The organism is Gardnerella leopoldii (assembly GCF_003293675.1).
In the GTDB taxonomy this organism is placed as follows: Bacteria; Actinomycetota; Actinomycetes; order Actinomycetales; family Bifidobacteriaceae; genus Bifidobacterium; species Bifidobacterium leopoldii.
Genome location: NZ_CP029984.1, coordinates 1,268,772 through 1,320,466 on the forward strand (window position 1 = coordinate 1,268,772; position 51,695 = coordinate 1,320,466).

Sequence of the window (51,695 nt, forward strand, 5' to 3'; positions counted from 1 at the left end):
CTTTTGTGAACACACACTGCAATCTAGCGCCAGCCTCTTTTGCCTGCTCAACACCAACTTCAGTAAGAGGCAAATCCGTGCGCCCGGTATGTTGACCGGACACACTCCAAGCAGTTTGGCCGTGGCGAAGTAACACCAAGCAACCCTGCTTCGAGCATTCTTTCTGAGAGGATTCTTTAGTGCCGTTATTTTGCATAGTCTTCACATTCCTCACCAGCGCCATGTACACACATCGCACTGGACGCCTAGCAGCACGATTGCTTTACGTAAGCATTTCTTAACTTGCAGCCACTTTGCCGCAAATCAAGATCACTGTTCCATGGTACCGCCAAAATTGGTATTTCGTTACCACTAACATAGAAAATATGACGCAATTATCATCGGCTAATACTAAAACTCAACGAAGCCATCGTGCGGCTCAAGCTACCGTACAACGACTTAATGCAGCAAATCGTAAGATTGAGGCCCTTCGCGAGCGCCGATTGAGAAATCAAAATACTTTAGGAGATTCATTACTAAAATCTGTACTTCCTTCTTTTGCAACGTTTATTGCAGGGCAGATTGCGCATTTAATATGGGAAAAACATGTTGATACTAGAAAAATCAATTTAAACTCTAATAGTCGTTCTAACAATCTTTCTAAAGAAAAAATTGCGCAAAAGCAGCGTATTAAGCAAGAAGAGCCGCTGCTACTGTCTCTTGGATTTGCAGTATTTTCTGCGATTCTTACTACGATTGTTGGTCGCTTAGCAAGCCACGGAACCTTGTTTTATATTGCGCGAAGGCAAAGAAAAAGACAATTGCGCTCACAAAAACGATTTTAATTTATTAAATTTTATAAACTAAATGGCCTTATTTTGAAACGAGAATGCTGAAAGGAATAAGAAATAACGTGCCAAATTTACGCCACAACGAAACTATCGATACTTTACTGAATCGCCGCTCCATTCGCGCTTTTTGCAACGAAGCAATTGACAACGATACAGTTGTCACTCTTGAAGCTGTAGCTCAGCGCGCTGCTTGTAGCCAGTTTTTGAACGACTGGTCAGCGATTAAAATTACGGATAGCTCAATTAAGCAAAAGCTTTCCGAAATTGGCAACCAAACATATATTGCTACAGCTCCACTACTGTACGTTTTTATTATTGATCAACATAGAAACGCTGCAATTGCGCACAAAAATGGCGTAGATACCAGTAGCGACGAGTTTATGCTTAAAACTCGCTACCGCTTTACACAGGCTCAAAATGACGTTATTTTGGCGCTTCATGCCATGGAAACTGCCGCGGAATCTTTGGGGCTTGGTTGCGTAATTCTCGGTTCAATTTTGAACAGTAGAACTCAGCTTATTGATATTTTGAATTTGCCTAAATACACGTACCCCGTGCTCGGCCTGGCAATTGGTAAGCCTGCGCAAAGCCCAGAATTAAAGCCGCGAATGAGCGCTGACATGCAGATTTTTGAGAATACCTACCCTGCTGACGACGCTGAATTATTAGAAAATCTTGCTGATTTCGACAATCGCGTGCATCAATATTACGATTTGCGAAATGCTAGCAGACCAGTTGATGCTTTCAGCGCACAAATTCTTACTATAGCAGCAGACGATATTGCCAAAAAACACGAAGCAGAAGATGTTGAGCAGGTTGCAAGGCAAGGTTTTAACGTTGCGTAAGATTTAGCACCGTTTTAATTTAGTGCCGTTTTAACTTAACGCCGTCTTGGCTTGTACCCGCGCTTTCTAGATTTAGGCTTCGTGCTTGCGGATGGCGAGCGCATATCGGAATACATGCGATCTACCGGGTTTTTATGCGTCAAATGCCAGCAACCGCAATATTCACAAGCATAAACCCACAACTGCGCACCGCGCTCTCGTAGACTCTGCTCCGCAGCCATAAGAGCCTGCCCTTTATTCTTGTACATGATTTTTTGGGTAGATTCGCAACGCCTCGGAGTAAAGAAATACATAGCTTTTATGGTAGCAAACCGCTTAACAGAGCTTATACAAGACGTACGCAATTGCGTAAATCACGCATTATTCCTAAACTTAAGCCACAAAACACGTTCACAAAAGTTCAAAATAAATTCAATTTATTATAATTTAGTTCAATTTTTCTACTATATTTCTACTATTTTTTACTATTTCTCGTCATTTTTTGAAAAATTACTATACAAAATAATTTTTGCGACTAATATTGAGCAAATAGTTCAATTTAATACTTATATTTTGAACTTTGCTATAAACTTGTTCAATTTATAAATGCCGATTTTACAAGAAAGACAGATTATGGCACAGAATTTTGCTGATGAGCTTAAGAAAGCTATGAAGCGCAAAGGGTACAAGCAGATTGACGTAATCGAGCTTGCGGCAAAAAACGGTCATAAGCTTGGCAAAAGCCAGTTAAGCCAGTATTTAAGCGGCAAAACTGAGCCTCGCAAAGACGTGCGTAACATGCTAGCTGAAATTCTTGGAATCAGCAGCGACGGAATCAAAGGCGGTCATTCTTGTGCAAAAATCGAGCAAAACTGCCAGTCTGCAGAAGAATCACAATTAAATCAATTACAACAGCAGCAACAGCCGCAGCTTACAGAAGCTGAACTTTCCAAAACTCTAAAGCATCGCACATTCAACAAATCCACAAAACTTGAACACGTGCTTTACGACGTTCGCGGTCCTGTTGTTGAAGAAGCAAACCGCATGGAAGCAAACGGAACGCATATTCTAAAGCTCAACATTGGAAATCCTGCGCCTTTTGGCTTCCGCGCTCCAGACGAAGTAATTTACGACATGCAGCAGCAGCTTATTGACTGCGAAGGCTACTCAGATAGTCGCGGACTTTTCTCTGCGCGCAAGGCGATTATGCAATACGATCAGCTTAAGGGCATTCCAGGCGTGCAAATGGAAGATATTTACACCGGAAACGGCGTTTCCGAGCTGATTAACCTTTCTATGCAAGCGTTGCTTGATTGCGGCGACGAGATTCTTATACCAAGCCCAGACTATCCTCTGTGGACCGCGTGCGCGAGCTTGGCTGGCGGCACTCCTGTGCACTACATGTGTGACGAAAAGTCGCATTGGTACCCAGATATTGCCGACATTCGCTCTAAAATCACGCCGCGCACTAAAGCAATCGTGATTATTAACCCGAATAATCCTACGGGAGTGCTGTATAGCCGCGAAGTTTTGGAAGAGATTGTTAAGATTGCGCGCGAGTTTAATTTGATTATTTTTGCGGACGAGATCTACGACCGTCTTGTTATGGACGGCAAGAAGCATATTTCGATTGCTTCTCTTGCTCCAGACGTGTTCTGCGTAACTTTCAGCGGACTTTCTAAATCGCATATGATTGCCGGCTTCCGCATTGGTTGGATGAGCCTTTCGGGAGATAAATCCAAAGCTCGCGACTACATTATGGGACTTAACATGCTGTCTAATATGCGATTGTGCTCGAACGTTCCTGCGCAATCGATTATTCAGACTGCTTTGGGCGGATACCAAAGCGTTGAAAAGTACTTGGAGCCAGGCGGACGCGTGTATGAGCAGCGCGAATACTGCTATAACGCGCTTCAGGAGATGGATGGCGTAAGCGTCGAGCGACCGGATGCCGCTTTCTACATGTTTGTAAAACTCGATCCAGACCGCTATAACATTCACGACGACGAACAGTTTGCGCTTGATTTGCTGCGCGATCAGAAGTTGCTGATTGTGCACGGCAAAGGCTTTAATTGGCAGACTCCAGGCTACTTCCGCGTAGTCTACTTGCCGCGCTTGCAAACGCTTCGCGACGCAATGAGCAAACTTTCCAACTTCCTCTCCTACTATCGCCAGTAACAGCAACCCCCACCTATAAACTGCGACAAAACACTCATTTCACTCGCAGTCCAGAAAAAGGTGTATATCAAGAGGCATATATTATTCAGAATATGAAAGACATTCATAACATGAAGAAAGAAAAAAAGAGAAGGAAATGAACGCTGCGGCACGAATTCGCACAACTCTTATTATTGCCGTTTTATCGCTTAATGCCTTTCTTATAACAAGCTGTAGATTTGGCGTAAGCCTATATCTTTTAATACATGTCGACTTATCTCACGCAGCGCTTAACGCGGTATCAGTAGCGCTTATGACCTGCATAGCAGCACCGCTTGGCGGCATTATCGCAGATAAATATCCACCAACTAGATTGTTTATAACTCTAACGTTCTGCTTTGCCTTGCTGTGTACTGGATACGGTTTCGCTTTAGTAGCACAGCATAATCTTATTGCTATTACGGTTACACTACTCGGCATAATATTCGGGTTCTTTACTGCATTTTCTTCGCCTAATCAAAAAGTATTAATGGCATATAGCGCGCCAGCTGGCGAAAAAACCAAATTTTTAGCAAGCATGCGCATGTGGATTAATCTCAGCAGGCTTGCTGCACCTGCTATCACTGGCATATTTGTTGATATATGCAATCCGCTCATTTTCTTTACGAGCATTGCTATTGTGATGATACTAGCGGCGCTACCTCTACTGTTAGTTAATCTAAACCAGCAAGCACAAAATAGCGCAAACAATACGAAGACAGGAAGCAGTAAAACTGCTGGTTTTGCAGCTTCTCTACACTATATGAAATCTACACCATGGTTAATAGTCTTAGGAGTAGTATCAGCATTACAATCTGGATCATGGCTTGCTGCATTTAGACTAATGGGAGCACACCATTGTCTCACACTTTTTCATTCGGCATCCACGTGGGGATCAATAGTCAGCATATTTAACATTGGCATGATTGTAGGTTCGCTATTATGCAAATATATTGTGCTGCATTATGAGATTTTATACTCTATTTTACTACCTGGATTCCTTTCTATTCCTTTACTTATTTTCGCACTTAATAATTGGATTGCTCTTTTTCTTTGCTCTGCTTTCATTGCAGGTATTATTTTTGACGCCACTATTGTCTATGGGCAAACAGCTCTTCTCGACGGCATACCAACACACATTCTCGGCGCAACTACTACTTTTACTTCTATTATGGAGCAATGCGGCATTATCGTAGGGTATGCAAGCGTACTAGCATGGGGAAATCTAAATTCATCATTATTCATAATGATTGCAGCTGGCGTAATACTTGTTTCAACAGGTATAGCCTTATGGATTATTCAAACTCGTAAACAAACATACCCATCAATGCTTACCAAAGATTATTGGACACCATCAACATGGGTAAAAAGAAGCATATAACAAGCTATTTAGTGAGAAAGCACAATAAAGCTATACAAATGCAATTACATCACAGGACAATTAGCTTGCACATCCTGTTGGAATCCTGACGGATCTCCCAGTTTTGCTTTACGCATATGCTCTTTGAAAAAGTTTCGCGTTGCATCATCACAACGGTCTGGACCCATAAACGGCATGCTAGGCACTTTTTCAAGCTCATGCAAAGCTTTACTTGCCGCTTGTTCATCACTAGCATACGTATCTAACCATTGCCGTTCCCAAGCACACTGATAATAATTAGATGCTTGCGTATCACCATATCCACTCTGGAACTGGCCGTCTTTTTCTTCTCCAACCAAGTTTGCAGGAGCTTTATATTTTTCAGGCCAACTAAGCTTTGCCACAGATTCCTGATATTCCTTCTCTATATGAGCAAAATCAACAATCTCTCTAGGCGAACTATTTTGCGAGCGCGCACCACCCACACCACTCGCATCATTGTTGCCTATTCCTCCACACGCATTAAACATAAGAAGCACACTAAGCACACCAACAATAAGAGTTGCTTTACCAATAGTATGATTATTCATTATTCCTTCTTTCTTATTTTTTGAAAATTAACGCAATGCTAATGCTGGTTGTAAACGTGATGCTTTTATTGCCGGCACCACACTTCCAGCAAGCGCTGTAATAAAAGCCGCAATAACAGCTCCAATAGCGGCTTCATATGGGTAAACTGGCGGACTAACTGGGCTTGCTACATCCCAAAAACTTGATGCTATAGACACAAGGCCAAAAGAAACAGCGACGGCAGCAATCGAAACTATCAGAGCTAAAATAATCGCACTGCCTAATACGAGTGAAGCAATCGACCATCTAGTAGCACCCAAAGCTCTGCGTATAAGCAGTTCATGCGTGCGCTGCTCCAACGATGCTAAACCAATATTGATTAAACCTAACGCGGAAACAAAAAGCAATAATGCTGCTACGATAGCAAAACTTAATTGCAGTACTGTTATAACATTCTCGTAATCATCACTATTATCATGTCTTCTAATTTCGTTTACTTGTCCACCACAACAGTCGTAAAGAGCGTCTGAAACATAAGATTTAATTGATTTTTGAGAACGATTTTCTTTATTCAACCAGTAGATTGAGCCTTGAGCTTCTTTTCCAGAATATTCCCAAAGAGTTGGAGCGTAACGTAATAATCCTAGAATATTCACGTATACTTTTGCTGAGTCTACGCCATCGTTCACAACTCCAACAATCCTTATAGGACTCATTTGTGTTGTTTTACGAGAAGTAATAAATGCTACTTCACCAATCTTGTATCTTTTGCTAGCAGATTGGTTTACTACCATTTCTAATGCGTTGCTTTTAGCGCTATTACTAAACCATCTTCCACTTACAATAGGTAAGTTATAAACTTTGTTGTATCCTGCCGTAGTGTAAACAGCGTCAACATATTGAAGATTGCCAGTCTTATATTCTTTGCTTATTTTTACACTCTTCGAGGCTGGCATAGAAGCGCTAAACAGTAGTCCAGTGTTTGGTTGTAGCATAACGTTAGCGTTACGGTTTGCAGATTCAATGCGATTTAAGAATTTGTTAAATACTGAATATTCGTCAAAATTTTGTGCTGAAAAAGTAATCTCGTACGTTGATCTACGACCGTTTAGCTGTTCGTTAGTTGCAATAAGATAGTCCTTACCAACCGTGCCAATAAGCACTGACGCAATAACGGCAATGATGCCTATAAACATTGAAAAACCTGTGAGGAAGGATCTCATAGGAGAAAGGCGCAAATCTTTAAGCAGCATGATCATAAAGAACACCGCCTTCCATAGTAAAAATGTGAGAGCAAGAACGAGCCACTTTCATATCATGAGTGACTAATAGTAATGTTGTTCCAGATTCTTTAACACGATCATGCAACACTTGAAGCACTTTTTCTCCCGTACTACTATCGAGTGCACCAGTTGGCTCGTCACAAATAAGTAATTCGGGATTAGTGACGAGAGCACGCGCTATCGCAACTCTCTGCTGTTCACCGCCTGATAAACTTCCAGGGTATTCGTTTAGTTTATCTTGCAATCCAACAGCACATAATGCTTCTTCTATCGTTTTTCTTCTTGTCTGCTTGCTTTGTTGTAGTCCTGCGTACAAAAGCGGCAACTCAACATTTTCTCTAATGCTTAAATGCTTAATGAGAGAATAGTTTTGAAAAACAAAACCAATATTTCGAGCGCGCATATGCGATACTGTATTATCACTACACTTTTGGATTGACTTGCCAGAATAATGGTATTTTCCAGTAAAATTTTTATTCAAAAATCCGACAATAGAAATAAGACTCGTTTTGCCAGATCCAGACCTGCCAACTACCGCATATGTTTCACCTTGATTAAGTAGCATAGACGCAGAGTTGACAGTGGTAAGCCATTCGCCATTGCCTAGTTTCACACGCGCTGACACATCTTGTAATTCAACCAATGGAACAGGATTGTTTCCCATAATCATTGCACTCCTGGAATGAGATCAGGAGAAACACCTGCTACAACATCACCCTCATGCAAACCAGACGTAATCTCAATATTAGCGCCGTCACTTATTCCAAGACCAACTTCTTTACGCTCCCAATTATCGCCTTTTTTGTATGAGACTAAACCTTTTTGAACTCTTCCAGCAACCGCACTAACGGGCAGCGTTAGAACCGATTGTTTATGCTTGCCATTAAAAACAAGCGTCGCATTTTGGCCTGATTCTACTTCTGTGCTTTTATCTATTAAACACGTTAAAACTTTTGACGATACACTAGGTGTACTTTGCGCGCTCGACTCATCTGTTTGAGTCGAATCAGCATTATCATTCTTGCTACTACCCGAGGCTGCAATATCGGTAGAAGTTCCACCGCTTTGTACTATTTGCAAACAATTGGTTGGTCCAACACCGTCTTCAATTTGGAAGCGACCTTTAACATCTGTAATATCCGCAGAACGAAGTAAAGCTTTTGCATTAAGGCTTATTGAAAAACCTTCATATTTAAGAGTGAATAGTGGGAAAGATTTAGGCACGTCCGCAGACGATTCAGCTACTGACACAACTTTAGCGTCTACAGGAGCAATAATTTTGTTACCAGCATTGTAACCTAGAACACTTCCAGCTTTTACAGCACTTCCTGCCTTTACCGATGGAGAAAAATTCCCTCTACTTACAGCAGTGATAACAAAGGTAGACGATTGTTCTATTGTTGCTTTACCCGACACAACTTGTGTTAAAGGCTGTTTTTTGACTGAAACAAGCGGAACTGAATCATGTGATGCCTGCTGTTGACTATCATCAACTGCTCTACCAGAGCATGCAGTAAGCAAACACACTGGCAGAGCAGCAAGCAAGAGTACTTTCATAAATTTACTCATAATACAAATCTCCTTACTCACCAAACTCGTAGACACATAGTATGCGTCGAAACAAGCCTCTCAAACTGATCGAAAATAAATAAAGTGCTTGATAATGTTACAATTGACGCTTTTATAATTGTCACTTTATTGAAGATTTAAGCTTTTGCTTAATAGCCTATAATCGCCGTAAAGAGTTTGCATCAGACTAAATGATGATTTTATTTATGATTCTTGGAGCTTGCGTAATACCAGAGAATGATTTGTTTTGCATAGAGTTTATACACTACTGAGCGGCTTCCGTGCGCATAGCCCCCAACCACATTGTGATTAAATCACTAAGCTTTAAGCGAACTTATTCGCTGCGGAGTAACCCCCATAAGCTCCAGTAACTACCTTTATACAATCTGCTTTGTAAAGGTTTTCCTAGACAAGATATTCATCATACAAATTCAAGTACTATTATTACTTAAATAATGCTTTTCTAAAGGAGCAATATGATAGCAAAGCATATTACTGTTGGCATTGTTGATGATGATTGTTTTTGTCTACACGGCCTAAAAACATATATTGAACAGGTTGTTCCGTCCTGCAATATTTGCTGGTTGTCCACGTGCGTCGATCAAGCAATTCAGTTTTGTCAAAATCAATGCCCAGACGTGCTGCTAATTGACATGTATATGTCTGGGGTTTCGGGAATTAAAATATTATACGAATTGCGAAGAAGATACTCACTCCCAATAATAATTGCTATAACTTCATTCCCTATCAACGATTATGCTTTAAAAGCATCAACAGCAGGCGCGCAAGGCATTGTTGGAAAGAACCACCCAGAAACCATTTGCGCCATGCTTAGCAGTATTGCCCATGGCACGTTCAAGCCACAAATAATAGGAGATCTTCATTTTGACGACACGACGACAGCATTTCAGCGTTTGCAAAATAAGCCAAAAAATGGACGCCTTGCTTTAACGAATCATGAGACTGAAATTATAAAGTTGTGCAGTAAAGGCATGACTAATGCGCAAATCGCCAAACGTTTATTTGTTGAAACTTGTACTGTGGAAACTATCCTTCGTCGCGTGTTCAAAAAATTGAATGTGACAAATCGTTCACAACTTATTACTACATGGCTGCATGATGAATATTTAGGAAATGATACACAATGATTATTTTCTTAATGCGGCGTTTGCGAGAAAAGCTTATTGACAATAAAACATTTTTACTATTGGGGTGTTTGTCAAGCGCAATGGATGCATATATTTACTCAAATAGCGACAATAGCACAATACAACTTGTTATAGTTTACATGATTCTTGCTGCTATAAATCTGTTTCTTTGCTTGCTCCCGCATTTTATGAGCATGTGCTATATTTTTGTACATCTCAGCATTCTTGTTATTCCTAGTCTGAATCTTCCACCAGTAACTTTCGGGCTCATCATATCATTTGTTTTTATTTCGTATTTATATCCGATTCAATTTACACTACCTTTATTCTTAGTAATAGATGCATTACACTACGTTGCATACCGATACTTATCAACTTTGTCTTTCAAGTATCTTATTGCTTACCTTTTAATAAATATATTTTGCGTTTGCACTGGTATTATTTTGCGCATTTCTCACCAAAAAATGGTTCTTTATGAAAAAGATAAGCAAACAATTAATAATCTTCATCTGGCTGTGCGAATGCACGATAGATTAACTAATAAGATTGCAGATATTGCATTACAAAGTAAAATAGCATTACTTGACAAGTCTATTTCTAAAAAACAGCGAAGTGCTATTGAGGCAATAAATGATTTGGCAGATCAGGCTTTTGAAGAAGGACATAATATTATCGACATTCTACGTGGAAATACTGCTAAGCAAGATGCTCGAAGCGAGTTCATCCAGCACATTGAAGATACACTACAAATGAACGACTCAATCAATACATCTTGTGGATTAAAAGGAAGATCCATATGCAATATATCTAGTAACGATATTCCTGAAGACATTAGCAATGAAATCATCTGTGAAGTTATTGAATTAATCGAAGAACTATATTTGAACATGCGAAAATATGCTTCTTTAGTTTATTACATCAGAATTTCGATACGCGAAAAACAAATTGTTATAAAACAGTTCAATGTTCGATTTTTGGGCGGAAAAAGTAAAGATGCAATTCGCTCAGTATCTCAAAAAGGACTTCTGCTTCATCGCGATACCATAAAGCATTTAGGCGGTTCACTCTATTTTCGAGCCTTTGGTAAGTATTGGGAATGTAATGCAGTTATTCCTTTCAAAAATGAACATAACTGTATAGATAGTATGCTTTACTGATTCAGTTTAAAAGATTAATGAATCTTAAGCAGTTTTAGTTAGTAATTATTTGTAAAGGTTTTCATATACAAGATATTGTTTACCTTTTAGCACGCCATTAATTTATAAATTGTCAAAGTTTTATATACACAATTATTTTCTTGTATCAGAAGGAGAAGAATATGAGTAATTTAGAAGATACAAAAGCACAAATTCCGTCCGTATTTTGGACAATAGCCAATGGTGTATTTCTTGCTGGCGGAATTGCGCTGATTGTAATGCGTAATGATTATCTATGGGGGGTGCCTCAAATTATCGCTGGATTATTTGGTCTTGCAACCATGTTTCTCATTAAAAAACCGTGGTGCGCGCAGCTATATTTTATCGTATCTTCACTAGCTGTAATAGCAAATGGGCTTATGGAAATATTCGGCATAATCCACGGATCTGGATACGGTTATGTTCCGCTGATTATTGGCATAATCGTGCTTCTATTTATAGGCCTTGACAAGGATGAAAGTTCAAAAGCTCTTGGAATTGCCAAGAATAAATAAAAGCATTAGACTGCGATTTTAACTTAAAAACATATCACAATTTTCAAAGGTCAAGTTGCATCCATGCATCCTACGGCTTGACCTTTACTTATTTATCCGTTATTTATTTGTTTTGCATAGAGTTTATGCGTTACTAAGCGACTTACTTGCGCATAGCCTCAACCACATTGCTTTGAATCACTAAGCTTTAAGCGAACTTATTCGCTGCGGAGTAACCCCCGTAAGCTCTGCAACATCACGAACCGTCAATCCCTGATTCCTTAGTATGCGAACCGTTTCACACATAAGCATAGATGCCTCTTGCTGAGTTTTTATAGCTGCCGATTTTGCATCTAACATGCGCTGAAGCATAAGCTCATCTTGCTCACTAAGTTTCGGAGTTACTTTCACGCCATTGACTTTAACATTTAAAGTTGCAGCAGCATCTTTTACCATTGCTGCAACCTGATCAAGCCTACGCACTTGAGTAAATAATCCTGGTATTTCCGGCACTTCTATCTGATATTTTCCAAAGTACTTTGGATTTTGCAAGATAGGTTGGTTCGTGCGAAGTTACTTTTCCTGCGCAAGCTCGATTGGCGGATGCTCCGCGCGGAAAGCATTTACGTGCGCTTCAGACGCATACCCTAACGCAAAACCAGTAATCAGCGCATACTCCGGAGGAATGTCGAATACTTCGTCAAGCGGTGAACGCCATGTAGCAAGAACGCCAAGGGGGCATGAATCTACGCCTTGCTCTTTAGCTGCCAACAGTAACGTTTGTAGCATAATTCCAGCATCCAGCGCAGCAAACGGCAGAAAATCGCGGCGAACAAGCACAAATCCCATAACTGGCGCACCGAACGCCTGGAAGTTGCGCAAAGTGTGAGCATTTCGAGCAGGAAAATCTTTGCGATCAATATTTAAATGTTTATACAACGCCAACCCTAAACGAGCGCTACGCTCTTTAAGTGATTGTGGATACGGAGCCATTACAGGAAAATCTCCATCCGGGTGGCTCATTTTCTGCGCTATCAGGCGCTCTTCTTCGCTAAGGGTAGCGTCTTTAGTACGAAACATTGCTTTGCATTTTTGCACATATGCGTCGATTAGCTGCTGCTTGCGTTCTCCTTGAGCAATAGCGAGCATGTAGCCACGCGTATTGGACCAGCTCGGTGATTGTGCAGCTGTTTGCAAAATAGTTTCAAGTATTTTAGAATCGACAGGTTTATTTAGAAAATCACGTGCAGAAAATCGCGACTTTGCGAGTGCTTCAAAAGTTTGTGTAGTCATGCTTTTAGTATATCGCACCGAATACGCACGCAGTGTTCTCTCTCGTGTTTGTGTGACTACCTGCTTGAGTGCTTATAGCGCGAGCGTTCCAGCATTTTTGACCACAAATGCCCGCAGTTTTTCCTCGTGTTTGGAGTGTGTCGGTGTGTGTTGCGCTCCATTTGTGAGAACACTCTCTCACGTTTGGAGGGTTAACCCTCGCTCTACGCTCCATTTGCGAGACGACACTCGCACTATACGTGCTCGCTACGAAACTCGCGTTGGAAGTCCACTGGACTTCCAACTTAAGCGAGTTTCCGCTCCGAATTGCCTTCGCGCGCTAAATCGCAGCGCTCAGACAGGTCGTCGCGCCCACGTTTGAAGAATTACAGATAACAGTATACGAAAACGAAAGAACAGTATGCGAATATGAAAAAAGCGGGGAGTAAAAAACTCCCCGCTAGAAAAATAATGCGGCAGCGTGCTAGTCTCCCACACCCTATCGAGTGCAGTACCCTCGCCGTGTCAGGCCTTAGCTTCCGGGTTCGGAATGGGACCGGGCGTCTCACCTGAGCCATGACCACCGCAAAACTAGATTATACACTCAAAACCATTGAGTGGCAACACGTGGCGGTTAGGGAACCGGACATGAACGCGCGTAAAAACTCTTTTACCAACTGATCGTTAAGCAAAACATTCAGTACTCATTAACGCTAGAAGAATAATACTCATAAGGAACTCACCCTCCCCACTAGTAAAAGTGAGGAAGAATGTCACCATCGCCCGTTAGTACTAGTCAGCTCCACCCCTTACAGGGCTTCCACATCTAGCCTATCAACCACGTGTTCTACATGGGGGCTCACACACTAAAGTGCAAGGAATGCTTATCTTGGAGCAGGCTTCCCGCTTAGATGCTTTCAGCGGTTATCCCTTCCGAACGTAGCTAACCGGCAGCGCCACTGGCGTGACGACCGGCATACCAGAGGTTCGTCCACCCAGGTCCTCTCGTACTATGGGCAGGTCTCCTCAACATTCCAACGAGCGCAGAGGATAGAGACCAAACTGTCTCACGACGTTCTGAACCCAGCTCGCGTGCCGCTTTAATCGGCGAACAGCCGAACCCTTGGGACCTGCTCCAGCCCCAGGATGCGACGAGCCGACATCGAGGTGCCAAACCATCCCGTCGATATGGACTCTTGGGAATGATCAGCCTGTTATCCCCGGGGTACCTTTTATCCGTTGAGCGATGCCACGTCCGTACGCCGGCACCGGATCACTATCTCCGACTTTCGTCCCTGCTCGACCCGTCAGTCTCACAGTCAAGCCCGCTTGTGCGATTACACTCAACACCCGATTGCCAACCGGGCTGAGCGGACCATTGAGCGCCTCCGTTACTCTTTAGGAGGCAACCGCCCCAGTTAAACTACCCGCCAGGCACTGTCCCTGACACGGATAACGCGTCGAGGTTAGACGCCAGATATGGAAAGAGCGGTATTTCACCTGTCGACTCCACGCAAGCTAGCGCCCACGCTTCACAGCCTCCCGCCTATGCTACACGATCCACACCTAACGACAATACCAAGGTATAGTAAAGGTCCCGGGGTCTTTTCGTCCTTCTGCGCTTAACGAGCATCTTTACTCGTACTGCAATTTCGCCGGGCTCCTGGCCGAGACAGTGGGGAAGTCGTTACGCCATTCGTGCAGGTCGGAACTTACCCGACAAGGAATTTCGCTACCTTAGGATGGTTATAGTTACCACCGCCGTTTACCGGGGCTTAAATTCACCGCTTCACCGAAGCTAACGGATCCTCTTAACCTTCCGGCACCGGGCAGGCGTCAGAGCGTATACAGCGGCTTACGCCTTCGCACGCTCCTGTGTTTTTGGTAAACAGTCGCTACCCCCTAGCTTGTGCCACCCCCAACAGCTCAACAATGTAAAACCATATCACCATCAGGGGTCTCCCTTATGCCGAAGGCACGGGAGTAATTTGCCGAGTTCCTTGGCCAGGATTCGCCCGATCGCTTCGGTATACTCTACCAGACCACCAGTGTCGGTTTAGGGTACGAGCGGAATCACACCTCACGTTGAAGCTTTTCTTGGCAAGCAGGATCACCGGAATCAGCCTTACAGCCTACCCATCACGCCTCAGCTTAACATCCCCCGGATTTACCTAGGAGACAGCCCACACGCTTAGCCACGGAAAACCACCTCCGCAGCCGGCTACCTACCCGCGTCACTCCCACGCTAACCTACTACCGATACAGTCCCAACACAAACCCATCAACAACCCCGAAAGGCAATCAACAAGAAAATGAAGGTTAGTACTCTCAGATTCAGTTCGAACGGTGTAACACCGGTACGGGAATATCAACCCGTTCATCCATTCGACTACGCCTGTCGGCCTCGCCTTAGGACTCGACTCACCCGGGGACGACGAACGTGGCCCCGGAACCCTTAGTCATTCAGCGGACGGGATTCACACCCGTCTCTCGCTACTCATGTCTGCATTCTCACTCCTGTAAAGTCCACGACAAGTTCACACTGCCGCTTCACCCCATACAGGACGCTCTCCTACCCCGCATGAAACAAATCATGCAGCCGCGTCTTCGGTGGCGTGCTTAAGCCCCGCTACATTGTCGGCGCGGAACCACTAGACCAGTGAGCTGTTACGCACTCTTTCAAGGATGGCTGCTTCTGAGCCAACCTCCTGGCTGTCTATGCGACTCCACATCCTTTCCCACTTAGCACGCGCTTCGGGACCTTAGACGACGATCAGGGCTGTTTCCCTTTTGACGACGGAGCTTATCCCCCGCCGACTCACTGCCGTGATAAACCTAACAGGTATTCGGAGTTTGGCTGCTATTGGTACCCGGTATGGGCCCGCAAGCATCCAGTAGCTCTACCCCCTGTAAGCAATAACACGACGCTGCACCTAAATGCATTTCGGAGAGAACCAGCTATCACGGAATTTGATTGGCCTTTCACCCCTAACCCCAAGTCATCCCCCCAGTTTTCAACCTAGGTGGGTTCGGTCCTCCACACGGTCTTACCCGCGCTTCAACCTGCTCAGGGCTAGATCATCCCGCTTCGGGTCCAGGACATGCGACTCAAACGCCTTTTAAAACTCGCTTTCGCTACGGCTCCCCCACCCGGGTTAGCCTCGCCACATACCACTGACTCGCAGACTCATTTTTCGATAGGCACGCCGTCACCCCACAAAGAAGGCTCCGACGGATTGTAAGCGCACGGTTTCAGGAACTATTTCACTCCCCTCCCGGGGTGCTTTTCACCTTTCCCTCACGGTACTAGTACACTATCGGTCAGACAGGAATACTTAGGCTTACCCAACGGTCTGGGCAGATTCACGCGGGATTCCACGAGTCCCGCGCTACTTGGGAATAAACATAAAGAGACATCGCACGACAAGCTACGGGGCCATCACCCTCTACGGCTGGGAATTCAATCCCATTCACCTAGCACGACATTTTATCACTCTCCTCAACCCCGTCAGAGGCTGAACAGTCCATCCCACGACCCCGAATGCGCAACACCTGACGGCTATCACACGCACCCGGTTTAGCCTGATCCGCTTTCGCTCGCCACTACTCACGGAGTATCCTTTCCTGCAGGTACTGAGATGTTTCACTTCCCTGCGTACCCCCCACAAAAACTGTGGTGACCACTCATAACAGTGGCCGGGTCTCCCCATTCGGAAATCCTCGGATCAAAGCCCACTCGGCAGCTCCCCGAGGCATATCGCAGCCCGTCACGTCCTTCATCGGTCCTGTCTACCAAGGCATCCACCATACGCCCTTACCAGTGACAAACACTAAAGTAAGAACCCATCAGCAAAATTCTCTAGACAAAAAATCATCACACTAAACGATCACAAAACGATCAAGCGACTCCAACAAAAGGAGCCGGTTGAAATTGATAAAAGCAAAAAAATCGAAACCAAAAAAGTCTCGCATTTTACTCGCGTCCACTATCCAGTTCTCAAACCACCACAACACCACAAAACCAGCATCAACACTCAAAAAGCATCAACCTGAAATCCTGTGAGTCAAGGACCGCAACCCCAAAACAAGGGGGGTGGCAATCCGGGAACCCAAAAGCATGCCCAACAAACTCATATAAACGTTAACCACTGTTTTCCACACCAGTAACCACACTCAACCGAGCGTGCACAAAAACTCCGTAGAAAGGAGGTGATCCAGCCGCACCTTCCGGTACGGCTACCTTGTTACGACTTAGTCCCAATCACGAGCCTCACCTTAGACGGCTCCATCCCAAAAGGGTTAGGCCACCGGCTTCGGGTGCTGCCCACTTTCATGACTTGACGGGCGGTGTGTACAAGGCCCGGGAACGCATTCACCGCGACGTTGCTGATTCGCGATTACTAGCGACTCCGCCTTCACGTAGTCGAGTTGCAGACTACGATCCGAACTGAGACCGGTTTTAAGGGATCCGCTCCATGTCACCATGTCGCATCCCGTTGTACCGGCCATTGTAGCATGCGTGAAGCCCTGGACGTAAGGGGCATGATGATCTGACGTCATCCCCACCTTCCTCCGAGTTAACCCCGGCGGTCCCCCGTGAGTTCCCGGCATAACCCGCTGGCAACACAGGGCGAGGGTTGCGCTCGTTGCGGGACTTAACCCAACATCTCACGACACGAGCTGACGACGACCATGCACCACCTGTGAACCTGCCCCGAAGGGAAACCACATCTCTGCAGTCGACAGGCACATGTCAAGCCCAGGTAAGGTTCTTCGCGTTGCATCGAATTAATCCGCATGCTCCGCCGCTTGTGCGGGCCCCCGTCAATTTCTTTGAGTTTTAGCCTTGCGGCCGTACTCCCCAGGCGGGACGCTTAACGCGTTAGCTCCGACACGGAACCCGTGGAATGGGCCCCACATCCAGCGTCCACCGTTTACGGCGTGGACTACCAGGGTATCTAATCCTGTTCGCTCCCCACGCTTTCGCTTCTCAGCGTCAGTAACAGCCCAGAGACCTGCCTTCGCCATTGGTGTTCTTCCCGATATCTACACATTCCACCGTTACACCGGGAATTCCAGTCTCCCCTACTGCACTCTAGCCCGCCCGTACCCGGCGCAGACCCACCGTTAAGCGATGGGCTTTCACACCAGACGCGACGAACCGCCTACAAGCTCTTTACGCCCAATAATTCCGGATAACGCTTGCGCCCTACGTATTACCGCGGCTGCTGGCACGTAGTTAGCCGGCGCTTATTCGAAAGGTACACTCACCCAAAAGGCTTGCTCCCAATCAAAAGCGGTTTACAACCCGAAGGCCTTCATCCCGCACGCGGCGTCGCTGCGTCAGGGTTTCCCCCATTGCGCAATATTCCCCACTGCTGCCTCCCGTAGGAGTCTGGGCCGTATCTCAGTCCCAATGTGGCCGTCCGCCCTCTCAGGCCGGCTACCCGTCGAAGCCTAGGTGGGCCATTACCCCGCCTACAAGCTGATAGGACGCGACCCCATCCCATGCCACTAAACACTTTCCCAACAAGACATGCGTCAAGTTGGAGCATCCAGCATTACCACCCGTTTCCAAGAGCTATTCTGGAGCATGGGGCAGGTTGGTCACGCATTACTCACCCGTTCGCCACTCTCACCAGTCAGCAAGCTGACTAGATCCCGTTCGACTTGCATGTGTTAAGCACGCCGCCAGCGTTCATCCTGAGCCAGAATCGAACCCTCCACGAAAAACTTCAATGAAGAGCCAACAAAAGGCTCCAATATTAAAAAGAAAAAGACGAGACATTCTTTAAGGAAAGAACATCCCAACAAAAAACCTCACCACCATTTAACCATCTCTCAGGCACCCTGCAATCTGCAAGGCAGGCAATGAACTGGCAATAATTAACTAATAAGTAGTACAGACACGCTCTTGAGTTCTCAAACCACCACCACACCAGCCGGCCCATCAACCTCAACCGAGGAGAACCAGCCGCGCTGAGCAGCAAGAGATAAACTTACACCAACCCACGCTAAAACGCAAACCCACCAAAAACAAACACCCCAAAACCATTGAAAACAAGCCAAAACACCGGCGTGTCGAAAATCGCAAAAAAGCACCCAAAAACCAACACAAAACCAGGAACAATAATCAAAACCAACAAAAAATAATCAAAAATAGCCCCAAAAACCTCAAAATCGGGAGTGTCGCGCACCCACGCATTAAGAAAAACAGCAACAAAGACGCAATTAATACGGAATCAACGCGAAAAATACACAATAAAAGCAGAAAAAGATGAGATATACGATTAGATAACACAAAAAATATATGAGTGCGATATATGGAATACATACGAAATAAGAAATACCTATATAAATAGATACTTATTAAATAAACTTTTATAAAGAATACAAAGCACATAAAAACACAAAAAGCATAAAGCACATAAAGAAAATAAGAATAGGACATTAACAGACATTAATAAAAAGAAGGAGCAGAAGAATGAGCAACAAGCAATCGAACAGCAAACGCCATATTGTTGTACTAACCGGAGCAGGAATCTCCACAAGCGCTGGCATTCCTGATTTTCGCGGACCAGATGGCGTATGGACTAAGCACCCAGAACAAATGAGTGTTTACGACATAGACGCGTTTTTAAGCAGCGAAGAAGAACGCATTTACTCTTGGCGATGGCAAAAAGAGTCACCTGTTTGGAACGCTCAGCCAGGAACAGCACACAAGGCACTTGTAAAACTTGAGAAAGCTGGAATGCTAGATTTAATAGCCACCCAAAACTTTGACGCACTTCACGAAAAAGCTGGCAATAGCCCAGATATTATAGTGAATTTGCACGGAAGCATTGGAACCTCACACTGCATGAGCTGCCACGCGAGCTATAAAACTGCCGATATTATGCGCGACTTAGACGAGCATCCAGATCCGCATTGCAGACGCGCTCTTCCATACCGTAGCAATATGCCTTGCAACGGTTTAATCAAAACAGACGTTGTATATTTTGGCGAGGCACTTCCTGAGGGAGCAATGGAACGAAGCGCGCAAGCAATAGTTAAAGCGGACGAGCTATGGGTTATTGGTTCCACGCTAGAAGTATTTCCAGCTGCTTCTCTCGTACCGTTAGCCGCGCGTGCAGGAGTGCCTATTACGATAATGAACCTGGGCTCTACACAATACGACTATTTGGCAGAGCGTATTATTCGCGAAGATATTGCGAAAGCTCTGCCAAAATTAGTAGACGAAACTATTGCAAAGTGACTATTGCAAAGTAACGCTATTAAAACTATTGCAAAGTAACAGCTATACCTTCCCAAGGCGCAAGCGTACCGTTTTTAAGCGATGTAAGCGCGTGATTCACGTCGTAAGTTGTAACCATTACGTCACGCCCCACAAAAGCGTTAGAGGCGCGATTTTGCAATAATTGCGCGCTCTGCGTAGGTATAGGCACGGTTGAATCAGTCATATTAATCATTACGAGCATGCGTTCTGTAGATTCCGCAGAATTTGCAGCAGATTCCGCAGCAGTCTCTGCAGAGTCATCCTGCTTTTCGCAATCAGATTTAAGCTCGCGCACGAAAGCGTACACGCACTCGTCATCCGCATCGACCAAATTCCAAGAGCCAGCAGAAACAATCGGCTCCGAATGGCGCAAAGCAATTAAATACTTATAGAAAGCGTAAACGGAATCTGAATCTTCCATCTGCTCAGCTGCATTAATGTCTACGTAGTTAGGATTCACACTAATCCACGGCTCTGCGTTATTTTGCGACGTAACATTAAAAGGCATAAAACCCGCGTATTTAGAAGCATTCCACTGCATTGGAGTTCTAGAATTGTCGCGCCCGCGCTTTGCGAGCGCATCCATCATCGACTCAGCCGACTGAATATGCGCTTCTTCTACGCGCTGCTTAAACATATTCAACGCTTCCAAATCGCGATACTGCTCGAGACGCGTAAAGTGCGCGTTAGTCATGCCTATTTCCTCGCCTTGGTACACGTAAGGCGTGCCGCGGTGCATGTGAAGAAGCATGGCAATCGCCTTAGCAGAGCGCACGCGCATCTCCTCACTAGCCTCACTACCCCAGCGAGAAAGCGCACGCGGCTGATCGTGATTATTAAAGAACAAGCTCGCCCAACCAGCATCCGCTACCGCTTGCTGTTGCTCTGCCATCACGCGCTTTAATTCCGTAAGCTTTAGCGGCACAGGGTTCCACTTAGTTCCGTTTTCGCAATCGATATCCACGTGATTGAACAGGAATAACATGTCGAGTTCACTGTGAGTAGGGTCAGTAATATAAGTATTACGGTGCGGAGAAATTCCCGGAGCTTCACCAACAGTTAAGAAACCTTCGCGCCCTTCGAAAACTTCTGCACGCATCTCACGTAAGAATTCGTCTAAACGAGGACCATCCGAGCAGAACGGGAACGGCGAAGAATAGCCGTCAGCACCAGCTGGAAAATCTTCAATCTGGCAGCCAACTTCCCCAGGCAAACGACCTTCAGAATCAACATGCTTGGAAATTTGCGTAATCACATCCATGCGGAAGCCGTCAATTCCGCGATCCATCCACCAATTCATCATCTTGTACACGGCAGCGCGAACCGCAGGATTTTCCCAATTCAAATCTGGCTGCTTTGGAGAATACTGGTGAAGGAAGTATTCTCCGCGCCTCGGATCGTAAGTCCACGCGGAACCGCCGAAATACGAACCCCACTTATTCGGCTCCGCACCCGGCTCACCAGGCACACAACCTTCACGCGCAGGCCTCCACCAATACCAATCAGCGTAATCACTAGAAGCATCTCTTGAAGCCTGGAACCAAGCATGCTCGTCAGAAGTGTGATTTACTACTAAATCCATCACAACTTTAAGCCCACGCTTGTGCGCGCCAGCCAAAAGTTCGTCCATATCTTCCAAAGTGCCAAAAAGCGGATCAATATCTTGATAGTCAGAAATATCGTAACCGTTATCGTCTTGCGGAGACTTGTAAACAGGGCTGAGCCAAAGCACGTCAACACCTAAATCAGCCAAATAGTCAAGGCGCGAAGTGATTCCCTTCAAATCACCAATGCCGTCACCGTTCGTGTCTTGGAAGCTTCGCGGATAAATCTGATACACTACTGCATTCGCCCACCAAGGGTTTGGAGTAGCGCCGTTCGTGCGCACGGATTCTGGCAAGTTTGCTCTGTCAAAAGTAGTCATTTAATCCCCATTAATTTACATTGATAAGTATTTTTATTGCAGTTTTATTTATTACAAATAATTCTATTTACTTAATAATATTTATGATTTTAGACTCTAAATTTTATCAGCATATTAGATGTTACGCGCGGATCATAAAAAGCGGCCCGCAGTAAAAATTGCGAGCCGCTCCTCCTTCTCATTCATTGCAAGAGCTATAGGGATACTCTCTAAATTATTGCTGATTATGAAGCTTGAACGCGAGTTCTGCCAAATGAACTCCGTGCGTTAAGAATTCGTGAGTGCGGCAAACGTAATCATTTTCGCGACCGAGCTTTGCAATATATCCGTTGATGTAATCGACTTCAGTCTTTCGTCCGCGACTCATATCTTGGTACATAGAAGGATAGTGCAAAGGATTTGCAACACGACTTACGTAATCGATAGCCTCCAACTCCTGCTGACGCGTATTAACCATACGAATTCCTGCACGATCGCACACGTCGTACGCTTCGTTAATAAGCTGTCGAGCCATATCCATAGACCCAGGGTACGAAATAAACTGGCCCATTTGAATCTGATACATTGTGCACAAAGTGTTAACTACGGAATTGAAAACTACCTTCGCCATGCACGTACCCTTGAAATCTTCCGTAATAGTAGGATTCAAGCCTGCAGCTTTAAAATCGTCTCGCATAGCAAGCTCAACATCGCTCACCTGCTCGTTTAACGCACACATGTTCATGGTACCAACGCCAACTTTACCAATAAAATCAACGTCGCCCGGACCGTTCAAAACGGTTGCAATCATTGCAGTTCCACCATAAATATGGTCATCCGGGAAATATTGCTGCAACTTTTCGAAATGACCCCAACCATTCATAGCAGCAAACACAACCTGATGCTCTTTAAACAAATGCTTACAACGCTCCAACATTTCCGCAAGCTGCATTTGCTTCATAAACACGATCCACACGTCTGGATCGCCGTCATAATCTTCAGGCGTATACATATTAATCGGCACTAAATGACGGTTTTCGTGGTCACGGCTCACCATTACGCCGCCTTGCTCGCGAACTTTATTCACATTTTCATCCCAGGCATCAATGAAATCAACATGAATGCCAGCCGTTTCCTGCAACAAAACGCCATAGCGATATCCCATAGCTCCCGAACCGATCATTGCATATTTCATGCCACTCATAGTGACACCTCCTTTTAGATAAAAATGTGCTTAGGCGAAATTCGTGCATACATGGAAATTCGTCGAAGCGGCTGTGAATATAATAAAAAGCAGTAAGGCTGATTGTAGTGACTAAAATCAGCCAACTGCTTTTTGGTTTTTATAGCATATTACACAGTTTTAGAAGAATGTCAAAATTCTGTACATCGGCAAGGCGCGAACGTCAACTGAATATACTTACAATTTATGCATGCATCACCTACTTACAAGTGAAAAAATTGACGAATTTGAGCAACTGTACCGTAGGAAGCTTGTGTGCCAAATCCAGTAGCAGCATATGCAGCTACATAAGAAGCGAGTGACGCCGCATCAACCAACCGCATATCCACAGACAAACACGCAAGCACAGTACCCATAAAAGCATCGCCACAACCCGTAGTATCAACGGCATTGACATGCTGAGCCATAATTCGATGCACCGAATTATCAGCATAATCCAAAACCATAGACCCATGTGAGCCAAGTGTTACTATTGCCTCATTAAAGCCAAACTCATGCATTGCATGAAGCGTATGCTTCCAATCAAATGAATCCCAATCACCACTATCTGGTTCTGAAATATGCAATAGCTGTGCCATTTCATGCTCATTGACCAGTAAGATATCTGCAGATCGTATAAGATCTCGCGGTAATGTATCCAAAAAAGGCGAATTATTAAGCAAAACTTTTACGCCATGCTCATGTGCTAAGCGAGCGCACATCGTAACCGATTCTAATGGACTTTCCAAGCAAAGCCCTAATACTTTTGCATTAGTAATAGCAGCTTGTACAGATGACGACTGAATATAATCAATATCAACTTGCGAGTTAGATCCAGGCGCATAAACAATAGTATTTTCGCCACTTTGCGCATCCACTGTAATCACTGTTGCGCCACTGTTGCAATTGGGTACATGACGTACATACGTCGTATCAACACCAGATTCTCGCAAAGCACCAGTAAGAAAATCAGCATTAGCATCATTACCTACAGCACCGAACATACATACGTGCGCACCAAGCTTTGCAGCAGATACTGCCTGATTACCTGACTTACCTCCAGGCAGTATTCGTATTTCGTCACCTTTAATGGTCTCACCAGGCATAGGAAGACGATTAGCAACAATAGTATAATCCGCATTCATAGAACCAACTATCGCTACAGTAGGCATCTTCATATTTCGTAACGCAGGCAATGTCTCACGTTGCAAAGCCACGTTAACAGGCTGAATGACTTTAATCTTTTCTAAACTCTCCAACGAGTCAAGCATATGATAACTACACATAATTCTCCCTAAATATTGCGCAAAACAAAGCTTAGAATGGAACACCACAACGCAGCAACACGTTAGAATACGGAGTAGTCTCACCCGTTCGAATCACGAATTTAGCTTGCGAAACAAGAGACTTAAATCCTTGTTCGCCATCATGAGGCACATAAGTCAATGGCACACCAAGCAAATCCTTGACCCATGTTTCTGGAACATCATCACAAGCTTCTTCCGCCATAATACCAGACTCAAGAACAAGATCGTCCTTTATTGATGCAAGCACATCAGGAAATCGCGGTATTCCAAAAACCAAGGCTAAATCAATAACTTCTACGCCCGCTGGGACAGGCAAGCCACAGTCAGAAACAACAAATTGATCCTTATGCCTCAATTTTGCAATAGCAGCTGCTAATTGTGCGTTCAAAATACCATGAGTTAACATAATTCACCCCATATCGTGGCTCATGAAAGTGACATCAACAATGATCATCACCTTTATAATAAATGCGCCACCACGAACATATATGATAAAAATCTTATTAAGAAAACAATGGCGTTGAGAACGCTAAATCATACGGTATTAATAAATTTTACTGTTACAATTATTTTCACGAAAGCATCATGAATGCTCTCAGCGCCATATAAATTTTGCATTAGCTATATTAATCCATAAAACTACTCAACATAAACTTTAATGTTTATACACAGAATTACATAGTTTTATGCAAATATGTATTACTCAAAATCACCCACATTCTTTACTGTCACTGTTTTCACAGTAATTGGCTCAGTCTTTGGAACACTTTGCCCTTTAATAGCTTTTACAGCAGCAGCAACGGCAGAACGACCAAGTTCCTTTGGCTGCTGAGCAATTGTTCCAGCCATTGTGCCGGCTTTAATAGCTTTCATACCGTCAGCAGTGCCATCGAAACCTACTACTTTAATTTCTTTACCAGCTTTAGCTCCTAATGCTTGAATGGCACCTAATGCCATCTCGTCATTTTCGGCGTAAATGCCGGTTGCATTCGGGTGCGATTGCAACAAATTAGTAGCCACATTTAATGCTTCAGCACGGTCAAAGTTAGCAGTTTGTTCTGCTACAACTTTAATATTTGAATATTTTTTAATACGATCTTTGAATCCTTTGCCACGGTCGCGAGTAGAAGCCGCTCCAGGAATACCTTGCAAAACCAAAACTTCACCCTTTTCGCCCATACTATTAGCTAGCGTGTCAGCAGCCTGAGCACCACCAGCAACGTTATCGGAAGCAATATGCGAAGTAACTTTTTCACCAGTTACAGAACGGTCAACAGAAATCACAGGCAAGTTCGCGCTTAGCAACGGGGCAACTGCAGGACCAGCAGCATCAGAATCTACAGGGTTAATAATAACAGCTTTTGCACCTTGTGATTGAGCATTCTGCGCTTGATCCTGCTGCTTTGCAGAATCATTCTGAGCGTCGGAAACTTGCAAATCAACACCAAGTTTCTTTGCTTCAGCTTGGGCACCATCACGTAAATCCACAAAGAACGGATTATTCAAAGTAGAAACTAGCAATGCGACTTTATCGCCACCATTAGTACTACCACATGCACTCATGCTGACAATAAGTGCAGATGCTGCTGCAACCGCGCAAGCAATCTTTACGCCTCGACGCATAATTGGATAATTCATCATATCTCCTTTGATTATTGCCCTGTGCTACCGCAAGTTTTTAGTTCGATAAATCCACAATGTTGCAGTGACATAAGGCTGATGTTTCACCATCTCTTTACCTTATTGTTACGTAGTTTTGAGTTATAAAGTTCAGTTATAATATTCCAAATCGTTTCAATTCTTGCTGAAAATATTGATTACTCGCCACTTACGAATCAACATTTGCAAGATTCACCTCCTTCCTACGAGAAGATCAAGTTTATAAAAAGTATTAATTTGCTGTCAGTGCGTATCTTCCTTGCGGCGCAAAGTGTCAAGGCTCACAGCAAAGGCAATAACCAAACCAATAACTACTTGCTGCCAGAAGGAGGAAACATTCAAAATATTCAAGCCATTACGAATTACAGCCAGCAAAATTGCTCCTACGAAAGTGCCAGAAATCTTACCTTTACCGCCTGAAAGCGAAGCACCACCGATAACAACAGAAGCAATAGCATCCATTTCATAGCCAGTGGCGGCCTGAGGCTGAGCGGAATGTAAACGACCGGCAATAACTAAACCAGCGATGGCAGCGAAAATACCGGAAAAAATAAACACCATAATTTGTGTTTTATGAATATTGATACCAGAAAGGCGAGAGGCCTCCATATTTCCACCAACAGCATACATAGAACGACCAGTAGTGGTGAAGTTCAGTATTACTGCAGCAATAACACCCATGATAATCATCATCACGATTGGCATTGGAATACCTAATATGTTGGCACCAAAGAAATTCACCATGCCAGAGGTAGAAATAGGACGACCGTCTGAAACAACAAGGGTAAGTCCACGCGCAACAGACATCATTGCCAATGTAGCAATAAACGATGGTAACTTAAGAAAAGCGTTCGCAACACCTGAAATAAGACCAAAAAGCGCACCGGTTACTATACCTACAACAACAGTTAACACTGGCGGCAACCCCATAGAAACGCCTGTATACGCAACCAACATGCTAGAAATTGCAGCCACCGCACCTACTGACAAATCAATACCAGCGGACACGATGACAAAGGTTTGACCGAATGCCAAAATAGCAACTGTCGCAGCTTGAATACCCACATTGAGAATATTCACACTTGTCAAAAATGCTGGCGTGGCGCACGAAAGCGCAGCACACAAGATAATCAAGCCAATAAGAGCGCCATTACGTGACGCAAACTTTTTCGCTGCAGGCAAAAATCCTTTATCAACTGCACCGTATCCCAAATGCTCAGATTTTGCACTACTCGTAGCAGCCATAATTTATACTCCTTTAACAAATTTTGCTATAACTCACTGCACTGCTGTGTGCAATAAATTGTTGTATGCAAGTTTTACGTTTGATTGGTAACTTTAATTTTTAAGATTTCAATATGGCTCATGTATCAGTTTCATATTGAAAGCAGTAAGGTTTTACTCATTCCTGTATGCTCAAATACCAGATGTATTAAGGTGAGTCACTGCAAGCTCCATCACACTTTCCTGCGTAGCCTCGCTTGCAGCTAATTCACCGCTGATTCTGCCGTTCGACATCACCAATACGCGATCTGACATGCCAAGCACTTCAGGCAAATCTGAGGATGCCATCAGCACAGCACCTCCATTTTCTACGATACTGTTAATCAACTCGTAAATTTCTACACGAGCACCAACATCAACACCACGAGTAGGCTCATCCAGCAATAGCACTTTCACGTTCGCCATAGACCATTTGCCGAACACGATTTTTTGTTGATTACCGCCAGATAGCGAACCAGCGGGTTGATCAATGTTTGCCATACGAATACGCAATTTTTTTGCAGTTTCTTCTTCGCGAGTACGCTGCCCTTTCAAATCCGCAAATCCTGCATGTGCTGTAGGAACTAATGTAGAAATTCCCAAATTTTCTGCAACAGATGCTTCAAGAATCAACCCTTGTACTCGACGATCTTCTGGGACTAAACCAAGACCAGCTGCGATGCTTCCTGCAATATTCGCTTTCGCAATAGATTTACCATCAACAGTTATTGAACCTGAATCATAACTATCTGCACCAAATATTGCACGAAGAACTTCGGTACGACCAGCACCTACCAAACCTGCAAGACCCACAACTTCGCCAGCATGAACGCTGAAGGATACATTTTCTAACGTACCTTTTCGCGTTAAGCCTTCTACTTTTAGCAGCTCTTTGCCTTGACTACGTTTGCCATGAGGGAATTGATTTGTAATATCACGACCTACCATGAGTTTTACAAGTTCCTTCTCAGGAACTTGCGCATCAACAGTATCGACGTATTTGCCATCGCGAAGTACAGTTACAACATCACCAATACGCGCAATTTCATCTAAATGATGAGAAATAAACACCATTCCAACATTTTTGGATTTTAAATCTTCCATAATGTTAAATAACTGTTCACATTCTGGTTTTGTTAGAGCAGCTGTTGGTTCATCAAGAATAAGGATAGATGCATGTTGCATAAGTGCTTTGGCTATTTCTACCATTTGTTGACGAGCTACACCAAGTTGTCCCATTGGCTTATTGACATCTTCATCTAAACCGATAACTTGCAATGTAGATTCCGCACGAGCACGCATCGTCGCCCGACTAACAAAACCAGCTTTCGTAGGAAGCATACCAAGGAACAAATTTTCCATAATAGAAAGTTCTGGCACCAAATTTAACTCTTGGTGAATCACAGCAATGCCCAATTTGCGAGCAGTATCCACATTAGGAATTCGCACTGTTTCACCATTGATCTCAATATGACCTTTATCTGGCTGATAAATGCCACTCATCATCTTAATAACTGTTGACTTGCCCGCACCATTTTCACCAAGGAGAACATGCACTTCACCTGGTTTTACTGTTACAGACACATTGTCAACTACCGTAGAATTACCGAATATTTTCGATACTCCTACTAGCGATAGTTCCGTCATGTCCTACCTCTTTCTTCGCTACAGCACCACTGCTGCCACGAAAATGCAATAAATTACGCTACATTACGCTTGTACTTTGGATGAGAATTATGCCGCAATGTGCATGCAAAAACGTAACAACAACGGTACGCTCAGGCGATTGCTGCACACGCTTACAAAGTCACGGTACAAAAATCAATAACAATAGTGTCAAGCTATAGAATAACAGCCTTACAGCTACGCATTTCCTAACGATTCACGCGGAATATACATAGTTTCTACTCGCTGCGATTGAACATCAACATTATGTTCTAACATATCCAAAAAAAGTGCAGCACTAGTACGACCAATGCGCTGAACTTGTTGCGAAATAGTAGAAATACGCGGCGTTGCTAAGCGGAATATTTCAACATCATCAAACGAGATAAGTGAAATATCACTGCCTATCACTAATCCTTCACGAGCCATTACATCCATCACTCGCAGCGCATCTGGCGAATAGCCGATAATAAGCGCTTTTACACCAACGCTAATCATGCGATGCAACACGCTAGCACATGAGGATTGTTCAAATCCCGTAGATTCTACAAATACATGTTCTTCGCCAAATATCTCCGAAGCCACTGTACGAAATACTTGTTCACGTTCTTGCAGTGACGGTGAAGCGATAATTGGACCCGACACGTAGCCAACTGAGCAAAAACCATGTTGTTTAACATCCAATAATGCGTCACGAATACCTTGCTCTGGATCCGAATCCACAACTGGCACATGCGTCAAATCGCCAGTCCGAGGTTCCACATGTCGATCCATAAACATAAGTGGAAGATGCTGCTCCATCAACATTCTCATAGCATCAGTTTCCTCACCTTGAGGCACAATAATCGCACCATCAATGCGTTGAGAAAGAATACTTGTAATAAATGAATCTTGACGAGCCGCACTCTCAGAAGATGTTCCAATAAACGCACAATAGCCGGCATCAAACAACGAGTCTTGCACAGTATACGCAAGCTCAGCAAAATACGCATTGCGTATATCTGGCACAAGTAACCCCACTGTCTTAGTACGAGATGACCGCATCGCCTGAGCGCGAGAATCTGGTATATAACCTAGTTCCGCAACTGCACGCTCAACTTTCGCCTTAGTGTTTGCCGATATACGACCCGTATTATTCAATGCGCGAGAAACAGTTGATACTGATATACCAGCACGTTGCGCAACATCGCGAATCGTAATGTACGACATGACACCTCCAGCTCATCTCTTATGCTCAACCAGTGTTAACAATTTTGCACTGTTATCGATATGTTTTGATTTTAGCTTGTACTCCATGTTTTATACTACGTTTTTCCATATACTCCTCTCGTCGGAGAAAAACAGCACTATGCAACCATGCATAAGAGCCTCTGTGCAATCTTATTCTCAACGAGCAGCTTCATCAGCGCTGAATAGAATCCGCAAATTGAGATAACGTTCCCACAATTGTCGGTTTCTTCAACTTACCTCATGCGGTAACGTTACCGCAACTATAACATTTTGTCAGAATGAACACAAGGGGAACACGCTAAAAATTACTTTTCATGCACTGCGCTATCTTGAATTAAATGCAACATTAAAAAATAATGCAACACTTATCTAACGTTGATGCGCAAAAAAGTTTCGCAAGAGCCTAGCACACTCAGATTCGCATACTGAACCAATGACTTCCGGGCGTGAGCCAACATGAGGATCTCGTAAAATATCCCACACAGACCCACACGCACCAAGTTTGGCATCCCACGCCCCGAAAATCACGCGTTTAAGACGCGTTTGCAGCACAGCCCCAGCACACATAGGGCAAGGTTCAAGAGTTACTACCAGAGTACAGTCAGATAGATTCCAAGATTTACGCGAGATAGCAGCATCTTTCATAGCAAGCACTTCAGCATGAGCCAAAGGATCAGCACTCTGTTCCCGCATATTTGCGCCTTTGCCAATAATATTACCGCCACCATCAAGCACAACTGCTCCAACTGGAACTTCGCCTGCAGAAGCAGACTCTCGAGCCAAATTCAAGGCTTGATTCATTGCAAATACTATCTCATCGCGCATATTCGTGAAATCACTTTACAGATTAATTTACAGATTAAGAAAAAACAAAATCGAATAAATTTACATAAATCTAAGTAAATTTACATAAGCCCAGAAGAAATATCGTGAGTTACGAACCACTTGCGAATATCGCCAATTTCGTTCATATCAACAGCGTGATCCAACCCGCGATAACGACGTTCTTCAAGCCAAGTGTGCTCCTCAAGCCACGCTGCAGCAGCCGAGAATTCGTAAGGAGGAATCACGCCATCCTCTAATCCGTAGCCGAAAAATACAGGAGTATTACGCTCAGCTAAATCGTCATCTTTTAAAGCAATTTCAGATGCAGAAGCAGGAACATTAGGAGCTATGAATCCGGAAAGCGAAACGGCTGCACGGTAACGCGCAGGATTCAAACGCAAAACATGCACTGCGAGCGCAGCTCCTTGCGAAAAACCAAATGGCACAATGTCGCGATTTGCTGGAATATTTTCACGCACCCACTCGTCGATTGAGACAGCAGCAGCATACATGTCGTAATCTAAATCTTCTCGCTGCGGCACAGCATCGTGGAACCAACTGTAAGCACCTTCTGCCAGCTTAAGCGGAGCGCGTAAAGCAATTGCATCATTATATGGTGCCACTACTCGCAACAAATCCAATAAATCTTCCTCATTAGAGCCCCAACCGTGAAGAAGCAGAAGCAGCGGATGCGTTGGATGAGCTGAAGCATCCCCTTGCGAATACTGTGCATTTGTAACTTTTAAAGGCTCACCAAAACGGCCCGGCACAACGTGAGATTCGCGACCAATATGTGGATCGTAAGAATTGTCACCTACATTATTGATATTTAGTTCATCGTTAGCGTTCATTACATCACCGTCGCTTGTAATAAATAGAAGTTTGTACAATACTCGAGAAGTTTGTACAACATTCGCACTTTTTGCACTGCAGTTGCAATATAGTTGCTTTATATTTGCACTATACTTGCACAAAAGGCCAGAATCGTAAGAGGCAAAACCCTTGCAATTCCAGCCTTTTTGACGAGTGCGAACGGCGGGACTTGAACCCGCACGAGCATACGCTCACTGCCACCTGAAGACAGCGCGTCTACCATTCCGCCACGTTCGCATACAAAGTGCAAGGCTATCATATTTAACATAAATTCGCAATATTTAGCCTAGCATTTTGCGCTCAAAACTACTCTCAGCCTTTTGCACCTTTTTCGTAATAATGAGCAAGAGTTTCATCGCGAAACTCTTCAAAATATCCGCCGTCAATAGAAGCTCGAATATCGTCGAGCAGCTTCACAAAGAAACGCTCGTTGTGAATAGTTGCAAGCGTAAATCCGTTCATTTCACTAGCGCGCAGCAAATGATCCACATACATTCTGGAATAATGCGTACAAGTGTAGCAATCGCAGCCTTCTTCAAGCGGACGCTGATCATGCTTAAACTCAGCACGTTTTACGTTGTAGCGACCATGTCGAGTAAAAATTGCGCCGTTCCTTCCGCAACGAGCAGGAGCAACACAGTCGAAAGTATCTCCACCATTTTCAACACACGCAAAAATATCGTCAACTGCGGCAATACCAAGCACGTGACGAGGTCGATTTTCCGGCATAGCATCGCAAATCCATGCGCAAGTATCACCAATAATCCGCTTCTCAATAGCGCCGCCGATTCCAACTCCATCAAAATCTAAAGAAGCAATTTCTTCAGCTGCATGCCTACGCAAATCCTCATAATTCGCGCCCTGCACAACGCCGTATAACGCTTGATAAGGCTTGCCAACGCGCTCCTGCGTTAAACGCTGATGTTCAGCAACACAACGCTTAGCCCAGCGGAACGTACGCTCCACCGATTCCTCCTGGTAGCGACGCGTATTCATCAAAGTAGTAAGCTCATCGAAAGCAAACATAATATCCGCACCCAGCTTATGCTGGATTCCCATAGAAATTTCAGCACTAAAACGGTGCTTGGCTCCGTTAAGAGGAGACTTAAAAGTTACGCCATCCTCGTCAACAAAAGCCATGCGCTCCTTACCAGCTGCAATAACATCATCCGACTTCATGCCGGTAACGTCCATTGCAAGAGTCTTCTTAAAACCAGCACCTAAAGAAAGAACCTGAAAACCGCCAGAATCCGTAAAGGTTGGCTTATCCCAGTTCATAAACTTTCCCAATCCGCCAACTTCGTCAAGAACATCCGCGCCAGGACGTTCGTACAAATGAAAAGCATTTGAAAGCATGCACTGAGCACCCAAATCCTTAATGCTTTCTGGCAACACTGCCTTCATTGCAGCTTGCGTTGCAACAGGTACAAATGCTGGGGTCTGGATATCCCCATGAGGCGTGTGAATTACGCCGGTGCGCCCATAGCGAGCGCCGTCACGACCTTTACCTTCAGCAGTATTGGAAAGTCGCGTTTTAGTTGTAAACGAAAATTCTTTGCGGTCACCAGGTTTCCCCGGCTCAGCTCCGCGTGGATGTTCAAGAAGACTTGTCATAGCATTTACTTTATTAGAAGGCATGACGAGTATAAATAAAAAACACGCACAATTTATATTTTTATGTGGCAATATCCAAATTAATTTGCAAAATTTATGAAATTTACAAGGCAAATTATTTAAAAAATTATAAAAAAACATACTATCTCTTATATAGATAATGGCATGGTTTATTATGGTGTGTTAAGAGTCTTTTGTAAGGAGGATGAATGGCTGACGATATGTATGGTGCAAATCAGCAGGAATCCAATGAAACTGCAAATAATGGATATTACGAGCAGCAGGAACAGCCGACGCAACCAGCACAACCAACGCAAACAACGCAACCAGCACAAACATATAGCCCAGCTCCTGAATTCGGAGCTTACGGCCCAACAAATAACGAAAATGAAGTTGGTACAAACACTACACAGTATCCAGCTAACAATTACGCCGTAAACCAAAATAACGATGCGGATAATACAAATATCAACAATGCTCCTACGCAATACATTGGATCACAAAATTACTACGGAAATAATAATTTTAACGGCTTCGGAAATCCGTATAATTACGGCACAGACAATAATTCTTACCCAAATAATGAAGTTGGCAATCAAACACCAGCGCAGCAGAATTTTAACAATAATGCAAGTAACGAAGAAAATGAAAATATAGCAAAAACAAGCATTATTAGCACAAATGCAGCAAATACAAACGACACAAACAAAAAAGGTAACAAAAGAAAAACAAAAAGCTCTTCGTCAACTGCTTTTGTCGCCATTTTATCCTCCGCAATTTCTGCAATAGTTTGCGTAGTTGTAGTCCTATTTGTAGTCTCGCAAGGTCTTATTTCAATTCCACAAAGCGGCTCTTTCGCAAACATCGGCTCTCATTCTTCTGGCCCTGGGACCGCAGTAGTTAAAGGTGGTCAATCTCCAGATTGGCAAGGAGTTGCAAAAAATGTTTCCGGAGCCGTTGTTTCTATACAAACTCGTTTAGAGAAAGGCATGGGGAAGGGTTCTGGAGTAATCATTGATTCAAAAGGTTATGTTGTAACAAACAATCACGTAATTTCTGATGCAAAAGAAATTCAAGTAACCCTTTCTAATGGTCAAATTTATTCAGCTACATTAGTCGGAGCAGATAAAACTACTGATTTGGCAGTACTTAAATTAGACAATTCACCAAATAATTTAAAGACAGTCCAATTTGCAGATTCTAATCTACTTTCCGTTGGTGAACCAGTTATGGCAATCGGAAATCCGCTTGGATATGACGATACAGCTACCACAGGCATTGTTTCGGCTTTGAATCGTCCAGTATCAGTTATGGACGACCAAAGCCGCTCTGAAATTGTAACTAATGCAGTACAAATTGATGCAGCTATTAATCCAGGAAATTCGGGCGGCCCAACTTTTAACGCTGCCGGAAAAGTCATAGGTATTAATTCTTCTATTGCAGCAACATCAGCTCAAGGGGAAACTACAGGATCAATCGGCATCGGCTTTGCAATTCCAGCAAATTTGGTGAAGCGAGTAGTTACAGAAATTATTAAAAACGGTTCTGTAAAACACGTAGCACTGGGAATCATGATTAAAAGCACAGCAGTTGAGTCCGAAGGAATTACTCGCGGAGGAGCTCAAATTGTTTCTGTCAATCAAGGAAGCCCTGCTGAAAAAGCCGGACTCAAAGCCAATGACACTATTGTTGCCTTTGACGATAAGCCTGTATCCAATAATTACGCACTCCTCGGGTATGTGAGAGCAACAGCGTTCAATCAAAAAGCTACGCTCACAATAGTTCGTAACGGCAACACACTTAAGTTGCAAGTTACATTCAACCAAGAAGAAGCTGCTGTTAATGGCACAAATAAGCAAGAAAAGAAATTAAAGAAAAACCAAAAGAAGCCTAGTAAAAAACGCGGCAGTAAGTCGGACGATGACGACGATGACGATTTACAACAACGTGGAGATGACGATGGTGACGATGGTGGAATATTTGATCCATTCGGTTTCTGGTAAATAAAACCGCATGTTTTACATTAAAAGTAAAACATTGTAATAAAAGATGCCCCTAAATAAGTTACTTAACTTACGCAGGGGCATTTTCATAATGTAATTAAATATATTTAAATGTATTTATATAAATGCGCTAATTATTTTTTACGCTCGTATACAATAATTCTTCCTTCTGAGGTCCCTGCTTTCCAAGATGATTTTGTTTTAGCAATAGTACGCTCAGTATAATGGTCAATATTGTAGTTTAAATACACAAAATAATACCAAGGCTTATCTGATTCTGTGACAAAGAATTTAGGTTCTTTCTTTGCTTTGCAAGCATCCATTTCATTTGATGCCTGTTCTTGAGATGGCTGCTCATTTGTAATAAACGAGCTATTCTTATAGCTGCAATCAATAAGATTCTTTGAGAAATAAGGATTTGCTGTAATAAGCTGCCACGAATATTGATGAATATCTTCAAATTCAGGAACAATAACATTACCTTGTTTATCGGTCTTTTCGTCTTGATGCAGCCAAGACGTTACGAATCGCATGTTTTCAGCATGATTTTGCTTAATAAATTGCGCAAGTGCGCGCGAACCTGAATAGTCGAATCGAATATCGTTAACGCAAGAATACGCGTTCCAAATCAAGCTTGGGGACAATAAAACAACAGTAATAATGCCAGCAATAACTTTGTTTCCAACAGATTTACTTGCAGATCTACTGTTGCTATTTTCAGCTTTATTTGTATTTTTATTTACAACTTTGAATAACCTAAAAATAATCGTCGGCATATCTTTAGATTCCAGTGACTTACGCGCAATGCACATCCAAAGTTGAGCTACGAAGAATGCAAAAACGATTCCTGCGTGGTGCAAAGTGAAATACTGCGTAGCAACTACTGCAAAAGTCAAGTAAGGGAGTATCAAAGAAACAAGCATGCCCCTTCGATAAGCAATTCTTACGGCGAAAGCCCATATTAAAATCGAAATAATAACGCAAATAATCGCGGACGGTACGCTTAGTGTAAGTCTGCGTAAAGAGACATCGCCGGCAAATTGGGTAAACATACTTTCTGATGGCATAACGAAAATAAACGACAAGAATTGCGTAAGAGGAGAATTTCCGTCGAATGTTTCACGTGATGCAAAAGCATTAGCAGCAGGCCAAATGCAAATAATGCTTGCAATTCCAACTAAAGCAAGAATTATCCAGCTTACTAATCTGTTAATGTTAGAGAATATTTCAGCAAAAGCTTTTTTAATTCCTGCAGATTTTGCAGCTCGCCAAATCCAAGCTAAAGCAAAACCTGCCGATAAAGCAATACCGTACGCGCTGATTGCACATAAAAGTACAAGACTTAAAGCGAGTTTCCAAGTATCAGAAGGTTTAGAATCAGATTGTTTCCAATAATGTGCAACCATAAACAAAGCCGCGCAAAGAAGAGCATATGGACGCGAGGTAACGCCATATTGGAAGCACAAAAAATACGTAAATGGAAGCAAAAATACAGCCAATTTACTAAAAGGCGCGCGGAAAATAAGCCAGCCACCCAAAAGCGCAGTACATAAAAGCTGCACTCCTTTAAGACCTATCTCGTATGGCACTCCTGTTTTTGCAGGGATTGAAAGAAGCAAAGTCCAAAGCGGTGGATGGCCTTCATAATGTGGGCGAAGAGTTAACAAATCAGCAAACGAAGAATCGCGTGCAATAAGCCAACTTTGAGCTTCATCGAACCAAGGCTCATGGAAGCACATCACTACTACAACAACAGCCATGTACGCAATAAAAATAATCGCGCGCGCATGTTTTACGGACCATAGTTTATTTGGAATATTTAAAGTTTTAGTCGTATCCGTAGTTGCAGTTGCATCTGTAATAACTGCATTCGTATTCACAGTAGTATTTTCGCTCATAGTTGTTCTGTTTTCGCAGCCAAACGACGAGCGTTAGCAACAGCGTACAAACTAATGCCTGCTGCAACAGAAGCGTTAAGAGATTCAACCGCGCTAGAAATTGGGATTCCAGCAATAGCATCGCACGCTTCTCGTGTAAGGCGACTCATACCCTTGCCTTCGGAACCGAGCACAACAACTAACGGGTCAGTTTCAAAACCAGTTTCTCCAACAAGCTTATCGCCTCCGCCATCAAGACCAATTGCATACCATCCGCGCTCGCGCAAACTTTGAATTGCCTTATTTAAATTCACAACTCGAGCAACCGGCAAATGAGCTGCAGCACCGGCAGAAACTTTCCAAGCGGCAGCAGTTACGGAAGCACTTCTGCGCTCAGGTAAAATTACGCCATTAGCACCAAAAGCCGCTGCAGAACGAATAACAGCACCCAAATTTTGAGGATCTGTAACGCCGTCCAAAGCAATAAACAATGGTCGAGCATTAATGCGAGCAGAATCTGAATCAGCAGCTTCCATTGCGCGCGCCTTCTTTTCAGCGCGTTCAACCAACTCTTGCAAAGAGTGATACTGGTAAGGCTGAACTTTCAAAATAATGCCCTGATGATTCGTGCTATGTGCAATACGATCCATTTCAAGGCGATCCGCTTCAAGCAAACGCAAACCTTGCATGCCTGCTAACTTCACGATTTCGCGCGTGCGATCATCGTGCTCAATGCGATTAGCTACATACAATTGCGTGCTTGGAACTCCAACTCTTAAAGCCTCTAAAGCAGCATTGCGACCAATTACCAACTCGTCTGAATCGCTACCAAGCTTATCCACGCGACGACGCGCAGCCAAACGAGGATCCGCAAACGTGCGCTTAATAGCAGCCTTCTTAGCAAAATAAGCTTTGTGATACACGCGATCTTCAGCCTTCGGAGTAGGCCCTTTTCCGCGTAAAGCATTGCGATGTTTTCCACCCGACCCCTTGGTCGGTCCTTTTTTCGTAGTCATACTCCTATTCTCACATGCCCCCGAGGCATTGCTATTAATGGCTTTCTGGAGTCGGCAAAATTTGCTGATTCTAAGCTCGGCGCGTTGTATGGCATAATAGAACGGTACTTAATTGTTGCAAACTATTGCAATATTCCACAACCGCGCAATAGTTACAATACGAAGCGCTAAAAATAGCGTTAGCATTGCGATTATTGACTACTCCGCGGCACTCCCAAGGGGGAAGATATGGTTGATCACGCTCTTGATCAATCCAATAAAACGGCTGACGCTTCAGCTAATAGCAAAGATCCATCATTGTGTGATGTTCAACAAGTAGCTAAATCGCTTAACGTAGATATTTCATGCGGTTTAAGCTCTGAGGAAGCCACAAAAAGACTTGATCAATTCGGTCCGAATGCGCTTGCTGCTGCTCCTAAAATTCCAGCATGGAAACGATTCCTTGATCAATTTAAAGATCCGCTCGTTTACTTGCTTATTGCAGCAACTATTATTTCTGCAATCGCGTGGTTTGTTGAGCGCGCACAACATAAAGGAAACAGCGGTGGGGAGATTCTGCCGTTTGATTCAATCGTAATTATCATTATTTTGATTGCAAACGCAGTTCTTGGCTACATTCAAGAGTCGCGAGCAGAAGAAGCAGTCGAAGCTTTAGCTAGAATGAGCGCTCCGCAAACTTCAGTTTTGCGCGATGGTAGCGTGGTGCGCATTAATACTGCAGAAGTTGTGCCAGGCGATATTTTAGTGCTTGGCGAAGGCGATGCCGTGTCTGCAGACGGTCGACTTATAGCAGCAGCCTCCTTACGCGTAGCAGAAGCAAGCCTTACAGGCGAATCTGTAGCAGTAAGCAAACGCCCAAACACACTTTCGTCTGCAAAAGCTTTAGGCGATCGTACAAATATGGTTTTCAACGGAACTGCTGTTACACAAGGAACCGGTCGCGCTGTAGTCACCTCTACAGGCATGCGCACACAAGTTGGCAAAATCGCGGATATGCTTTCAAAATCAGATGACGAAGCAACACCTCTCGAGAAAGAAATGGTACACGTTTCTAAAGTTCTTGGAATTGCGGTGTGCATTATTGCGGCTGTTGTTCTTGCTTCCATGTGGCTGATTGAAGGCTTCCACAGTATTCAAGATATTATTGATTCTCTGCTGCTTTCTGTTTCCCTAGCTGTTGCTGCTGTTCCAGAAGGTTTAGCTGCGATTTTGACAGTAGTTCTTGCGCTTGGCGTGCAACGAATGGTGAAGCATCATGCTGTTGTAAAAAAGCTTTCATCCGTGGAAACACTTGGTTCTGCTTCTGTTATTTGCTCCGATAAAACAGGTACTTTAACTCGAAACGAGATGACTGTTGAGCGCGTAATAACACCTAGCGGCGAAGTTCAGCTTACAGGAAGCGGTTACAAGCCTGAAGGTCGCATGATATTAATTGGTTCTGTAGATGCTGACTTAGCAGTGCCGCAAAATCTTGCTACAGAAGTATTAGGCGCGTTAGGCTCCGGATGTTTAGCTAACGACGGCGATTTACACTATGACGAAACTACTAAAAGTTGGCAGCCTGTGGGAGACCCTACAGAAGTTTCGCTAGTAGTAGCAGCGCGTAAAACAAAGGCAGACAAACGTTACGCTCATTTGACTCGAGTTGCGGAAGTACCTTTTACTTCTGAACGCAAACGTATGTCTGTTGTTGTTAAAGATGGTTCGGATTCTGGAAATCTGATTGTTTGCGCTAAGGGCGCTCCGGACGTGCTGCTTTCTTATTGCACGCGTATTGCAGTAGCTGGTGCCGTGCGTCCGCTTACTGACGGCGATCGCGAAGATATTTTAGCAACTGTTGAACGTCTTTCTGGAGAAGCCTACCGCACGCTTGGAATGGCTTATAGGCCGCTTGGAGTCGATAGTCTTTCAAAAGTTGATGGCATGGTTTCTAACGCTGCAGGTCAAATCGCGGACGTTGCGGAACAAAGTGACGTACTAGAATCTGATTTGATTTGGAATGGTATGGTTGGAATTATTGATCCTCCGCGAATTGAAGTTCGAGATAGTGTAGCTCAAGCTCATCGCGCTGGAATCCGCACTGTTATGATTACAGGCGACCATCCTCTTACGGCTACGCGTATTGCTCGAGATCTTGGAATTATTGGAAAAGATGAGCATGCGCTTACAGGCGACGAACTTGACGAATTGCTTTCACGCAACGACGATAATATTGCTTTTGATGAAGCTATCAGTAAAACTAGCGTGTACGCGCGAGTAGCCCCTGAGCACAAGTTAGCTATCGTTTCTTCGCTTCAACGTCAAGGAAACATTGTTGCTATGACTGGTGACGGCGTAAACGATGCTCCAGCCGTAAAGTCTGCCGATATTGGCGTTGCTATGGGCATTACTGGTACAGAAGTAACTAAAGAGTCTGCCAAGATGATTTTGGCTGACGATAACTTCTCTACAATTGTTGCAGCAGTGCGCGAAGGTCGCGGAATTTTCGACAATATTCGTAAATTCTTGCGATACTTGCTCAGTTCTAACGTTGGCGAAGTCTGTACTGTTTTCGGCGGCGTTGTTTTCGCTGGCGCACTGGGAATTACACAGCCAAACTCTGTTGGCGTAACTTTGCCTTTGCTTGCAACTCAGCTTTTGTGGATTAACTTGCTTACGGATGCAGCTCCTGCACTCGCGATGGGCGTTGATCCGCAAACTGACGACGTAATGGATCGAAAGCCTCGAAAGCTTACCGATAGCGTTATTGACCGACGAATGTGGGGAGATATTGTATTTATCGGCATAATCATGGCTGCTATTACGTTAATCGGTATGGATATGCATTTGGCAGGTGGATTCTTTACGGACCGTTCTGTTGGAATTATGGATCACGCTGCTCAGCTTACTCACGCTCGCACAATGGGCTTCACAATTCTTGTGTTTGCGCAAATGCTGAATGCGTTAGCATCTCGTTCAGACTCACAAAGCGTATTTGTAGGCTTATTTGCAAATCGTTGGCTTTGGGGTGCTATAGCAGTTTCTGTTGTGCTCCAGTTGGCTGTAATTTACATACCGTTCTTGAATGAGCCATTTGGCACTGTTCCTTTGAGCGTAACGGAATGGTTCGAGTGCCTCGGTCTTTCAATGGTCGTGTTAATTGCTTCCGAACTTAGAAAGTGCTTCTTGCGTTTTCTTGCTAAGCGTAAAGCGGCTAAATCCTTAACTGCAGTTGCTTAAAAAGCAAGCAATTAGCTAAAAAATATCAGCTGATTTATAAATACGCGGTACAGTACGTAGTTTTCTTACATAACCTACGTCTCTGTGCCGCGTTTTGTGTTTTTATTTTCTATAAAATTTTTTGCTGATTGCTCATGAATATTTATTTGTTTTCAGGAAATAGCTTGCATCATAATCACAGACCGCGGCACGCGCTACAATTGTGCGTATTGTATTTTTCGCGCAAAATAGCAATAAATATTTCGTGCGAACAATGAAGTTGCTGATGTATAAGCTTTATTGCAAGGAGATTTGACGTCATGCTGTTGTCTGATCGCGACATTCTCAAAGCTCATGATGAGGGTCACATTGATTTGACCCCGTGGACCCCGGAAATGGTACAGCCAGCGTCAATTGACGTGCGCCTCGACCGTTTCTTCCGATTATTTAACAATCATGCTTACACGTATGTTGATCCTGCAGAAAATCAGGGAGAACTTACAGAACAGTTCGAGGTAGCTCCTGACGAGCCATGGATTCTTCATCCTGGAGAGTTCGCACTCGGCGCTACGTGGGAGTATGTAAAACTTGACGCTACTATTGCTGCACGTTTGGAAGGCAAAAGCTCGCTTGGTCGTCTTGGCATTTTGACACATTCCACAGCTGGCTTCATTGATCCAGGTTTCGAAGGTCATATTACTTTGGAGCTTTCAAACGTTAGCACTTTGCCAGTTAAACTTTGGCCTGGCATGAAGATTGGTCAAATGTGCTTCTTCCAGTTAAGCTCACCATGTAAAAACCCATACGGTTCAGCTGTTAACGGATCACACTATCAAGGTCAGCGCGGTCCAACTCCGTCACGTTCGTATGAACATTTCTATCGTGCTGATTTAAGCGAATAGTATTTTTAGAAAAATGATTCCGTTTTTAGAAAATTAATTCCTAAAATAGCAAGATTTAGAAGAAAAGTAGATAATTCTCAGGTAATTATCAGTTAGCGTTACTGTTCTGCTCAGAATAGTGTGGTTATATAATATTGTCGACAAAAAGACAGGTGCAAAGCACCTAAAAAAATTATTCTTTTCTTCTCTCCTTTATTTCCCCGGCGCATAGACGCCGGGGTTAAATTTTTTCCGCACGAAACGCCGAATTAACACTAAAAGGTTGACATTGTCACAGCTACGGCTAAACTTGTGCAACAAGATTGGAGGTTGATGAACATGAATACTCGTTTCTGGCGCAGCTGGCGTAGTTAAAAGCGAGTTCACATATCGGTGTGGGCTTGCTGATTTTAAACAAATCAACGGGGCTATGCCGGATTCATCATCAACATTATTTGAGCTGAATGGCATATAAGCTGCCATCCAGCTTTTTTATTATCTGAGCACACGCCCTTCAAAATTACAAAATAATCAACACAACAAATAACAAACCTAATGCCGATTTCCTCGGCACTCACAAGAAGGGCAAAATTATGGTAAACGCAGTTGAACAAAACATGTATTACGGTGAATTTGGCGGACAGTACGTACCAGATATGATTCGTCCAGCACTCGACGCAGTAGCAGCAGCTTACTTACAATACAAAGACGATCCAGAGTTCCGCAATGAATTGGCGGGATTATTAAAAGATTACGACGGTCGCGAAACACCTTTATACTATGCTGAATCTTTCACAAAATATTTAGGCGGCGCAAAAGTATATTTAAAGCGCGAAGATTTAAACCATCTCGGCGCTCACAAAATGAATAATGTTCTCGGACAAATTTTACTCGCTCAGCGCATGGGTAAAAAGCGCATTATCGCTGAAACCGGAGCCGGTCAGCATGGCGTTGCCACTGCTGCTGCAGCAGCACGATTCGGCATGGAATGCGAAATTTTTATGGGCGCACTTGATTGCGAACGCCAAAAACTTAACGTTTTTAGAATGACTTTGCTCGGTGCAAAAGTTCATGCTGTTCAAGAGGGCACAAAAACTTTAAAAGATGCTGTAACTGCAGCATTTATGGATTATGCACAGCACTTGGATGATACCTTCTACATCGTTGGTTCCGCAGTGGGACCTTACCCTTATCCACAAATGGTTCGCGATTTTCAAAGCGTTATTAGCAAAGAGTCAAGAAGGCAGATCCTAGAAAAAGAAGGCAGATTACCGAATGCTGTAATTGCTTGCATTGGTGGCGGTTCTAATGCAATTGGTTCTTTTGCAGCATATATTGATGATCCGTCTGTACGATTGATTGGTGCTGAAGGCGCAGGTAAAGGTGCTGATACTCCTCAAAATGCTGCTACTATGACGAATGGAAAAATTGGCATTACGGACGGCATGAAAACTTATGTTCTTATGGATGATGACGGTAACGAGCTTCCAGCCTACTCTATTTCTGCAGGATTAGATTATCCTGGAGTCGGCCCAGAACATTCATATTTAAAGGATTCTGGTCGCGCAGAATACTACGCGATCACTGATGATGAAGCAGTTCAAGCTTTCCGCGCACTTTCTAGAGTCGAAGGAATCATCCCAGCTTTGGAAAGCTCACACGCAATAGCACAAGCTATGAAGATGGTTCCAAAGATGAGTAAGGATGACATTGTTTTAGTAACAGTTTCCGGCCGTGGAGATAAGGATGTGAATCAAGTAGCACGCTATCTTGGCATTGAATTATAAATCATTAATTTAGCAACAAATAAAACGAGGCAAATAAAACGAGGCAGTAACTCTCAAAATAAAGTGAGAATAAAAGAAAAGTAAGAGAAGAAGAATACGGCACTTCTGTAGCTAACTTAGCAAACAGAAGTGCCTATTTTCATTTTTAAACAGAATATCCTACTTATTTTTTATGCAAATCAGAACATGCTGAACTAATTATTTTGCACAATTCTTCCATAATTTTGTCTACTGGAGAAGCTGCACGCCAATTCAAATATAACGATCGATAAGGTTTAGGATTCTTAAACTCACGCAACGTCAAACCAATTGGTTGCACAATTGGAGGTACAGTTGCAAGACGCGGCAATAATGTCACATCTTTGCTACCTATAACCATATATCGCAAAGTTTCTAACGACGTTGCCCTAAATTCTGATTGTTTCGCACCTACTTTTTGGCATACATCGAGCATGCTTCTACGCATACAGTGCCCATCTTCTAATAAAAGCACTTTCTGAGTAGACAAATCTGAAAGTTCAATTGGTTTACTCTCGTGGCCTAGCAAAGAATTTGTAGAAGCCGCAAGAAGAAAATCTTCGTCAAAAACATGACACACTTTTATTGAAGGCGCATTCAAACTTTCGCTTAATATAACTGCGTCGACTTGACCACTATCTAGCAAATCAATAAGTTTCGCTGATTTTTCTTCTATAAAACGAATAGTAAGTTTTGGTTTTAAACGCCTGAGTGCAGGCATAATTCTTGGAAGTAAGTATGGTCCTAACGTTGGGAACACACCCAAAACCACTGTAGATGACCATGGATCTTCTGAACGTCTTGCAGCTTGTCGAATACGTGACATATCTGCCTGAATACGTTTAGCGTAATAAACCACTTCCCTCCCAGCAGGAGTTAAGATTTGTTTCCCGGGAGTGCGCTCAATAAGTTCTACGTCTAAAGTCTCTTCAAGTTTTTTAATTTGCGTTGAAAGAGTAGGCTGAGAGACGCGCATACGAACAGCCGCCTTGGTAAAGCTTCCTTCTTGTGCAAAAGCTATTAGATATTCTAACGCTCTAATATTCATAAGACGCCTCCCATTGTTTATTGCATAATAAATTTTATAAATTATTTATTTTGCGGGTTGCGGATAAGATAGTCAAATGCAGATAACGCAGCATTGGCTCCAGAACCATACGCTGTAACGATCTGCTTATACGGTTCGTCTGAACAATCTCCAGCAGCAAAAACACCCGGAGTATCAGTGCATCCAGCGCGATTCGTAATAATTTCTCCTCGATTATTAAGAGAAATATTATTTGCAAGCCAACGAGTATTCGGAGCTAAACCAATTTGCACAAAAACCCCATCGGTTTCAACAATATGTTCTTCGTTTTCATCATTGTCTGCTTTATTGCGATCTATGTAACGTATTGCAGTAACTTTACTACCACTACCTTCAATACTGCTTACTGCAGCACTTGTAATAACTTCAGTGTTAGGTAATTTATGCAAAGCATTAAGCAATACTTGATCCGCTTTAAGCACATCCATGAACTCAATCACAGTAACGTGTTTTGCAACTCCTGCTAAATCAATAGCAGCTTCAACACCAGAATTTCCACCGCCAACAACGACAACATTCTTATCTTTGAAAAGTGGACCGTCGCAATGAGGACAGAATGATACGCCTCTATTCCTATACTCATCTTCTCCAGGAACGCCCAACGTACGCCAAGTCGCGCCAGTTGCAATAATCACTGCACGCGCTTTCAAAGATCCGCCAGAACGCGCATGAATAGTATGTAACCCATATGGTTCCTTAGATAAATCGAGCGAGTCTGCCCAATCAGGAGTAAATACGTCAATATCGTATTGAGAAATATGCTTAGTTAAATCTGCTGCTAGTTGAGAACCAGTCGTATGAGTTTGTGAAATATGATTTTCAATACTTTCAGTTTCTACAACCTGGCCGCCACGATGATCCATAATCATAGCCGTACGCAAGCCCTTGCGAGCAGTGTAAATTGCGGCAGCAGAAGCAGCAGGACCGCCGCCAATAATAACAATATCGTATGGATTTTGCGAATTCATTTTTTCTGCGAGCGCAACATTTGCCGAAGAAACGCTATTACCATTATTGCCATCCTCATCCTGCTCAACAGATTTTTCTTGTGATGCAAGCACAGATACAAGTTCGTCAATTCCTGCTCGTCCGGAGGAAATAAGTTTGCCATTTTCAAAAACTGCTGGCACGCTCATTACACCAAGTTTATCTACTTCTTCGCGGAAAGCGCTACCTTCAACTACAGTATGCTGAACTTTAGGGTTAATAATAGAAATGGTATTAAGCGATTGCACAACTTCTGGGCAATTCAGGCAAGTTACCGACATGTATGTTGTCACATTGTGTGAACCAAGCTTTAGTATTGCATCGCGTTGCTCATCACTAATTTTTGGCGCATAGCCACTTACTTGTAGAAGTGCTAGTACTAAAGAGCTGAATTCGTGCCCTAAAGGCAATCCCGCAAAACTAATCGATACAGTGGATTCTCCATTTACTGGATTATCTAGTTTTCTACGCAATTCAAAGCTTGGCTTACGCTTTACATTGCTAATTTTATTATTATTTACTTCAGAAATACTAATTTTGTCACTTTGTTGAGATACTTCTTCTAGTAAGGATTTAACTTTTTGAGATGTTTCAGAATTATCAACGTAAGAAACGATTTCTATTTTAGATACCATCTTTTTTAGTAATTCTGAAAGCTGAGCAGTTAATGACGCATTCAACAAAGACATAATTTACTTCCTTCGGTAATTTTAGTCACAAGTAAAAATAAGCGAATGCGTAGGAAACTATGAACGTAGCTCCCTACGCATTGAGAATATTCTTTAAAAAGATTCTTTAATATTTAATTGCAAAAATCAGATTTTGCCGACTAAATCGATAGAAGGTTCCAAGGTTTCTTCGCCCTGCTCCCATTTTGCTGGGCAAACTTCGCCTGGGTGCGCTGCAATATACTGTGCTGCTTTAACTTTACGAAGGAGCTCGTCGGCGTTACGACCAATTCCGTCTGCGGTCATCTCAAAGAACTGAATCATACCTTGCGGATCTACGAGGAACGTAGCACGGTGAGCTAAACCGGATTCTTGATTCCAAGCGTCAAAATTACGCGAAAGAGCTCCAGAAGGATCACCCAACATAGTGTACTTTACTTTTGCAATTGCTTCAGAATCGTCATGCCATGCTTTGTGTACAAAATGTGTATCCGTAGAGACTGAGTAAACTTCAACGCCTAGCTTTTGCAATTCCTCATAGTGGTTTGCAAGATCTTCCAATTCAGTTGGGCATACGAATGAAAAATCAGCTGGATAGAAGAAGAAAATTGCCCATTTGCCAAGAACATCAGTATCGTTTACTTCAACAAATTCGCCATTCTTATAACCATTTACTTTGAATGGAAGAATATGTGTGTTCATTAAACTCATATCATTCTCCTAAATAGGTCATTTGCGCCTTCGTTGCGCTTTTATTTTCATTATTAAGAATAGATTATGGCTATTGATAATTCTAGTTATATAGATGTTTTCTATGGCTCTTATACACATCGTCAATGATTTTAGTAAACAAAAAGGAGCAACAACATTTATTTAGAAGTATGGACTTTTGTTTATGTAGACTATACAATTGACGAATTGTGTAGAATAGCAATTGTGGCGGCAAAATAAATTTCGATTAATTTATATAACGCACGTAGTTAACAAAGAGGTGCTACAAATCGTAAACAGTCGTCCTATACATTTGTTGACTACAAAACTAAACAAAATATGGGAGGATACTATGAAACGCAATGCAGTAACAGGGTTCCTAACTAGCCTATGCATGCTCTTGAGCCTATCTGCTTTCGCAATGCCAGCAATGGCAACAACCGCAGATAATTATGCAAAAACTCCACTTACTGCTGAAACAGCTAAACAAATCGCAAATGGAACTATAGGCTTAGATTTACCTGGGGCTTTGGATATGTCTTTATATCACAAGAAGCCTCTTGATCCGCAAGCTGATTTAGATGGTGACGGCTTAACTAATAGTCAGGAAATTTACACTTACACTAAAGACGGTAAGACTTATTATGGGTACAATTCTCACCCTATGATGAACGATACCGACGGCGATGGTATTCCAGATAATCAAGACAGCAATCCTCGCAGGTGGGATATTAGTCCTCGCGATATGGCTTTATTCTCTGAACTTTCTTATCGAGATGATAATTACATAAATAAGGTACTCGATTACACTAAACCGCTTCACGACATTTACAAAAATCGCAATGAGTACCGCCTTATGCACAACGAGCTTGCACCATTCTGGAAAGTTAAAGAAACCTACCACAAGAGGGGAGGATTTGATGCTGTTTTGTTTGAAAATGTAAGTCCATACCCATTCTTAGAACAAGGCACTGTTCAAGTACTAGCAATTCGTGGAACTTCCCAATTTAATGATTACGATGATGATTTTGCAATAGCTGTAGGTCATAACCCAGATCAAGCTAAAGATGTTGAGCAGTTGATTGAGCGTTATGGTCGCGAAAATACTGTTAGCAATTTGTATATTACCGGACATTCCCTCGGAGGGTATCTTGCACAGCGTGCTTTAATTCGTGCTAAAGGCAAAGGCTACAACTGGATTAAGAAAATTTACACATTCAATTCACCACAAATTTGGGGAAATATTTTCAACCGTTGGTTACGTACCGTCGCCAATACTGGCAATAAGCTCACTCGAGAAGGTTACGCTGTTCATTACAAAGTAGACAACGACAAGGTTATTCGTTCTGTTGGCAATTTTGCTGGAGCTATAAGCGTCGGCAATTCTGCGCAAGGACATAGCTCTCGAAGCTATCTTGAGGCTCGTATGAACAATTTCCCAGGTTTCACCGTAGGTACTAGAGGAGATATTTCTGGCACTGGACGTTGGATGGAAGAACTTAACAACTTCTACGATGTTCGCACGTTCTAATTACTGCTAATTAAGGATTGCTAATTAGCACCAGCAATAGATAGCTACCTCGTGTAATTTATTAACAATAAGCTAAGCGCTGATTTACCGATGATTCATTAATATCCCAAGTAGCTCAGCGCTTTTCCTATATCAATTAATCTAATGAAATTCTTTCCTATTACACCGCATAAGCTTAAGTATTAACTTTTGGTACTTATTAAAATTATCTGATTCAACTAGATACAATTTTATGAAGTTGTTAAATCTGATAAAATCAACACGTTGAGCTAAATCTGTTGTGCTGCTCGCAAAAATATTTTCAAAATAAAGTAGAAGTCTGTACAAAAAGTAAGGAATAGCAGTATGAGAAAAGTAAGTACCATTCACACAATTAGTGGAATTGTATTAGCTTTTGGTTTGATTGTTTCATCTCTGATTTACGTACCTTCGTTAGCAACAACCGCAGTTGCAGAAGAAACATCACCAATTCACACTCCTTTGACTGCACAAACTGCTCACGACATTTCTACTGGTCGAATTCGTTTGGAAAATAATCAGATTGATTCTTTGCTTTACCATAAAGCCGCGCTAGATCCAGATCAAGATAGCGATGGCGACGGTCTGAAGAACAGCGAAGAGCTTTACACTTACGTAAAAAACGGACGCACATATTACGGATATAATTCGCATCCACTTATTAAGGACACCGACGGCGACGGGTTAGATGACAAAAACGATAACAATCCTCGCAGGTGGGATATTAGCCCTCGCGATATGGCGCTTTTTATGGAGCTTGTGTATAGGGAAGACAGTTACGTCAAAGAAGTACTTGACTACTCAAGACCACTCACTAAAATTTACAAAAATCGCAACGAATACAAGCTTATGCATAACGAGCTTGCGCCATTCTGGAAAGTCAAAGAAACATACCACTTTGGAAGCGGATTTGATGCTATTCTTTTTGAAAATGTAAATCCTGCATACCCATTTATTGAGCAAAACGGCGTGCAAGTTCTTGCAATCCGAGGAACTGAAAGCGGCGGAGATTTTACTAATGACATTAAACTAGCAATTGGATTAAACCCGAGCCAAGCTTTAGATGTAAACAATGTGATGGATAAAATCAATAGAGAAAAACTTGCTACTAATTTATATATAACAGGGCATTCTCTCGGAGGTTATTTATCTCAACGTGCTTTAATTTACGCTAAACAAAAAAATTACCAATGGATTACAAAGGCCTATACTTTTAACGCTCCGAGGATCAAAGGTAATATATTCAACAAATGGCTTTGGGAAACATCTGATTTTGGCGATCAATTAACAAAAGAGGGTTATGCTGTTCATTACAAGGTTGATAATGATAAAGTAATAGGACCAATAGGAAACCTTAACGGCGCAATAAGCATAGGAAGATCTGGAGAAGGTCACGGATCTCGTAGTTACTTTGAGCCTAGAATGGATAGTTTCGAAGGATTCACAGTTGGCGAACGCAATAAAATTGAAGGAACCGGTCGCAAAATTGCTGCACTCGACGGATTAGTTAACGAACCAGTTATTAAAACTGACGAACAATCTTTCGAACCTAAAATTGAAAACATAGACATTTTTGAAAACGATAAGTTACCAAAAGTAACAGATTATCTTCTTAATGCATCAGACAGACCGCAAGGATCTACCATTACAGATATTACAGATAAAACTTCTATTAACACTTCTAAAAGTGGAAAATACGAAGGTAAAATATTACTTGCATTATCTGATAATTCAGTAAAAACTATTATAGTTCCAATAATTATTCATAAGCGATTGGCTAATATCGAGGAACTTCCAAATGTTACTGCTGAACCTGGCAAGAAAATAGAAGTCAAAAAAGACAATAAAATCCCCGATAATTTCGACTTCAAACCATACTTAAAAAACTTACCAGAAAACAGCACAGTACAAGTTGTAAAACAACCAAACACAACAAACACTGGAGAAACAACATTTATCGTAGAAATAACCTTTGCAAACAAAGCAAAACAGAAAGTAACTCTTAAAGCTCACGTTGTAGAAATCATTCCAGCAACACCACTAAACCCAGCTAAAAAACTCATACCAGGCAAAACCATTACTCCGATTCCAAATGTTACTGCTGAACCTGGCAAGAAAATAGAAGTCAAAAAAGACAATAAAATCCCCGATAATTTCGACTTCAAACCATACTTAAAAAACTTACCAGAAAACAGCACAGTACAAGTTGTAAAACAACCAAACACAACAAACACTGGAGAAACAACATTTATCGTAGAAATAACCTTTGCAAACAAAGCAAAACAGAAAGTAACTCTTAAAGCTCACGTTGTAGAAATCATTCCAGCAACACCACTAAACCCAGCTAAAAAACTC

At 43.0% G+C, this 51,695-nt stretch carries 39 protein-coding genes, 1 tRNA gene and 3 rRNA genes (2 of these 43 cut by a window edge); 14 read left to right on the forward strand and 29 right to left on the reverse strand.

Annotated elements, in window-relative coordinates:
* Nucleotides 1–196, reverse strand: partial view of a histidine phosphatase family protein gene (locus DOD25_RS05060; protein WP_064340164.1) — the 5' portion only. Its footprint begins 515 nt before the window's first position; 196 of the gene's 711 nt are visible here — the first part of the coding sequence; it begins with the start codon at nucleotides 194–196; the stop codon falls past the left edge of the window.
* Between the two features lie 169 nt (nucleotides 197–365).
* Between DOD25_RS05060 and DOD25_RS05065 the strand changes: the two genes are divergently transcribed.
* Both DOD25_RS05065 and DOD25_RS05070 read left to right on the forward strand, forming a co-directional pair.
* Entirely contained in the window at nucleotides 366–824 is a 459-nt protein-coding gene (locus tag DOD25_RS05065; RefSeq protein ID WP_064340163.1) for a hypothetical protein, read from the forward strand.
* A gap of 44 nt (nucleotides 825–868) precedes the next feature.
* Nucleotides 869–1,675 carry a nitroreductase family protein gene (locus DOD25_RS05070; RefSeq protein WP_064340162.1) on the forward strand — a complete coding sequence of 269 codons (807 nt, stop codon included), beginning with the start codon at nucleotides 869–871 and terminating at the stop codon, nucleotides 1,673–1,675.
* Between the two features lie 35 nt (nucleotides 1,676–1,710).
* Here DOD25_RS05070 and DOD25_RS05075 read toward each other — a convergent pair whose 3' ends face one another.
* Nucleotides 1,711–1,968, reverse strand: a complete 258-nt coding sequence (locus DOD25_RS05075; protein ID WP_064340161.1) for a hypothetical protein — start codon at nucleotides 1,966–1,968, stop codon at nucleotides 1,711–1,713.
* Nucleotides 1,969–2,287: 319 nt separating this feature from the next.
* Here DOD25_RS05075 and DOD25_RS05080 point away from each other — a divergent pair, with 319 nt between their 5' ends.
* Nucleotides 2,288–3,832, forward strand: coding sequence for an aminotransferase class I/II-fold pyridoxal phosphate-dependent enzyme (locus tag DOD25_RS05080; RefSeq protein ID WP_004104838.1), 1,545 nt, complete (start codon nucleotides 2,288–2,290; stop codon nucleotides 3,830–3,832).
* A gap of 136 nt (nucleotides 3,833–3,968) precedes the next feature.
* Nucleotides 3,969–5,231 carry an MFS transporter gene (locus DOD25_RS05085; protein WP_064340333.1) on the forward strand — a complete coding sequence of 421 codons (1,263 nt, stop codon included), beginning with the start codon at nucleotides 3,969–3,971 and terminating at the stop codon, nucleotides 5,229–5,231.
* Between the two features lie 44 nt (nucleotides 5,232–5,275).
* Here the strand turns inward: DOD25_RS05085 and DOD25_RS05090 are convergent, their stop codons facing one another.
* The 4 genes from DOD25_RS05090 to DOD25_RS05105 are packed head-to-tail and all read right to left on the reverse strand — an operon-like array spanning nucleotide 5,276 to nucleotide 8,632.
* Nucleotides 5,276–5,800: a hypothetical protein gene (locus tag DOD25_RS05090; RefSeq protein ID WP_064340332.1), complete on the reverse strand. Its 525-nt coding sequence runs from the start codon at nucleotides 5,798–5,800 to the stop codon at nucleotides 5,276–5,278.
* Between the two features lie 27 nt (nucleotides 5,801–5,827).
* Entirely contained in the window at nucleotides 5,828–7,039 is a 1,212-nt protein-coding gene (locus tag DOD25_RS05095) for an ABC transporter permease (protein ID WP_064340331.1), read from the reverse strand.
* Nucleotides 7,023–7,733, reverse strand: coding sequence for an ABC transporter ATP-binding protein (locus tag DOD25_RS05100; protein WP_064340330.1), 711 nt, complete (start codon nucleotides 7,731–7,733; stop codon nucleotides 7,023–7,025). Before DOD25_RS05100 ends, DOD25_RS05095 begins: the two co-directional genes overlap by 17 nt.
* A complete protein-coding gene (locus DOD25_RS05105; RefSeq protein WP_064340329.1) occupies nucleotides 7,730–8,632 on the reverse strand; it encodes an efflux RND transporter periplasmic adaptor subunit in 903 nt (300 codons plus the stop codon). The genes DOD25_RS05100 and DOD25_RS05105 overlap by 4 nt, the downstream gene beginning before the upstream one ends.
* A 476-nt stretch (nucleotides 8,633–9,108) precedes the next feature.
* Between DOD25_RS05105 and DOD25_RS05110 the strand changes: the two genes are divergently transcribed.
* The 3 genes from DOD25_RS05110 (at nucleotide 9,109) to DOD25_RS05120 (ending at nucleotide 11,470) form a co-directional block, all read left to right on the forward strand.
* Entirely contained in the window at nucleotides 9,109–9,780 is a 672-nt protein-coding gene (locus DOD25_RS05110; RefSeq protein WP_064340328.1) for a response regulator transcription factor, read from the forward strand.
* Nucleotides 9,777–10,937, forward strand: coding sequence for a hypothetical protein (locus DOD25_RS05115; protein ID WP_064340327.1), 1,161 nt, complete (start codon nucleotides 9,777–9,779; stop codon nucleotides 10,935–10,937). The genes DOD25_RS05110 and DOD25_RS05115 overlap by 4 nt, the downstream gene beginning before the upstream one ends.
* A 161-nt stretch (nucleotides 10,938–11,098) precedes the next feature.
* The gene (locus DOD25_RS05120; RefSeq protein ID WP_064340397.1) at nucleotides 11,099–11,470 is read left to right on the forward strand and encodes a hypothetical protein; all 372 of its coding nucleotides are present in this window, start codon (nucleotides 11,099–11,101) and stop codon (nucleotides 11,468–11,470) included.
* A 180-nt stretch (nucleotides 11,471–11,650) separates the two neighbouring features.
* On the opposite strand, the gene DOD25_RS05125 is transcribed toward DOD25_RS05120, so the two are convergent.
* The 6 genes from DOD25_RS05125 to DOD25_RS06490 all read right to left on the reverse strand — a co-directional run bounded on the left by DOD25_RS05125 (nucleotide 11,651) and on the right by DOD25_RS06490 (nucleotide 18,790).
* Nucleotides 11,651–12,001: an XRE family transcriptional regulator gene (locus tag DOD25_RS05125; protein ID WP_231880178.1), complete on the reverse strand. Its 351-nt coding sequence runs from the start codon at nucleotides 11,999–12,001 to the stop codon at nucleotides 11,651–11,653.
* A gap of 21 nt (nucleotides 12,002–12,022) precedes the next feature.
* Nucleotides 12,023–12,742, reverse strand: coding sequence for a nitroreductase family protein (locus DOD25_RS05130; protein ID WP_064340399.1), 720 nt, complete (start codon nucleotides 12,740–12,742; stop codon nucleotides 12,023–12,025).
* Between the two features lie 450 nt (nucleotides 12,743–13,192).
* Nucleotides 13,193–13,309: ribosomal RNA gene (rrf, locus tag DOD25_RS05135) — 5S ribosomal RNA — on the reverse strand.
* A gap of 179 nt (nucleotides 13,310–13,488) precedes the next feature.
* Nucleotides 13,489–16,549, reverse strand: a 23S ribosomal RNA gene (locus DOD25_RS05140).
* Nucleotides 16,550–16,923: 374 nt separating this feature from the next.
* A 16S ribosomal RNA gene (locus tag DOD25_RS05145) occupies nucleotides 16,924–18,451 on the reverse strand.
* Together the 16S, 23S and 5S rRNA genes form the textbook arrangement of a ribosomal RNA operon.
* A 192-nt stretch (nucleotides 18,452–18,643) precedes the next feature.
* Nucleotides 18,644–18,790 carry a hypothetical protein gene (locus DOD25_RS06490; RefSeq protein ID WP_162720529.1) on the reverse strand — a complete coding sequence of 49 codons (147 nt, stop codon included), beginning with the start codon at nucleotides 18,788–18,790 and terminating at the stop codon, nucleotides 18,644–18,646.
* Between the two features lie 415 nt (nucleotides 18,791–19,205).
* On the opposite strand from DOD25_RS06490, the gene DOD25_RS05160 reads away from it, so the two are divergent.
* On the forward strand, nucleotides 19,206–19,976 hold the full coding sequence (locus DOD25_RS05160; protein ID WP_064340713.1) for an SIR2 family NAD-dependent protein deacylase: 771 nt from the start codon (nucleotides 19,206–19,208) through the stop codon (nucleotides 19,974–19,976).
* A 25-nt stretch (nucleotides 19,977–20,001) separates the two neighbouring features.
* Here DOD25_RS05160 and DOD25_RS05165 read toward each other — a convergent pair whose 3' ends face one another.
* From DOD25_RS05165 to tgt, 12 genes are all read right to left on the reverse strand, one after another.
* Nucleotides 20,002–21,921, reverse strand: a complete 1,920-nt coding sequence (locus DOD25_RS05165; RefSeq protein ID WP_064340712.1) for an alpha-glucosidase — start codon at nucleotides 21,919–21,921, stop codon at nucleotides 20,002–20,004.
* Between the two features lie 214 nt (nucleotides 21,922–22,135).
* Nucleotides 22,136–23,104, reverse strand: a complete 969-nt coding sequence (locus DOD25_RS05170) for a ketopantoate reductase family protein (protein ID WP_004106195.1) — start codon at nucleotides 23,102–23,104, stop codon at nucleotides 22,136–22,138.
* Nucleotides 23,105–23,346: 242 nt separating this feature from the next.
* A complete protein-coding gene (locus DOD25_RS05175) occupies nucleotides 23,347–24,393 on the reverse strand; it encodes a ribokinase (protein WP_064340600.1) in 1,047 nt (348 codons plus the stop codon).
* A 46-nt stretch (nucleotides 24,394–24,439) separates the two neighbouring features.
* Nucleotides 24,440–24,835 (reverse strand): D-ribose pyranase, encoded by a 396-nt coding sequence (gene rbsD / locus DOD25_RS05180; RefSeq protein ID WP_004106191.1) that lies wholly within the window; start codon nucleotides 24,833–24,835, stop codon nucleotides 24,440–24,442.
* A gap of 293 nt (nucleotides 24,836–25,128) precedes the next feature.
* The gene (locus DOD25_RS05185) at nucleotides 25,129–26,067 is read right to left on the reverse strand and encodes a D-ribose ABC transporter substrate-binding protein (RefSeq protein ID WP_004119817.1); all 939 of its coding nucleotides are present in this window, start codon (nucleotides 26,065–26,067) and stop codon (nucleotides 25,129–25,131) included.
* 264 nt (nucleotides 26,068–26,331) lie between these two features.
* Entirely contained in the window at nucleotides 26,332–27,333 is a 1,002-nt protein-coding gene (locus tag DOD25_RS05190) for an ABC transporter permease (RefSeq protein WP_004106187.1), read from the reverse strand.
* A gap of 171 nt (nucleotides 27,334–27,504) precedes the next feature.
* On the reverse strand, nucleotides 27,505–28,998 hold the full coding sequence (locus DOD25_RS05195) for a sugar ABC transporter ATP-binding protein (protein ID WP_112928820.1): 1,494 nt from the start codon (nucleotides 28,996–28,998) through the stop codon (nucleotides 27,505–27,507).
* A 216-nt stretch (nucleotides 28,999–29,214) separates the two neighbouring features.
* Entirely contained in the window at nucleotides 29,215–30,225 is a 1,011-nt protein-coding gene (locus DOD25_RS05200) for a LacI family DNA-binding transcriptional regulator (protein ID WP_004106183.1), read from the reverse strand.
* 390 nt (nucleotides 30,226–30,615) lie between these two features.
* A complete protein-coding gene (locus DOD25_RS05205; RefSeq protein WP_112928821.1) occupies nucleotides 30,616–31,071 on the reverse strand; it encodes a nucleoside deaminase in 456 nt (151 codons plus the stop codon).
* A gap of 80 nt (nucleotides 31,072–31,151) precedes the next feature.
* Nucleotides 31,152–31,922 (reverse strand): alpha/beta hydrolase, encoded by a 771-nt coding sequence (locus DOD25_RS05210; protein WP_112928822.1) that lies wholly within the window; start codon nucleotides 31,920–31,922, stop codon nucleotides 31,152–31,154.
* Between the two features lie 176 nt (nucleotides 31,923–32,098).
* Nucleotides 32,099–32,181 (reverse strand) — tRNA-Leu (locus tag DOD25_RS05215).
* 75 nt (nucleotides 32,182–32,256) lie between these two features.
* Nucleotides 32,257–33,582 (reverse strand): tRNA guanosine(34) transglycosylase Tgt, encoded by a 1,326-nt coding sequence (tgt, locus tag DOD25_RS05220; protein WP_196776766.1) that lies wholly within the window; start codon nucleotides 33,580–33,582, stop codon nucleotides 32,257–32,259.
* Nucleotides 33,583–33,767: 185 nt separating this feature from the next.
* Here tgt and DOD25_RS05225 point away from each other — a divergent pair, with 185 nt between their 5' ends.
* Complete coding sequence (locus DOD25_RS05225; RefSeq protein WP_112928824.1) at nucleotides 33,768–35,561, forward strand: S1C family serine protease; 1,794 nt, start codon at nucleotides 33,768–33,770, stop codon at nucleotides 35,559–35,561.
* A gap of 134 nt (nucleotides 35,562–35,695) precedes the next feature.
* On the opposite strand, the gene DOD25_RS05230 is transcribed toward DOD25_RS05225, so the two are convergent.
* Both DOD25_RS05230 and rlmB read right to left on the reverse strand, forming a co-directional pair.
* Complete coding sequence (locus DOD25_RS05230; RefSeq protein ID WP_112928825.1) at nucleotides 35,696–37,459, reverse strand: ABC transporter ATP-binding protein; 1,764 nt, start codon at nucleotides 37,457–37,459, stop codon at nucleotides 35,696–35,698.
* Entirely contained in the window at nucleotides 37,456–38,454 is a 999-nt protein-coding gene (rlmB, locus tag DOD25_RS05235) for a 23S rRNA (guanosine(2251)-2'-O)-methyltransferase RlmB (protein WP_004106172.1), read from the reverse strand. The genes DOD25_RS05230 and rlmB overlap by 4 nt, the downstream gene beginning before the upstream one ends.
* A gap of 228 nt (nucleotides 38,455–38,682) precedes the next feature.
* Here rlmB and DOD25_RS05245 point away from each other — a divergent pair, with 228 nt between their 5' ends.
* The 3 genes from DOD25_RS05245 (at nucleotide 38,683) to trpB (ending at nucleotide 44,320) form a co-directional block, all read left to right on the forward strand.
* Nucleotides 38,683–41,673 (forward strand): cation-translocating P-type ATPase, encoded by a 2,991-nt coding sequence (locus DOD25_RS05245; protein ID WP_112928826.1) that lies wholly within the window; start codon nucleotides 38,683–38,685, stop codon nucleotides 41,671–41,673.
* Nucleotides 41,674–41,972: 299 nt separating this feature from the next.
* Nucleotides 41,973–42,554, forward strand: a complete 582-nt coding sequence (gene dcd, locus DOD25_RS05250; RefSeq protein WP_064340247.1) for a dCTP deaminase — start codon at nucleotides 41,973–41,975, stop codon at nucleotides 42,552–42,554.
* 572 nt (nucleotides 42,555–43,126) lie between these two features.
* Complete coding sequence (gene trpB / locus DOD25_RS05260) at nucleotides 43,127–44,320, forward strand: tryptophan synthase subunit beta (RefSeq protein WP_004106157.1); 1,194 nt, start codon at nucleotides 43,127–43,129, stop codon at nucleotides 44,318–44,320.
* A gap of 163 nt (nucleotides 44,321–44,483) precedes the next feature.
* Here the strand turns inward: trpB and DOD25_RS05265 are convergent, their stop codons facing one another.
* The 3 genes from DOD25_RS05265 to ahpC form a co-directional block, all read right to left on the reverse strand.
* Entirely contained in the window at nucleotides 44,484–45,386 is a 903-nt protein-coding gene (locus DOD25_RS05265) for a LysR substrate-binding domain-containing protein (RefSeq protein WP_004106155.1), read from the reverse strand.
* 41 nt (nucleotides 45,387–45,427) lie between these two features.
* Nucleotides 45,428–47,101 (reverse strand): alkyl hydroperoxide reductase subunit F, encoded by a 1,674-nt coding sequence (gene ahpF, locus DOD25_RS05270; RefSeq protein WP_101892168.1) that lies wholly within the window; start codon nucleotides 47,099–47,101, stop codon nucleotides 45,428–45,430.
* 126 nt (nucleotides 47,102–47,227) lie between these two features.
* Complete coding sequence (gene ahpC, locus DOD25_RS05275; protein ID WP_032842454.1) at nucleotides 47,228–47,791, reverse strand: alkyl hydroperoxide reductase subunit C; 564 nt, start codon at nucleotides 47,789–47,791, stop codon at nucleotides 47,228–47,230.
* A gap of 352 nt (nucleotides 47,792–48,143) precedes the next feature.
* Here ahpC and DOD25_RS05280 point away from each other — a divergent pair, with 352 nt between their 5' ends.
* Both DOD25_RS05280 and DOD25_RS06520 read left to right on the forward strand, forming a co-directional pair.
* On the forward strand, nucleotides 48,144–49,322 hold the full coding sequence (locus DOD25_RS05280; protein ID WP_004119768.1) for a lipase family protein: 1,179 nt from the start codon (nucleotides 48,144–48,146) through the stop codon (nucleotides 49,320–49,322).
* 345 nt (nucleotides 49,323–49,667) lie between these two features.
* Nucleotides 49,668–51,695, forward strand: the 5' portion of a protein-coding gene (locus DOD25_RS06520) for a Rib/alpha-like domain-containing protein (protein WP_162720541.1). Its footprint extends 39 nt past the window's final position; only the first 2,028 of its 2,067 coding nucleotides appear in the window; it begins with the start codon at nucleotides 49,668–49,670; the stop codon falls past the right edge of the window.

Excerpts from the sequence above, each read along its gene's own strand:
- DOD25_RS05095 (WP_064340331.1), bottom strand. The coding sequence starts at position 7,039 with ATGATCATGCTGCTTAAAGATTTGCGCCTTTCTCCTATGAGATCCTTC.
- DOD25_RS05065 (WP_064340163.1), top strand. The coding sequence starts at position 366 with ATGACGCAATTATCATCGGCTAATACTAAAACTCAACGAAGCCATCGT.
- rbsD (WP_004106191.1), bottom strand. The coding sequence starts at position 24,835 with ATGTTAACTCATGGTATTTTGAACGCACAATTAGCAGCTGCTATTGCA.
- DOD25_RS05225 (WP_112928824.1), top strand. The coding sequence starts at position 33,768 with ATGGCTGACGATATGTATGGTGCAAATCAGCAGGAATCCAATGAAACT.
- DOD25_RS05185 (WP_004119817.1), bottom strand. The coding sequence starts at position 26,067 with ATGAATTATCCAATTATGCGTCGAGGCGTAAAGATTGCTTGCGCGGTT.
- DOD25_RS05230 (WP_112928825.1), bottom strand. The coding sequence starts at position 37,459 with ATGAGCGAAAATACTACTGTGAATACGAATGCAGTTATTACAGATGCA.
- DOD25_RS05190 (WP_004106187.1), bottom strand. The coding sequence starts at position 27,333 with ATGGCTGCTACGAGTAGTGCAAAATCTGAGCATTTGGGATACGGTGCA.
- ahpF (WP_101892168.1), bottom strand. The coding sequence starts at position 47,101 with ATGTCTTTGTTGAATGCGTCATTAACTGCTCAGCTTTCAGAATTACTA.
- DOD25_RS05160 (WP_064340713.1), top strand. The coding sequence starts at position 19,206 with ATGAGCAACAAGCAATCGAACAGCAAACGCCATATTGTTGTACTAACC.
- DOD25_RS05245 (WP_112928826.1), top strand. The coding sequence starts at position 38,683 with ATGGTTGATCACGCTCTTGATCAATCCAATAAAACGGCTGACGCTTCA.
- DOD25_RS05195 (WP_112928820.1), bottom strand. The coding sequence starts at position 28,998 with ATGACGGAACTATCGCTAGTAGGAGTATCGAAAATATTCGGTAATTCT.
- DOD25_RS05080 (WP_004104838.1), top strand. The coding sequence starts at position 2,288 with ATGGCACAGAATTTTGCTGATGAGCTTAAGAAAGCTATGAAGCGCAAA.
- DOD25_RS05075 (WP_064340161.1), bottom strand. The coding sequence starts at position 1,968 with ATGTATTTCTTTACTCCGAGGCGTTGCGAATCTACCCAAAAAATCATG.
- DOD25_RS05105 (WP_064340329.1), bottom strand. The coding sequence starts at position 8,632 with ATGAGTAAATTTATGAAAGTACTCTTGCTTGCTGCTCTGCCAGTGTGT.
- DOD25_RS05110 (WP_064340328.1), top strand. The coding sequence starts at position 9,109 with ATGATAGCAAAGCATATTACTGTTGGCATTGTTGATGATGATTGTTTT.
- dcd (WP_064340247.1), top strand. The coding sequence starts at position 41,973 with ATGCTGTTGTCTGATCGCGACATTCTCAAAGCTCATGATGAGGGTCAC.
- DOD25_RS05280 (WP_004119768.1), top strand. The coding sequence starts at position 48,144 with ATGAAACGCAATGCAGTAACAGGGTTCCTAACTAGCCTATGCATGCTC.
- DOD25_RS05205 (WP_112928821.1), bottom strand. The coding sequence starts at position 31,071 with ATGCGCGATGAGATAGTATTTGCAATGAATCAAGCCTTGAATTTGGCT.
- rlmB (WP_004106172.1), bottom strand. The coding sequence starts at position 38,454 with ATGACTACGAAAAAAGGACCGACCAAGGGGTCGGGTGGAAAACATCGC.
- DOD25_RS05210 (WP_112928822.1), bottom strand. The coding sequence starts at position 31,922 with ATGAACGCTAACGATGAACTAAATATCAATAATGTAGGTGACAATTCT.
- DOD25_RS05120 (WP_064340397.1), top strand. The coding sequence starts at position 11,099 with ATGAGTAATTTAGAAGATACAAAAGCACAAATTCCGTCCGTATTTTGG.
- DOD25_RS05070 (WP_064340162.1), top strand. The coding sequence starts at position 869 with ATGCTGAAAGGAATAAGAAATAACGTGCCAAATTTACGCCACAACGAA.
- DOD25_RS05200 (WP_004106183.1), bottom strand. The coding sequence starts at position 30,225 with ATGTCGTACATTACGATTCGCGATGTTGCGCAACGTGCTGGTATATCA.
- ahpC (WP_032842454.1), bottom strand. The coding sequence starts at position 47,791 with ATGAGTTTAATGAACACACATATTCTTCCATTCAAAGTAAATGGTTAT.
- DOD25_RS05175 (WP_064340600.1), bottom strand. The coding sequence starts at position 24,393 with ATGCTTGACTCGTTGGAGAGTTTAGAAAAGATTAAAGTCATTCAGCCT.
- DOD25_RS05130 (WP_064340399.1), bottom strand. The coding sequence starts at position 12,742 with ATGACTACACAAACTTTTGAAGCACTCGCAAAGTCGCGATTTTCTGCA.
- DOD25_RS05100 (WP_064340330.1), bottom strand. The coding sequence starts at position 7,733 with ATGATTATGGGAAACAATCCTGTTCCATTGGTTGAATTACAAGATGTG.
- tgt (WP_196776766.1), bottom strand. The coding sequence starts at position 33,582 with ATGCCTTCTAATAAAGTAAATGCTATGACAAGTCTTCTTGAACATCCA.
- DOD25_RS05115 (WP_064340327.1), top strand. The coding sequence starts at position 9,777 with ATGATTATTTTCTTAATGCGGCGTTTGCGAGAAAAGCTTATTGACAAT.
- DOD25_RS05085 (WP_064340333.1), top strand. The coding sequence starts at position 3,969 with ATGAACGCTGCGGCACGAATTCGCACAACTCTTATTATTGCCGTTTTA.
- DOD25_RS05265 (WP_004106155.1), bottom strand. The coding sequence starts at position 45,386 with ATGAATATTAGAGCGTTAGAATATCTAATAGCTTTTGCACAAGAAGGA.
- DOD25_RS05170 (WP_004106195.1), bottom strand. The coding sequence starts at position 23,104 with ATGAGTGGCATGAAATATGCAATGATCGGTTCGGGAGCTATGGGATAT.
- DOD25_RS05165 (WP_064340712.1), bottom strand. The coding sequence starts at position 21,921 with ATGACTACTTTTGACAGAGCAAACTTGCCAGAATCCGTGCGCACGAAC.
- trpB (WP_004106157.1), top strand. The coding sequence starts at position 43,127 with ATGGTAAACGCAGTTGAACAAAACATGTATTACGGTGAATTTGGCGGA.
- DOD25_RS05090 (WP_064340332.1), bottom strand. The coding sequence starts at position 5,800 with ATGAATAATCATACTATTGGTAAAGCAACTCTTATTGTTGGTGTGCTT.